General features: G+C 39.0%; 55 protein-coding genes (2 of these 55 cut by a window edge). 12 read left to right on the top strand and 43 right to left on the bottom strand.

Annotation, left to right across the window (positions count from 1 at the left end):
- The 3 genes from ACJ9PY_RS22910 to ACJ9PY_RS22920 all read right to left on the bottom strand — a co-directional run.
- Window positions 1-147, bottom strand: the start of a protein-coding gene (locus ACJ9PY_RS22910) for a spore germination protein (protein ID WP_411739083.1). It extends 1,494 nt beyond the left edge of the window; the window shows 147 of its 1,641 coding nt (coding positions 1-147); it begins with the start codon at window positions 145-147; its stop codon lies off the left edge, out of view.
- Window positions 148-646: 499 nt separating this feature from the next.
- The gene (locus tag ACJ9PY_RS22915) at window positions 647-1,093 is read right to left on the bottom strand and encodes a hypothetical protein (protein ID WP_411739084.1); all 447 of its coding nucleotides are present in this window, start codon (window positions 1,091-1,093) and stop codon (window positions 647-649) included.
- Window positions 1,094-1,135: 42 nt separating this feature from the next.
- Window positions 1,136-1,810: a VOC family protein gene (locus ACJ9PY_RS22920; RefSeq protein WP_411739085.1), complete on the bottom strand. Its 675-nt coding sequence runs from the start codon at window positions 1,808-1,810 to the stop codon at window positions 1,136-1,138.
- 533 nt (window positions 1,811-2,343) lie between these two features.
- Here ACJ9PY_RS22920 and ACJ9PY_RS22925 point away from each other — a divergent pair.
- Window positions 2,344-2,502: a hypothetical protein gene (locus ACJ9PY_RS22925; protein WP_164468811.1), complete on the top strand. Its 159-nt coding sequence runs from the start codon at window positions 2,344-2,346 to the stop codon at window positions 2,500-2,502.
- Window positions 2,503-2,660: 158 nt separating this feature from the next.
- Here ACJ9PY_RS22925 and ACJ9PY_RS22930 read toward each other — a convergent pair whose 3' ends face one another.
- The 12 genes from ACJ9PY_RS22930 to ACJ9PY_RS22985 all read right to left on the bottom strand — a co-directional run bounded on the left by ACJ9PY_RS22930 (window position 2,661) and on the right by ACJ9PY_RS22985 (window position 11,155).
- Window positions 2,661-2,942: a hypothetical protein gene (locus tag ACJ9PY_RS22930; protein ID WP_411739086.1), complete on the bottom strand. Its 282-nt coding sequence runs from the start codon at window positions 2,940-2,942 to the stop codon at window positions 2,661-2,663.
- Window positions 2,943-2,952: 10 nt separating this feature from the next.
- Window positions 2,953-3,342, bottom strand: coding sequence for an SHOCT-like domain-containing protein (locus tag ACJ9PY_RS22935; protein ID WP_411739087.1), 390 nt, complete (start codon window positions 3,340-3,342; stop codon window positions 2,953-2,955).
- A gap of 13 nt (window positions 3,343-3,355) precedes the next feature.
- Window positions 3,356-3,721: a DUF2089 domain-containing protein gene (locus ACJ9PY_RS22940; RefSeq protein ID WP_034310939.1), complete on the bottom strand. Its 366-nt coding sequence runs from the start codon at window positions 3,719-3,721 to the stop codon at window positions 3,356-3,358.
- A 285-nt stretch (window positions 3,722-4,006) separates the two neighbouring features.
- Entirely contained in the window at window positions 4,007-4,867 is an 861-nt protein-coding gene (locus ACJ9PY_RS22945; RefSeq protein WP_328119571.1) for a transporter substrate-binding domain-containing protein, read from the bottom strand.
- A gap of 701 nt (window positions 4,868-5,568) precedes the next feature.
- Window positions 5,569-5,964, bottom strand: a complete 396-nt coding sequence (locus ACJ9PY_RS22950) for a DUF1259 domain-containing protein (RefSeq protein WP_411739088.1) — start codon at window positions 5,962-5,964, stop codon at window positions 5,569-5,571.
- A 657-nt stretch (window positions 5,965-6,621) separates the two neighbouring features.
- A complete protein-coding gene (locus ACJ9PY_RS22955) occupies window positions 6,622-7,119 on the bottom strand; it encodes an AAA family ATPase (protein WP_034310912.1) in 498 nt (165 codons plus the stop codon).
- Between the two features lie 214 nt (window positions 7,120-7,333).
- Window positions 7,334-7,570 (bottom strand): hypothetical protein, encoded by a 237-nt coding sequence (locus ACJ9PY_RS22960; RefSeq protein ID WP_057279070.1) that lies wholly within the window; start codon window positions 7,568-7,570, stop codon window positions 7,334-7,336.
- Between the two features lie 210 nt (window positions 7,571-7,780).
- A complete protein-coding gene (locus ACJ9PY_RS22965) occupies window positions 7,781-8,056 on the bottom strand; it encodes a hypothetical protein (protein WP_057279071.1) in 276 nt (91 codons plus the stop codon).
- 526 nt (window positions 8,057-8,582) lie between these two features.
- Complete coding sequence (locus tag ACJ9PY_RS22970; RefSeq protein ID WP_411739089.1) at window positions 8,583-9,023, bottom strand: cell wall hydrolase; 441 nt, start codon at window positions 9,021-9,023, stop codon at window positions 8,583-8,585.
- Window positions 9,024-9,419: 396 nt separating this feature from the next.
- Entirely contained in the window at window positions 9,420-10,034 is a 615-nt protein-coding gene (locus tag ACJ9PY_RS22975; protein ID WP_034310895.1) for an undecaprenyl-diphosphatase, read from the bottom strand.
- Window positions 10,035-10,525: 491 nt separating this feature from the next.
- On the bottom strand, window positions 10,526-10,942 hold the full coding sequence (locus tag ACJ9PY_RS22980; protein WP_411739090.1) for a DUF421 domain-containing protein: 417 nt from the start codon (window positions 10,940-10,942) through the stop codon (window positions 10,526-10,528).
- A gap of 45 nt (window positions 10,943-10,987) precedes the next feature.
- Window positions 10,988-11,155 (bottom strand): hypothetical protein, encoded by a 168-nt coding sequence (locus ACJ9PY_RS22985; RefSeq protein WP_411739091.1) that lies wholly within the window; start codon window positions 11,153-11,155, stop codon window positions 10,988-10,990.
- Window positions 11,156-11,587: 432 nt separating this feature from the next.
- Between ACJ9PY_RS22985 and ACJ9PY_RS22990 the strand changes: the two genes are divergently transcribed.
- The gene (locus ACJ9PY_RS22990) at window positions 11,588-11,854 is read left to right on the top strand and encodes a hydrolase (protein WP_375166202.1); all 267 of its coding nucleotides are present in this window, start codon (window positions 11,588-11,590) and stop codon (window positions 11,852-11,854) included.
- Between the two features lie 543 nt (window positions 11,855-12,397).
- On the opposite strand, the gene ACJ9PY_RS22995 is transcribed toward ACJ9PY_RS22990, so the two are convergent.
- From ACJ9PY_RS22995 to ACJ9PY_RS23025, 7 genes are all read right to left on the bottom strand, one after another.
- A complete protein-coding gene (locus ACJ9PY_RS22995; protein WP_098865731.1) occupies window positions 12,398-13,042 on the bottom strand; it encodes a YczE/YyaS/YitT family protein in 645 nt (214 codons plus the stop codon).
- 276 nt (window positions 13,043-13,318) lie between these two features.
- Entirely contained in the window at window positions 13,319-13,819 is a 501-nt protein-coding gene (locus tag ACJ9PY_RS23000; RefSeq protein ID WP_283929433.1) for a DinB family protein, read from the bottom strand.
- A gap of 242 nt (window positions 13,820-14,061) precedes the next feature.
- Entirely contained in the window at window positions 14,062-15,201 is a 1,140-nt protein-coding gene (locus tag ACJ9PY_RS23005; RefSeq protein WP_411739092.1) for an FtsW/RodA/SpoVE family cell cycle protein, read from the bottom strand.
- A gap of 247 nt (window positions 15,202-15,448) precedes the next feature.
- Window positions 15,449-16,156, bottom strand: coding sequence for a cytochrome c biogenesis CcdA family protein (locus tag ACJ9PY_RS23010; protein ID WP_057279194.1), 708 nt, complete (start codon window positions 16,154-16,156; stop codon window positions 15,449-15,451).
- Window positions 16,157-16,338: 182 nt separating this feature from the next.
- Window positions 16,339-16,755 carry an SRPBCC domain-containing protein gene (locus tag ACJ9PY_RS23015; protein WP_411739093.1) on the bottom strand — a complete coding sequence of 139 codons (417 nt, stop codon included), beginning with the start codon at window positions 16,753-16,755 and terminating at the stop codon, window positions 16,339-16,341.
- Window positions 16,756-16,814: 59 nt separating this feature from the next.
- Window positions 16,815-17,162, bottom strand: a complete 348-nt coding sequence (locus tag ACJ9PY_RS23020) for a VOC family protein (RefSeq protein WP_411739094.1) — start codon at window positions 17,160-17,162, stop codon at window positions 16,815-16,817.
- Between the two features lie 209 nt (window positions 17,163-17,371).
- On the bottom strand, window positions 17,372-18,964 hold the full coding sequence (locus tag ACJ9PY_RS23025) for a bifunctional metallophosphatase/5'-nucleotidase (protein WP_411739095.1): 1,593 nt from the start codon (window positions 18,962-18,964) through the stop codon (window positions 17,372-17,374).
- Between the two features lie 538 nt (window positions 18,965-19,502).
- On the opposite strand from ACJ9PY_RS23025, the gene ACJ9PY_RS23030 reads away from it, so the two are divergent.
- Window positions 19,503-20,141, top strand: a complete 639-nt coding sequence (locus tag ACJ9PY_RS23030) for a DUF1796 family putative cysteine peptidase (protein WP_411740316.1) — start codon at window positions 19,503-19,505, stop codon at window positions 20,139-20,141.
- Window positions 20,142-20,687: 546 nt separating this feature from the next.
- Window positions 20,688-21,050 carry a hypothetical protein gene (locus tag ACJ9PY_RS23035; protein ID WP_268564211.1) on the top strand — a complete coding sequence of 121 codons (363 nt, stop codon included), beginning with the start codon at window positions 20,688-20,690 and terminating at the stop codon, window positions 21,048-21,050.
- Window positions 21,051-21,165: 115 nt separating this feature from the next.
- On the opposite strand, the gene ACJ9PY_RS23040 is transcribed toward ACJ9PY_RS23035, so the two are convergent.
- Both ACJ9PY_RS23040 and ACJ9PY_RS23045 read right to left on the bottom strand, forming a co-directional pair.
- Complete coding sequence (locus ACJ9PY_RS23040; protein ID WP_250160964.1) at window positions 21,166-21,351, bottom strand: hypothetical protein; 186 nt, start codon at window positions 21,349-21,351, stop codon at window positions 21,166-21,168.
- Window positions 21,352-21,474: 123 nt separating this feature from the next.
- Window positions 21,475-21,918, bottom strand: coding sequence for a cell wall hydrolase (locus ACJ9PY_RS23045; protein WP_096341135.1), 444 nt, complete (start codon window positions 21,916-21,918; stop codon window positions 21,475-21,477).
- A gap of 395 nt (window positions 21,919-22,313) precedes the next feature.
- Here ACJ9PY_RS23045 and ACJ9PY_RS23050 point away from each other — a divergent pair, with 395 nt between their 5' ends.
- Window positions 22,314-23,495, top strand: coding sequence for a YhgE/Pip domain-containing protein (locus ACJ9PY_RS23050; protein WP_411739096.1), 1,182 nt, complete (start codon window positions 22,314-22,316; stop codon window positions 23,493-23,495).
- A gap of 46 nt (window positions 23,496-23,541) precedes the next feature.
- Window positions 23,542-24,072 (top strand): PadR family transcriptional regulator, encoded by a 531-nt coding sequence (locus ACJ9PY_RS23055; protein ID WP_034310865.1) that lies wholly within the window; start codon window positions 23,542-23,544, stop codon window positions 24,070-24,072.
- A 622-nt stretch (window positions 24,073-24,694) separates the two neighbouring features.
- Here the strand turns inward: ACJ9PY_RS23055 and ACJ9PY_RS23060 are convergent.
- The 5 genes from ACJ9PY_RS23060 to speB form a co-directional block, all read right to left on the bottom strand.
- Window positions 24,695-25,189, bottom strand: coding sequence for a DinB family protein (locus ACJ9PY_RS23060; protein ID WP_057279083.1), 495 nt, complete (start codon window positions 25,187-25,189; stop codon window positions 24,695-24,697).
- Window positions 25,190-25,691: 502 nt separating this feature from the next.
- The gene (locus tag ACJ9PY_RS23065; RefSeq protein WP_063574937.1) at window positions 25,692-26,270 is read right to left on the bottom strand and encodes a TetR/AcrR family transcriptional regulator; all 579 of its coding nucleotides are present in this window, start codon (window positions 26,268-26,270) and stop codon (window positions 25,692-25,694) included.
- A 111-nt stretch (window positions 26,271-26,381) separates the two neighbouring features.
- Complete coding sequence (locus tag ACJ9PY_RS23070) at window positions 26,382-28,025, bottom strand: amidohydrolase (RefSeq protein ID WP_411739097.1); 1,644 nt, start codon at window positions 28,023-28,025, stop codon at window positions 26,382-26,384.
- Between the two features lie 43 nt (window positions 28,026-28,068).
- Window positions 28,069-29,436: an APC family permease gene (locus tag ACJ9PY_RS23075; protein WP_411739098.1), complete on the bottom strand. Its 1,368-nt coding sequence runs from the start codon at window positions 29,434-29,436 to the stop codon at window positions 28,069-28,071.
- Between the two features lie 55 nt (window positions 29,437-29,491).
- On the bottom strand, window positions 29,492-30,430 hold the full coding sequence (speB, locus tag ACJ9PY_RS23080; protein ID WP_411739099.1) for an agmatinase: 939 nt from the start codon (window positions 30,428-30,430) through the stop codon (window positions 29,492-29,494).
- Between the two features lie 914 nt (window positions 30,431-31,344).
- Between speB and brnQ the strand changes: the two genes are divergently transcribed.
- A complete protein-coding gene (gene brnQ, locus ACJ9PY_RS23085) occupies window positions 31,345-32,685 on the top strand; it encodes a branched-chain amino acid transport system II carrier protein (RefSeq protein ID WP_098865741.1) in 1,341 nt (446 codons plus the stop codon).
- A gap of 263 nt (window positions 32,686-32,948) precedes the next feature.
- Here the strand turns inward: brnQ and ACJ9PY_RS23090 are convergent, their stop codons facing one another.
- From ACJ9PY_RS23090 to ACJ9PY_RS23120, 7 genes are all read right to left on the bottom strand, one after another.
- Window positions 32,949-33,494 (bottom strand): DinB family protein, encoded by a 546-nt coding sequence (locus ACJ9PY_RS23090; RefSeq protein ID WP_411740317.1) that lies wholly within the window; start codon window positions 33,492-33,494, stop codon window positions 32,949-32,951.
- 152 nt (window positions 33,495-33,646) lie between these two features.
- Entirely contained in the window at window positions 33,647-33,805 is a 159-nt protein-coding gene (locus ACJ9PY_RS23095) for a hypothetical protein (protein WP_164468812.1), read from the bottom strand.
- Between the two features lie 287 nt (window positions 33,806-34,092).
- A complete protein-coding gene (gene sdaAA / locus ACJ9PY_RS23100) occupies window positions 34,093-34,968 on the bottom strand; it encodes an L-serine ammonia-lyase, iron-sulfur-dependent, subunit alpha (RefSeq protein ID WP_053536547.1) in 876 nt (291 codons plus the stop codon).
- A 40-nt stretch (window positions 34,969-35,008) separates the two neighbouring features.
- Complete coding sequence (gene sdaAB, locus ACJ9PY_RS23105) at window positions 35,009-35,671, bottom strand: L-serine ammonia-lyase, iron-sulfur-dependent subunit beta (RefSeq protein ID WP_034310833.1); 663 nt, start codon at window positions 35,669-35,671, stop codon at window positions 35,009-35,011.
- A 592-nt stretch (window positions 35,672-36,263) separates the two neighbouring features.
- Window positions 36,264-40,670 carry an endonuclease gene (locus tag ACJ9PY_RS23110; RefSeq protein ID WP_411739100.1) on the bottom strand — a complete coding sequence of 1,469 codons (4,407 nt, stop codon included), beginning with the start codon at window positions 40,668-40,670 and terminating at the stop codon, window positions 36,264-36,266.
- Window positions 40,651-43,461 (bottom strand): bifunctional metallophosphatase/5'-nucleotidase, encoded by a 2,811-nt coding sequence (locus ACJ9PY_RS23115; protein WP_411739101.1) that lies wholly within the window; start codon window positions 43,459-43,461, stop codon window positions 40,651-40,653. Before ACJ9PY_RS23115 ends, ACJ9PY_RS23110 begins: the two co-directional genes overlap by 20 nt.
- Window positions 43,462-45,009: 1,548 nt before the next feature.
- A complete protein-coding gene (locus ACJ9PY_RS23120) occupies window positions 45,010-45,564 on the bottom strand; it encodes a helix-turn-helix domain-containing protein (RefSeq protein ID WP_095679261.1) in 555 nt (184 codons plus the stop codon).
- A gap of 103 nt (window positions 45,565-45,667) precedes the next feature.
- Between ACJ9PY_RS23120 and ACJ9PY_RS23125 the strand changes: the two genes are divergently transcribed.
- Window positions 45,668-46,252, top strand: a complete 585-nt coding sequence (locus ACJ9PY_RS23125) for a LysE family transporter (protein WP_230134839.1) — start codon at window positions 45,668-45,670, stop codon at window positions 46,250-46,252.
- A gap of 61 nt (window positions 46,253-46,313) precedes the next feature.
- On the opposite strand, the gene ACJ9PY_RS23130 is transcribed toward ACJ9PY_RS23125, so the two are convergent.
- From ACJ9PY_RS23130 to ACJ9PY_RS23140, 3 genes are all read right to left on the bottom strand, one after another.
- Complete coding sequence (locus ACJ9PY_RS23130; RefSeq protein WP_403192085.1) at window positions 46,314-46,460, bottom strand: hypothetical protein; 147 nt, start codon at window positions 46,458-46,460, stop codon at window positions 46,314-46,316.
- Between the two features lie 18 nt (window positions 46,461-46,478).
- Window positions 46,479-47,264 (bottom strand): PhzF family phenazine biosynthesis protein, encoded by a 786-nt coding sequence (locus ACJ9PY_RS23135; protein WP_411739102.1) that lies wholly within the window; start codon window positions 47,262-47,264, stop codon window positions 46,479-46,481.
- Window positions 47,265-47,567: 303 nt separating this feature from the next.
- Entirely contained in the window at window positions 47,568-48,980 is a 1,413-nt protein-coding gene (locus tag ACJ9PY_RS23140) for a LysM peptidoglycan-binding domain-containing protein (protein WP_411739103.1), read from the bottom strand.
- A gap of 637 nt (window positions 48,981-49,617) precedes the next feature.
- Here ACJ9PY_RS23140 and ACJ9PY_RS23145 point away from each other — a divergent pair.
- The 3 genes from ACJ9PY_RS23145 (at window position 49,618) to ACJ9PY_RS23155 (ending at window position 51,290) form a co-directional block, all read left to right on the top strand.
- A complete protein-coding gene (locus tag ACJ9PY_RS23145) occupies window positions 49,618-49,995 on the top strand; it encodes a hypothetical protein (RefSeq protein WP_098186123.1) in 378 nt (125 codons plus the stop codon).
- A gap of 546 nt (window positions 49,996-50,541) precedes the next feature.
- Complete coding sequence (locus tag ACJ9PY_RS23150) at window positions 50,542-50,943, top strand: TSUP family transporter (protein WP_411739104.1); 402 nt, start codon at window positions 50,542-50,544, stop codon at window positions 50,941-50,943.
- Between the two features lie 152 nt (window positions 50,944-51,095).
- Window positions 51,096-51,290, top strand: a complete 195-nt coding sequence (locus ACJ9PY_RS23155) for a hypothetical protein (protein WP_411739105.1) — start codon at window positions 51,096-51,098, stop codon at window positions 51,288-51,290.
- An 81-nt stretch (window positions 51,291-51,371) separates the two neighbouring features.
- Here the strand turns inward: ACJ9PY_RS23155 and ACJ9PY_RS23160 are convergent, their stop codons facing one another.
- Window positions 51,372-52,976, bottom strand: a complete 1,605-nt coding sequence (locus ACJ9PY_RS23160; RefSeq protein WP_411739106.1) for an ABC transporter permease — start codon at window positions 52,974-52,976, stop codon at window positions 51,372-51,374.
- Window positions 52,976-53,893, bottom strand: a complete 918-nt coding sequence (locus ACJ9PY_RS23165) for an ATP-binding cassette domain-containing protein (protein ID WP_411739107.1) — start codon at window positions 53,891-53,893, stop codon at window positions 52,976-52,978. Before ACJ9PY_RS23165 ends, ACJ9PY_RS23160 begins: the two co-directional genes overlap by 1 nt.
- Window positions 53,894-54,045: 152 nt before the next feature.
- On the opposite strand from ACJ9PY_RS23165, the gene ACJ9PY_RS23170 reads away from it, so the two are divergent.
- Window positions 54,046-54,633: a TetR/AcrR family transcriptional regulator gene (locus tag ACJ9PY_RS23170; protein WP_063574923.1), complete on the top strand. Its 588-nt coding sequence runs from the start codon at window positions 54,046-54,048 to the stop codon at window positions 54,631-54,633.
- Between the two features lie 76 nt (window positions 54,634-54,709).
- Here the strand turns inward: ACJ9PY_RS23170 and ACJ9PY_RS23175 are convergent, their stop codons facing one another.
- Complete coding sequence (locus tag ACJ9PY_RS23175; RefSeq protein WP_057279099.1) at window positions 54,710-55,408, bottom strand: GntR family transcriptional regulator; 699 nt, start codon at window positions 55,406-55,408, stop codon at window positions 54,710-54,712.
- Between the two features lie 1,234 nt (window positions 55,409-56,642).
- On the bottom strand, window positions 56,643-57,671 hold the 3' portion of the coding sequence (locus ACJ9PY_RS23180) for an aminoacyl-histidine dipeptidase (protein ID WP_411739108.1). The gene runs 438 nt beyond the window's last position; only the last 1,029 of its 1,467 coding nucleotides appear in the window; the start codon falls outside the window, past its right edge; it ends in the stop codon at window positions 56,643-56,645.

The raw sequence follows: 57,671 nt of genomic DNA on the forward strand, positions 1-57,671 counted from the left end.
TCCCGTTTTTTCTTTCACGATATCCACATTGGCCTTTATATAGCTGTCAATATATTGGGGTATTTTACTTTTAGATTGACCTTTTACGTCCGTTTCTTGCTTATCAGGTTTTTCCCTTTGTCCTTTTTGTTTAAAAAAAGAAACCATAGCACCGACCCTCGTTCTTTCCTTTTTCGTTCTAATTTGTCCAAAAATTGTTCTTTAGGATAATTTAACGAAAGTATAACCACACGTGGTAAATGAAATTTTCATCAATACGATAGCTCCATAAAAATCATTTAGCATTCTTAATATATTTTTTTGATTTTTTGTAGGAGCAGCTCTCTACGTTTTATTTTTTAATAATATGCTCTTACAATTGATGGTTATACAAGAATCAAACTTATAATAAACTGCGCTTGCTGTACTAAGCTGCAAGAAACTACAGATGGCAGCCGGATCTCCATTAAAAAAATCAGCTTCCTTTACTACGGTTATTTTTTTCCCTGTTGAACTAGCCTGCCCCTTTAGCTCCATAAGAAAAAGCTGCCTTTTTAGACAGCTCCACCTTCAGCTAACGGCCCCGTTAATTTAGTACTATTCTTCACAAACTACCAGCTGGTTCATTAAGCTGAAATAACATTCTGTTGACGAAATTGTTGAATGGTCAATGTTTTTGGTTCTCTTTATTAGATAGGTATTCCGCTACATCTTTTGGAACTTTAAAATACAAATGCAGTTTCTTGGTTCTAAGTTCGATATAAGGGCTATCTTTATATGTAATAATTGTAGCAATTTGTTTAAGTCCCTTTTCATCTGTATTTGGCTCTCCAAGTTTGACTGTATCTTCTTGGTACATCTTATAAATATACTCCTTAGTTGAAGGCGTATCTACAATACGCCATTTATTAATTTCAAGTGTATTAACAAATTCATTTACTTCATCTTGATTGTCTATAACGCTTAAAACCAATTCTGGATTTTCTTCTGACGATACTTCTATCTTTTCGGATTTATCAAGCCCAGGGTCTCCTTTCAGATCTTTTTTTTCATTGCTACACCCGAATAAAAGTACAGAAACAAATATAAATATCATACAAACTTTTTTCATCATTGCCTTTCCCCCTCAAAGAATCAAAACCATACACTCACTGTCTCAATATATCTGAAATTCATTATCGGAATTGATGATTATTTTATTGTTATTTTTTAATGTAATCTCAAGAGGAAATATGGCAGATGTTTTATCGGAGAATATCCACCTTCTCCCAGGTTGGGCTAATATAATAAATACTCCATTCCTTCTTTCACCCATGAAATTAAGGGAATTTTTACTTATTGTATGATTGTCGCGCTCGTACACACCAATTTCCTTTAATTTTTCGCTCACACTTATAGTGTCTTCTACAATTAAACCTATTTCACTTATGTTTAAAATGCTTTTAACCGAAAAAGGCTCCATACTATCTTCAGCAATTCCATATCTTGAAATAAATTCTACTATATTACCAGAAGGATCATAGAAATAAAGAGCATGGGCAGGTAAATGTGCAAAATTAACTTCATCTTCCCCAACTTCAACAAGTAAACTCACTCTTTCTTTTGCCCACGATTTTGCCTCATTAAATTTGTTAGCCGGTATGTTAAAAGCAAAGTGATAATAGGGGTCACCTTTTACTTCTTTTGTTGTAAACTCCATTTCACCTGTGCCAATACCCATTCGGAAGCTATTCTTATCTTCATTAATTAAAGAAAAACCTAACGTTCCAATATAGAAATTTTTCATTTGCATTAAATTTTTAGTCTGTAAAACAATCGATTTAATTTCCATTGAGAATAACACCTTCCTTGTATATCTAATATTAAGTAAGTCATCTATAAAACGTACTGACATTCTGATTAAATCATAATTATCATTCAGAGTAAATTTATTCTATTTTTACCTACATATACCAACCTAACTCATTGTTGCTTTTGTAATCTCGCTTATTGATTCCCTTTAGCTGCATACGAAAAGGGGCTGATGACAGCTCCTTTATAATGTAGTAAAGCATCTGTTAGTTCATTAAGAAAAGCATTTCTAATTAAGGAATTGCTGAGACTGTAGACAAATTTGAAGAAATCGAGTTTGCCTCCCGTTTTTTTATGGCTTGTACAATTTGCAGCGGATTTCCGCTACAGGCACTCGCTTTCCGCGGGAGTCTCGCACCTTTGTCTCCAATCAACTTTGTTATAGCATTTATATAGAAACCATACCTGATGAGCTGAAGGTGTTAGTTTGGGAACTTCATTTAAAATCAATTAGTACTCTTGAACCTTTTTGTAAATAATAAGAGTGTTAAACATAAATTGAGGAGGAATTGTATGCAGCAGAATCAACCAGCTAAAGGGAACTCGGGCTCCATTATGAAACCGGAATTTGCCGGAACTGATGCACAAAAAGTAAAACAACAAATTCAAAAAGATGTAAGCGAAGGACAAGGTGCAATGACTTCCCGAGAGGCAGGAGCAATGCGCGATTAAAAAAGCGCCCGTCAACAATCGGGCGCAACAACATATTTTTAACCCCGTCCTATAGAACGGGGTTATGCTTGTTTAAGCTTTTAAAATTAAATAACTTTGTGAGAAATTAGGATATCCCTTCAAAATGCCAGGCAGTGGTCGGTGTATTCTATAATAAATTATAGTCTAACCTTAACCTCAGTACCGTCCTTAGCTCTGACATCAACTAGCACGATCCCTTTATAATTTTTCAGTTCCTTGACGATAGGCTTTAGCATATTTTTGTCTATATGCGGAAAGGTAAAGTCCAGTTTTTTTCTTTCGAAGTGTTCTTTTGTCCATTTGTTTACATTTTGCTGAAGAAATTTTGAAGATAAAATGGAAATAACAATATTTAAAATGGCATAAGGAACTGGGATGGTAAACCGAACGTCTTTTGCTTTCACTTTTACATACATCATAAACAACCCACTAATCAATGATGACTGAAACGGTATCCCCGTTTGCCGATTTAATATCAACAATTTGGCCATCTAATTCGTTTTCGATTGCCTCCATGATAAGGCTTATGTCTACATCTTTAACGTATTTTTCCGATTGAGGAATACTCGCTGCGATGCTGTGTCCAGCCATTAATACTACCTTGACCAGTTTTATAGGCAAGTTGACCGTGACGTTATCACTTTCGGCTGATACAACACGAATTTTTAATGTTTTATCTAAATATTTTGTCGGTTTTTCCAAAAGCTTATTACCTGTCTCTTCTTTCTCTTTTAAGATTTGAATCAGTTCAGATCCCTTATCTGCGTCAATTTTCCCTTCTTGAACCATTGTTAACACTCTTGTTATTTCCTCTTTCATGATAAATTCCTCCCTATTCCTCTTTTAAGAGCTTAATGGCTTCTTCTGGTGTGATTTCGCCATTTTCCAACATGGTGACAACCTTTTTCTCGTCTACTTCATTTTTCTTCTTCTGCACATATCCAAGGGATGAAATGATGTCTGTTAGCTTGCCTCGAACCGTGGGATACGAAATCCCCAGCTCCTTTTCAACTTCTTTGATATTCCCTCTGCATGTTAAAAATACTTCCACAAAATGAAGCTGATCCTTTGATAAGGATGCCAGCTTAGATAATTCAAACTCATTTTCAATCGTAGTGTGGCAATGAGAGCACTGCAACTTTGTAATTTTCAATGTTTTACTGCAGACAGGACACTCTGTGATTACTTTATAAGCCATAATGGAATGCAATTCCTCCCTTTTAGTTGATTCGATTATATAACAATAAATTAAAAATATAAATACATAAATTAAATTATTAAACTAAAAAAATCAATAATATTAATTTGTTATTTAACATTATTGATTTTATATTCAACCCAAGTATTATATTTACCATAATGGTTAAATTGAACAAGCGTAACCCCGCCCAAATTTTGAACGGGGTTACGCTTGTTTTCAAATGATGGCCTTTTTTAAGGTACTAACACAGGTGTTGCAATAAATGGGCAGCACCTCAATATTCTATTCCACCCACTTTTTGTAGAGGGCATCAAATTTACCCTGGAGCTTCATTTCATCCATCCACATTTCCAAGTAGCTTGCATAAATGAAATCACCTCTTGGGATCATATAACCTTTTTCACTGTTTGTGAAAGGCTTGTCGGTTTGAGTCGCATGCAATCTTGAATCAGCTTTTGCATATAGCATTGCTTCTACTGTGTCAGTGATCATAACATCATACGTACCTTCTGCTACAAGATGTGGGATATCAAGGTTGTTTTCTACAACCGTTATGTTAGCATCGCTTAGATACTGACGGACAAATTCTTCGTTTGTTCCGCCTGGATTTACGCCAATGCGCACAGAAGGCTTGTTGATATCTTCAATGGTCAGATACTTGTCTTTATCTTCCTTGCGAATCAAAGGCACCTTACCAAATGAAAGGTAACCTTGGGATACATAAGCGCTTTTTTGTCTGGCAGTGTTGCGGGTCACACCGCCCACAGCGATATCAAATTTGTCCGCTTGCAGGTCTTTCATCATCGTAGGCCATGTGGTAGCGACAAATTTCACCTCTACACCAAGATCTTTGCCAAGCTCTTTGGCAGCGTCCGCGTCAAAGCCTTCATACTCATTCGTTTCCGGGTTCAAATAGGTAAATGGTTTGTAGTCCCCCGTCATTCCTACCCGGATGTATCCACGTTTGATAATTTCATCAAGCTGGGAAGACTCCGCTTTTTTCAAATGCCCTGGTGCATTATTAGCTGCCGGTTCAGCCGAGACGTTTTGCGAGGAGATCAGGTCATGACTGACATACCCAGTACCTAGCAAGGATAAGCTGATCACTCCAGCCATCAGTGTTTTTTTCCAATTGTTAAACATGTGATTTCCCTCCGTTTTTTGCTGTATTTTTAATTAATCCATCAATTAGTAAAAATACAACAAAATAAGAGAATCACCTTCAAAAAACAAACATTTTTCCACAATTAATAGAAAAAGGACTACGCATATTAGTCATATCTAAAATGTGCAGTCCTCATTTAATGGTATCTAGTTATGGACCATAAAAAATCATAAATAGCATGAGAAATATATTTAATGCTAACAATATCTTACCAAAGTGATTTTTTATAGCTAAAACAGAAAATACAATAGAAATCAAGAATGAGAAAATGGCTATTTGGGGTGTAAAATACACAAAGTCTAAAATGCCTGACATAGAAAAAAACAAAAGAAAAATGCTAATAAATAGAAATATCATTAAAAATATTAATGCTATCGTGATATAAATAAAAATCCTGAGTTTTTTCAAATGTTGTTTCTCATAACTATTATCAACCATTTTTCCCTCCTGATATTAAGTTTGTTTAATCATTAAAATTAACCTTTACCGAATACTATTCTTTAGCTGATCATTAAATACCTTCTACTAATCTGCCCGATGCTTTCATAAGAAAAAGCTGCCTAAAGACAGCTCCAGCCTGCAGCTAACGCACCATTCGTTCAACAAAACTCGTTTTTTACCGTGATCAGTTTATAGCTGCTTTTATGACAGCTCCGTTTTATCATTGGTGGGAAATCCGTTATTTCCTTAACGCTTTGCTGACTTTCCTTGCAAAAACTAATGGATCATCAACAGCTTCGATATTAACGTAAACCAAATTCGGTTTATCGAAAAGCCACTCATTGTGTATGGATGAAACTATTATTCCTTGTTTAAGAATGGAAGCAACAAAATTCTCGACTTCTTTTTGCAAGAGTGCTACCCTGCCTAGGCACAATGCCCGTCCAGTATGATTATCTCTGGATTCAAATGAGAAAGAAGAAGTTACTCCAAAACGTTTCCCTAAAATTTTCACTTTGAGTTCATTTCGATTTATGGTTGCCACACATTTGCCACCCGCAAATCCTTCTTGGCCGCCGATAATCTTAGCAAACTTTTGACAAATCAATTCATCATTAGATGCCAATCTATTCATCTCCTCCCTAGTCTTAATAGGATATGAATTAATGAATAAATCCGAAACGGATATATATCTATTTTGAAATAAGAATTATGCTGAATACTCATATCTTATTCAAACTATCCTGTAAGAAAAGGGCCGATCATCACAGCTCACTAATTAACGAACACCCGTTAGTTCTATAAGACTTACCGCAGATTGGACACAGACTGTGAATAAAAATATTTAAAGAAAACAGGAGAATCAACTGCCTTTTTTGAATATAATCTTTGAACTAAAATAAGTAGGGAGACGGTGCAGTGAGCGATGTAGACAAGCGAAACAGATTAAGTGAAGAACCATTTACTTATCGAATAACGAAAAATAGAACAGTAGTAATCTATCACAAAGGTAAACAAATTAAATTTTTAAAGGATAGGGAGGCTCTAATAGAAAGAAGCAATGAAGTTGAAAATAATATAACAGAACTACAGTTATTGTTAGCTAAAATTACGGGTAACTTTAAACGGGGTAACGAGAAGTGTACCACTTCACAAAGTTACATCGATTTTAATATATATATTAAAACTTTACTTACTCACATTTCATTTTATATCATAAAGAGTACCTCCAAGAACAGAAGGTACTCTTTACACACGAATCATCTCATTTAACGCTGTGTTGAACTCCTTGTTATTCTTTTCCACTAAACTCTAAAATATTTAAACCTTCGGATGCTTCTGGTGCTTCAAAAAATTTATTAACATGAATAAACACCGCTTCCGTGTCAAAAGCTGCTCTTTCGGGTTGTTCGTTACGCCTTTGTGCAATTTGACGTAAGCATTGCTCGTTATTTAGATTAAGGAAAATTAGTTGATGGTTTGCATTGGCCTCTGACGCCATATCCAAAAACCACTTTCGCAGTTTTTGAGTGTTAGCTGGAAAATCCATCACTACATCTGTACCGACACTTAATATGTTTTGGACATGCTTTTTCACCAACGGCTTGAGCTGCGCTGAGAATTTTAGATAGTCCTCAAATGATGCGATCTGATCGGGATAAAGAGATGAAAGCCATTCATCCTCAGACAACAGTACCGCATGTTTATCTATTGCCAATTGTTTTGATTTAGTTGATTTTCCTGCGCCCATTTTTCCACAGAAAAAGTATAGCGTCCCCAATTGTTTCATATTTTTTAACCCCCCGGGCTTATTTTAGTGGTTGTTGTCCCACCTTGAAAAATAAGAGAAATTTTTGGTTTAGATTATTCATTAAAATCTTCCCCCTCCTTAAAAATACTACCATAAAAATCCAAACCTTTGTTTATCTAAAAAGCCCCTTTAGTGCCATAAAGAAAAAGCTGCCTTAAAGACAGCTCCAATCTTAAGCTAACGTACACGTTATTTATTTAATTTTTTGAGATTCTAATTTCTTTTGAGAAAGAAAATAAGCTAATGTAGCAGTTAGCAATGTTACCAGTAATGGAATTGAAGTCTTACCAAACACTACTTCTTGACTTAAATTACTCTCTATCGAAGAAAAATCGGGAGTATAAGAAGCAGTAAGAATCAAACCTGATCCTATTTGAAATACCATATATATCATTACGAAACTAATTAAAAACACAAGATACTTTTTCAATATCGTCACCCCACCCATTACATTGTTTTACCATATTTACCATTCTAATTGTCTTACCCTGATAGTTCTATAAAACCTTTCGCGGAGTTGGCATAAATTGTGCAACAATTTTCGAAGCTAAAAACCATCCTTTAAAAGGATGGCCTGAAAATGGACATTTATTTAAGTTTAAGACATTTTATTCAAACAGCTTATTGTGGGAAAGTAGTCTTATTCTTTATTTCTATAAGCTATTATGGTCGTTTTTAGTGCAGCATAATTTCCAATCGCAGCATAACCATAAAACCAACCCATAAAGATACCTGCTACTAAGCTGTGCCTATGACTAATGAAAATGGAAATCATCAGGCCAAGTGCCAGTGCTATGGAAGGTACAATTTTTTTTGAAACATTAAAGTAAACTTTAATTATTTGAGTTAGGAGCATTATAACAGGTATTGCTATCACGGCGTCCCAAAAGTTTGTATGTATTTCAGGGAAATTCATTTAAGTAAATTCACCTCTTATAGATAGTATGGTCTGATTTTTTAGGATTTAAAACACGCCAAGTATTCCAATTGTCACGGGTCACCAGAATTGTTGCTAAGGGGCCCCAACAACACGTTATGAATAGAATTTGCTACATTAAAGAAATTATTCCAGAAGCGATGCCGTTTGAGGGTAGACATAAACCCGAGAAATACATAACGATTGTGTCACAGTACGAATAAACGGTGGACACAAACTGGGTAGTTTTCATTTTAATGCGAATGTATGATAATGCTAAGAACCGTATTTTCAAAAGGCCGCCAATTGGCAGCCTTTTTTGCGAAGAAATGTACCTAATCTAACCTGCCCCGTTAGTTCCATAAAGAAAAAGCTGCCTTAAAGACAGCTCCGATCTTCAGCTAACGCACCCATTAGCTTAGGTACAATAATTCACAATCTTACTTTTTTAGATAACACTATTACTAAAAGTTTTATTTTGTATAAATATTTTATATATGTAAAAAAGCTTACTCAAAGAGTAAGCTTAACCTCTATAAACACTATCACATGTTCCAGGCTTTGGTTCATAAAAACAATGGTCTTTAAATTGACCAGTATGTGGTTGATCATACCATGTTGGAGGGCATGGAGCATATGGATTAAAATACCAAAGAGCATATCTAGCCGGATGCTGTCTCCAGTGCTTCAAATTCTGTTCTGCTAATCTTCTTTCAATACCTCTCGCTCTTTGATAAAATACATTCCCTTTTTGAACAGCTTCAAAAGAATAATTTCCTCCTTGTACTTGATAAATGACTTGTGGAATTGTTCTTAAACCTTTAAAGTCTAAACAATTAGCTACAAGACGATTCACAATTACATTTCCAACATATAACATTCCTTGTTGCCCTTCACCTTCGGCTTCTGCTCTCATCATCCTTGCCATTAAGTCAACGTCTGAACTTGTGTATTTTGCTCTTGTCATTTTTCCACCTCAAAAATATTGTATGAAAAATAGCCTACAGTCATGTCATTATTTATGTAATTTAAATGCTTAGTTATAATGACTTACAGCTTTTAGGTAAAATGAAAACTATTGCATTCTTTTTTTCCCTTAATTCAACTAATCTGCCCCTTTTGTGCCATAAGAAAAAGGCTGCCTTAGCAACCTTTTGTTATACTTTCGACCTTTTATTTGAAAAACCGTTGTTTAAAACTTACTGTTTAATCATTATTACATTTCAAGAAGTAAATCAGCTTTTGATAAATACATATTTTTTGTCCTGCTCCGTTCGGTTCTTGAAACAAGACTTAAAACAACAAATGCAAGTGAAGCAATGACCGATACGGTCCGCTAATTTGTATATTATTTAACCCTTTTTTAATAGTCCTTTGACTGACCTTTCTTTTGTTTGGATAGGGCAGATAGAATGGATTGTTCGCCCACCCCTTGATTTCTCAAAAATTTCTTGGTCAGACTTAACTTAAGAACAATTTTGTAAACGATCATCGCTGAAACGATACTAATGATGGCTCCGACAAGAACATCTGCTGGATAATGGACACCTACCCAAATTCGCGAAATGCCTACAAGAACGGCCAAAATTCCCCATAAAAATCCCCAACCCCTTTTGAACAACCAGAAGGTTATGCAAAATGAAAAAAATATGATCGTATGGTCGCTTGGAAATGAATTATTGACTGCTTTTTCAACTAACTTATTAACGTTGGGCAACTCAGCAAAAGGTTGGTAATTCGAGTGGAATTGCCCTGCTATTTTCGCCAATATTTCTGAGATAACTAATGCAATAAATGCACAGATTACCATGATTCTATTTTTATTACTTCGAGAAAACAAAAACATCAGGACTGCCAATACTAAGAAAAAAATCATGTACTCAGCGATGAATACAAAGAAAGGATTTAAATCCGTGTATTGTTTACCTAGATTATTAATCATTCTAAACAAATTACTATTCATTTCGGACAGAGCCATTGAAAAATTCCTCCTGATTGTATTATCACTTAAACCTTCATTATGCTCCATTTTGTAAATAAGATGAACTTCAATAAAACCTATATTTTACATCTTTAAGACAGAAAGTCCATCATCAACTTATTTTACGAGTTGTGGTTTTAATCCTCTATTTATATTAAACTATCTCACTAACACCTTAAACTATCTTGATAGCAATATTTAGAATATGGGCTCATGTTGAGTGCGGCGAACAGATGGGTAACTGAATTTGAAATGAAGCAAACGGATTGGCAAGAGAAATGGGATCAATTTGTGCCTATGTTTATTATGACGGAAGTTGACATCGTCCTTTTGATATTTATAACAAGGGCTGAAATTACCAGGAGCTATATAGCTCCTTTTTTGTTTTGTAAAAAAAGCCGCCAATTGGCAGCCATTTATAGAACGAATGGACCCGTTAGCTGAAGAGGAATGCTTATGCATTTTGAATGATCTTAAAAAATTTTCATTTAATGTATCGGAGGTTTATAGTCCACTATGTCTCCCTCATCATATGCTTCTTGAAATAATGGCGGTGTTTTTTCTTGAGACTGATTTTGTGATTGGGAGCGAACTCCATTTTGAGCTAAAATATCCATAATTTTTTGAATATCTTCTTTGGTTGCAGGTGCTTTGTTTGGCTTTAGGGTAGTCGATATTTTACCATTGGACTCTAATATCGCCAATTCTACATCTTCGACATTGCCTATGTTTTTTAGGCGAAGTGAACCTTGTAGCTCATCTGTCGTTAGTCTGGCTTTTTTTAGCTCTTCTAATTTTATCTGTCCATCATTAATTAGTACTGATGGTACTCCATTAATAAACTTTCTGGATTTTGGTATCCATATTTGTATTTTCGCTAATATTACAATTCCTATAATAAGCAAAGTTCCAGCATATATTGCTTCCCATTCATTTTTTAATGCTAAAGGTTAGATTAGTACAGCACCAATCGAAATCCTCAACACTGCTTCCGAAGCTGTTGTTTCTGCAAGAGATCTCTTTCCTGCGATACGCAAAAGCATAATTGCAGCCAAAAAAATTAACAATGCCTTAAATATATAAGGTAAGTTAGGTAGATCGTCCAAAAAATCCAACATTTCTCTCATTCCTTTATTTTTTTGATATTATTTGTTAAATGCATACCTAATATATAGATAGCTTTAAAAAACTAGATAATAACAAAAAATTTACGTATAGGTGTTTTTTAGAGTAAAAATAAGGGCGAATAACCTAGTTTCTACTTAAACTAACCTGCCCCGATAGTCGCATAAAGAAAAAATTGCCTTAAAGACAGTTCCGATCTTAAGCTAATGTAAAAAATTGAAGCTTGCTTTTTATTTAATATGGTCTTTTTCCTCATTGTTTAATTTTCATGGTAGCGTATCATATCTGTCCCTCATAGCCAAAGAAGCAAAAAAAAGCCTAATTAACTCAAAATTGTGCCAAACAATCAATCACTTTGTCCACCCCTGAATGCTTTCCCGTTCATATGTTATTAAAGTAAGACAAGCTAATGAAAGGGGGATGTAATGATGTCAAGTCGAAATTCATCGAGTCGTGAATCCAGTTCATCTCGTAGAAACAGATGCAATGGATGTGTATGTAATACTTTACGTCGTTTGCGTCCTGGTACAGAAGTAGACGTGTTTTTATCTGGAGGCACAGTTCTTGAAGATGTTATCTTCCGTGCCTTTGACAACAATACTTGTTGTGCCCGATTCAGAGACGAAGAGAACGAACCTGGTACTGTCATTTTTGTTGACTGCCGAGACATCCAAGCTCTTCGCATCGAGTAATAACATTTAGGGGAGATCCTTCATTTTTTGAAGGATCTTCTTTTATTAAAGACACCGTATTCAACTAACCTGCCCCGATAGTTCCATAAGAAAGTTACGTAGCAACCCAATTGTTAAACTCAAGCACCCGTTAATTGAAGAAGAAAATGGAAAAAGAGAGCTCATATTTATGGTACAAATAAAATAATGAATAACATGAATACTGCCAAACCAAGAAACATTGAAATGAGCTTAATCCACCCTTTTTCTTTAGATATCGTTAATAGCGTAAATAACATTATAATAAAAATACATTTTGAAACCGTTTCATTTATGTTCAATGAATCAGGCAACAAAATAACGGTTATGTAAAGCAATAAAGCTGTTACTAAAATGTTAATAATAATCCTTAAAGCTATCAAATAAATCACTTCCGTATCCTTTCAACTTAGCTTGCTAATGAATTACTATATTACCTCTTTTTAAACTAACCTGCCCCTTTAATTGCATAAGAAAAAGCTGCCTTAAAGACAGCTCTGAGAATAAAGGACATACTCCTTCCCATTATAACGGAACCTCAAATTGTCCCTTACGCTTCTTCTCCAAACTAACGATAAAGGAACGCATCAGCTTCATGGAAAACTGAAAGACCGGGCTTTGAATAAAGGTATATGCAAACGTCATAATAAACACTGGACCTCCAAGGATGAAACCGATAATCAAGATGATGCTCTCGACTACGATTCTTGCCCAACTGACCGATAACCCGGTTTTTTCCGAAACGGAAAGCATGAAACCATCCCTGGGACCTGCCCCAATTCCCGCAGCTACATAAATTCCTCCGCCAATGCCGGTTATGATGATACCCGTCAACAATATGAGTATATTCAACCACCAATGCTCCGTTTCATGAGGAAGAATGTTGAGATGCAAAAAGAAATCCATGATCGGGCCAATTGACAAGGCATTTAGAAAGGTACCAATATTAATATACTTCCTATCCACGACAAAGACGATCAACACAAGTACTAAACCACACATGACACTCCACGTTCCAATTGTGAAACCGAACCTCTCGAACAGGGCGACGTTTAAAACCTCCCAAGGATGGAGCCCCAAGGATTGAACATTCACCGCAATCGCATTCCCTAATCCAAAAAAAGTTAATCCAAGAAAAAAAATAAAATACCGTAATAGCCGCAATGACATCTCTTCACCTCTACACCTTTTATATCCATCTACTATAGATGAAGCAGGTTAAATGAACAAGATGATCTATCCAAATCAAAAGTTGTTACCAAATGATTAACAGTGAAGCACATAAAGACGTACCTAAGGATGGTAGGTTATTTCTTATGCAACTAACCTGCCCCGTTAGTTGCATAAAAAAAGCTGTCTTAAAGACAGTTCCGATTTTGAGCTAACGCACCCGTTATTTGAATAAGAAAACAGGCTCGCCAAAACAATCCTATCCTTAATCACCCGTCACTTAACAAGCCTTTGTTCTAACTCATCTTTTTGGCGCAAGTGATGACGAAAATGCATACCAACCAAATCATACCATTCCCTTGCATTCAGCCATCCGAACCCTCCATGCTCGACTTTATAATTTGGGTTTATATTATCGACTTTCGATGACCATTGGCTTAACCTTAGAATTACTTGATCCATTCTGCTGATAAGATCATCCTTGCTATCTGAATTATTAGGTGGAGTATTTAGTTCATCCGGTAATTTAATTTTAATTGGCGGAAACCCTCCAATCTTATATAAATGCTTACCAAACTCCGTTTTCCCAAGGGGTTGTTCATCATTTAAGGTGAAACATGTATCCATATTATCTAGATACTCATGGGCAACAAGGATTAAATGGTCATACATTTGCCCAATAGACCAAACCGTTTCTTCAGATTTATATCTTAGCTGTTCCAAAGAGTAATTTTGAAGCTCGTTTTTGTAAGTATTAATTAGTTTAAGTTCGCTCAATTTAATTCCTCCATTATATTATTTAACTCAAAGTCTAAAACTTTTATATTTTTTGTATATGTAACTAATTATTCAATTTTCAATTATAAAATACCTACTTCAACTAACCTGACCCATTAATTGCATAGACTTTATTGAGTTGACAAAGACTGAGATCATAAAAAAAAGACGGTTTTACCGTCTAATAAATAGCTTTCTTAATAAATACACACCTAGAATTAATCCTGGAATACTTAGCCATCTTAATCAAACATAAAGGTTTTTTTTCGATAGCTTATTGAAAAGACTAACCCCATCGCTAACATATTACCAATTAATGAGCTTCCTCCATAACTTATAAAAGGTAATGGTATTCCTGTTATGGGTACTAGGCCTATATTCATCCCGATATTCTCAAAAACATGGAAAAAAATCATGGAAGTAACACCGGTGCATATGTAAGATTCAAAACTATTTTTTACGTCTAGAGCCAACTTCACTATACTCGAAATAAGGAGAAAATAAATTGTTACTAAAATACTAGCTCCAAAGAAACCATATTTAGAAGAAATAACGCTAAATATAAAATCCGTATGTGCTTCTGGAACATATATACCCTTTTCCAGATAACCATATACCCCTCCTGAACCAATGGCTAATAATGCTTTGGTCAGATTATAGCCTTCACCTGATGCATAAGATTCTGGATCGATCCAAGCATAAATTCTTCCTAATTGATAGGTTGCGAAACCCATTGATTGAAGCATTTCAGGGTTAAAAAAGACTAAGTATATAAGAATGCCAGAAATTAAGGAAATGATAATAAAAATAACACTGATAATTTTCCATGATATTCCCGAAATAATAAAAATCCCTGTAAAAATACATATTAATACTAAAGACGTACCTAAATCTGGTTGTAGCATAATTAAAAGTATAGGAAGAGCTGTAGCAGCTCCCATCTTAATTAACAGTAACAAATCTGTTTTTAAAGATTTATTTAGATATTTCTCATGATGTTTTTGCACTAAGAAACTTAAACAAATTATTAAAGATATTTTTGTGAATTCAGCTGGTTGCAGTGATCCGATTCCCGGAAGTTGAAACCAGCTTTTGGCTCCATTTATTTCACGAGCTATTGATTCAGGTGCCAAAATTAAGGCGATTAATAGAATGATGCTAAATGAGTATATAAACCAATTCAAGCGAAAGATCTGTTCAGAATCTAAATACATAATTCCTGCAATTATCCCGATCCCCACGATATACCAGGTTATTTGTCTAAATAAAAAATTCCCTTCATATTGACCAAAATCTTGAGCATTTAATATAGCTATACAACTTGTTATAAATAGTAAAAGTAAAAGTGTAATCAGGTTGTAATCCAACTTTGAATTTTTCATTTTTTCCCCTTGTAAACATTATCTTATAACTCAACTTAATTTTACTGAAAATGTAATTTTTTTAACTAAAAGCATGGAGGATAACCAATAAAAAAAGGCTTAAAATGTTATCTTTTTTTGTTATACGATTTTTTTCAGTATCATTTCCACATTTACATATTATTTCACGAAAAGTAATTAAAAGTATACAAGTAATTCATTAGCACCCCACCTTATTGAAGTAAAGCACCCATTAGTTCTATAAGCATTAGAAACCCGTAAAGCCACCAAATACATTATTTGTTAAAAAAGTTGTAATCTTGGTCATCCAATCAAAAAATAAGACAATCCCCATAATAATTGTTATATAGCCACCAAATTGAGTTATTTTGTGGTTATATTTTTTTATCCATCCTGATTTCCCTATAAAAAATGACATTGTTAAGAAAGGTATGGAAAACCCAAGAATATAAGCAATCATGTATAATAAACCTTGTCCAGTCGATAAACCAAGGGTTACGATGGCACCTAATATGGGACCAATGCAAGGAGTCCAACCAGCAGCATATCCTATCCCAATTAAAATAGAACCTATATAACCAGATGGGCGATTTTTAAAATTTATTTTTCTGTCCATCATCAAGAATTTAGGTTGAAAAACCCCAACAATCATTAAACCAAAAATAATTATCAAAATTGCCCCTACTTGTCTAATTAAATCAATATATTCATAAAATAGATCGTAAATAACAGAAGTGGATAACCCTAATATTACAAAGATAATAGAAAAACCGATCAAAAAAAATAAGGTATGAAGCATTGGTTTGCGGTTTAATTTTTTATTATCTTCTTTTAATTCACTTATCGATAATCCTGTAATATAAGATAAAAACGCCGGGTATAAGGGTAAACAGCAAGGAGATATAAAAGATAGTATCCCTGCACCAAAAGATAAAAGAATATTTAAGTCTCCCAATCTCATTTCCTCCAATTTCCGCTTTCCTTGTATAACTTTACCATATATACACATACCCTTGTTGAACTATTCTGCCTTTAGCTCCATAAGAAAAAGAGCTGCCGAAGCAACTCCTTATGAATTAAAGCACCCGTGTGTTCATGAAGGAAATCCAGGTGTGTCTCAATCATTATAATAAATATTCAGCCAAGATTTTCGGATAACTTCTTAATTATTTGTTTAGAATCAGAGGCAAATTCCACAGATGCATCATAATACATTTTTCCGTCTTTAATCAGGGAGAAATCACCAATCTCGATTTTTAGCAGAGTACTATCGCCTTTTTCTTTTAATTGATAATTATATGCGACATCACCTTCATTCGGCTTTACTTCCCAATTTGAAACGTTCAAAGCGATTTTTAATTCTTTCTGTACAACTGCTCTAATGATTTTAGTGATTGACTGCCCACCATTAGGAAGCTCCCAAATCACCTTACTTCCCTCGGTCATATCTTCATTAGGATAATTTTCTGCTAGTTCATCCCATTCTGCAACGTACTTGGGTTTAGTAAGCACTTCCCAGACTTTCTGAGAATTTGCTTCAATGAAGTATCTCATCCCTTACAATTAGCTGTTCGGTCATCTAGTAGAACTCCTTTCAAGTGAATGACAACTCGTTATTTCTCCCAGAGCTCGATCAGTCGACCTTCAGGATCTTCAATCCAAATGAACTTTCCAAATTCACTAATCTCTTTTTTCTTTGCAAGAGGGACACCAATATGTTCAAGATGCTTAATAGTCTCGTTTAGATTATGTACTTCGAAATTTAACATCACTTGTTGTTCTGTTGGAAAATAACTGTCATTCTCGGTAAAGAAAGAAAAGATCGTCTCATTTTCTAATTGCGGTTTTATCACAGTCCCATTCCAATTTTCTATTTCAAGCTTCAGCACTTCACTGTACCACTTTTTTACAGATTCAAGATTCTTAGTTCTCCAAAATATTCCTCCGAAACCTTTTATCATCGTATCTAACTCCTGTCTGTCATCCAATTTTCATCTACCGATTACATTAGATATTCGAGATTTACATTTCAAGTTCCTTCTTCAACTATACTGCCCCTCTAGTTCATTACTATATTTCCCCTAAGATGAAGGCAAATTGGACTAACCTGCTTACATTAGGGAAAAGGCGTTCCTGCTTAATACAGAAACGCACCCGTTATGTTTCCCCTTCATTCTTTCAATGAATGGGAGGGATACTTCTGTTGGATATGACGTATAAGTGCAGTGACAACTTGCGGACCGGATTCTACGAGTCTGCCTTGTTCAAATGCAGTGAAGTTATCACCGCCTGAAGCTAAATAATTACTAACCGCTACTTCATATTCGTTGCTTGGCTGAATCTCTTGACCCTTCTTGTCTTTCAGCACAACGACGCGGCTGCCAATTGGAGCTTTGGCTTCCCAATCATACGTTAAGCCAACCGTTTGTAACCTATTTTCATAATCTTTCGTCCACTGCTGCTCTAAAGCAAGTTTTATCTGGTCACCCGTTAAAATTAACTTACTGACATTATGCCCCATAGGCACGTTTGTATAAAGGTCTTCTACAGTGATCTTCCCTTTTTTTAAACTTTTCCGCATTTCGCCTTGATGGACAAAAGCAATATCTACCCCCATGGCTTCGCGCTCAGATTCTGCTATCATTTTCGCTAATGGCGATTCACCGTTTGCATCTTGATTTCGTCTGATTTCTTCCGGCATTTCCCCTATTACCTGATTAAAATTGCTCCCCAATCTTTTTCTATATTTATTTAGAAGGGCGACCGTTTCTTCATCCGGTTTTATATGATGATGTGAAGTGGCAATGATCTTTGCTTGTTTCTTAACAATCATTTTAGAATGCGGATCAATTTCAAGCTTTACTTGAGAAAAGGCTTTCCCATTAGAATAAGCTTGAACGATCAGTTTACCGGCTGCAACCGTATTGGCATATTCATGGCTGTGACCCGCAAAAATGACATCGACCTCATCATCGATTTTTGGAGCCATCTCCACTAAAGCTCCAGTGGAATTTGCTCCTGCCTTTTCTGATTTAGCTGAATTATGTGCCAGTACAATAATCACTTTGATCCCTTTTTCCTTTAAAAGCTTTACGGTTCGGTTAATAGCTGAAACTTCATCCGTAATTTCTACTTCTTTTCGATTTTCAGGGGACACATACATGTTGGTCTCTTTTGTGACCACACCGATGAATCCAATATCAATTCCGTCCATTTGTTTAATAACATACGGTGGTAACAAGGGAATGCCCGACTTTCTGTCGATGATATTTGCAGAACTGTAAGCAGTATTGGCACCTTGAAAATACCCTGTTTTTTTATTGAATCCCCCATGAATAAGACGTTTCATTTCATTTACGCCTTCGTCCAATTCATGATTTCCAGGTGTCCCGACATCAAAATGCAGGAGGTTTAAAAATTCGATCGTGGGTTCGTCTTGAAATTGAGAAGAGATTGGAGGGCTTCCTCCTACCATATCGCCAGCATGAACGAGTAATGTATTTGGGTTTTCTTGTTTATATTTTTTTAAATAGGCAGCCAAGTATTCAGCACCGCCTGCCATGTTTCCTGAAACCATTTGATATTTGTTTAGTTGGCCGTGAAAATCATTAACGCCTAATAATTGTAGTTGAATGTAGCGGTTGGATGTGGAATGATTCGTTGAGGAATGATTGGATGAGAATGCTGTGATTTTATAAGTTACGAAAATGATGATAAATACCAAGATGAACAAAGAAGTTATGGCCGCCTGAAATTTTGACAACTTCGGATCCCTCCCTCTAGATGTAAATTAAGAATAACTCTAGAGTTTTATATCCGTATAAAGGGACCGTGATTTTTTGTTATGTTTTATATAATAATTATTAAATGAACCCCGTACATGCATATCTTTTTTAAAAAACTCATAAGGCTAAACATTTAGACAACCAGCAACTGTGTTGTTTAGAAAGGCTCCCATTTCCCTTCCATTATTTGTTCTAAAATAGCTGATCCAATAAATAAAGGAATTGCCGACCAGTTCCAGGTGTTCAAAAATAAAGTGCCCTTTAGTTTAAGTACAATACTTTACAAATTAGCCTTCGGCAGAAGGAAAGTTTGGTATCTTACTCCTATTGTTCAACAATGAAAAAAAGGCTTCCGTAGAAACCTTATAACCTATTTATTTAAGTTGACATCTTATTTACACACATTTATAAATTGTCCAATCAAATAGACTGGCTCTGTTATAGAATATTAAAAAGCAGAGGAGTGATTATTTGAAGTTATCGGAGATAAAAGGATCTTATGAATTGATCGCTGGTTTGGGCAGCTGGTGCGGACCTGCCCTCCATACAAAGAGGTATGATTTAAGAAGGAATTCATTTCCTTTGGATTGGGTTCAATCTGCTTTCCTCCCTGAAGTAAATAGATTATTAAAGAATAAATTTGAGGGATATATGGAGTTAGAAAATATGCATGAGAAAGATATACTCGCTCATTTTGTTGATGAAGGAAATGTTGTTCTTGAACCAGGGGGTACTCAACCATCAAAAGCACATTTTATTCATGATAGCCACTATAAGATAGATTCCGTCCATGATTTTCCGAAGATACCAAATCAAGATTGGACAGTTCAATATCCAGCATTTAAAAATAAGCTGAATCACCGCATCCAAAATTTCCTTACAAAAATCCAGCAAAGTAAAAATACATTATTCATCAGATATGAGTGGTCAACGGCGAACTATGAAGATATTATCGAATTACAATCTATTTTATCTCAACTTACAACGGGTAAGTTTACCCTGTTGATCATGCAGCCAGTAGATGGTGGTTTAACAGGAGTTAAAGATATGAACTGGCCCCATGATGGGATTTGCTTTGTACATGTTCCTCGCAGTAATCCCAGTGATAATGCCATTTGGGATCATGTTTTACAAGGAATAACTTTAACGAATTAGACATAAAGGCAGGGTTTCCTGGCTTTTTTTTTAGGCTGTTTTCCCATACTTTGTTGCGATTTACCAGGTAGTGAGTTGTGGTTGATTTCCCCTCCAGGTGCTCGCTTTCCGCGGGGCGGGCGGTGAGCCTCCTCGGCGTAAACGCCTGTGGGGTCTCACCTGTCCCGCTGCTCCCGCAGGAGTCTCGCACTTCCGCTCCAATCAACCTTAAATAGTTTCGTTTTAAAAACAACAATCTTTACGAAAAGAGCCTTTTTTTATTAAATAATTTCGATTCCTATGCAAAATGAAAAGTTCCTTTCCTCATCGTGCACACTGAAAATTAATGGCTATTGCACCCAATTAATTTAAGAATTTATAACGATCGTGTTTTATATGCTGATATTGCAGTAGAGGAAAAGTGCTGAGGAGCCCTAATAAAAAGCTGGACAGTTCCTGGTTACAGGAAAGCAAGACCGCTGTATGGATGTTTAAAAAATTGGCCCAGAGCACAATAATATAGGCAACGTATGTATGTCTTTATTCCGCCAAAGGAGGAGTATCCATTTGAAGATTTCTTCAATATCATTCATAGAACCTCCCGTTTATCATGAATTCCCTCCCCTCTATGAAGGTTTAGGGCTGCCTGAGTTATCTTCATTCATTCAGCAGCGATTTGAATTTGCATATACCTTGGGGAAAGCCGAAAGAACGGGGCTTGCTAGCATCCGCTTTAATAAACGCCAGGGAGATTTCGAAGTACATATTCCTGATAAGATGCCAGGAGTGGGACCAATGAAGCTTCGGGAATTAAAGGGGTTGTTACTGGAGAAAACCAAAGCAGCATTCATCGAAAATATTGAATCCGAACCCAAAAAAAGAAAGGTCTACTACGCCGAATTTCGTCGCCCTCGGAAAGATGCTGAATAAGTGTGCTATTCGACAAGGAGCTATCATTGTTGTCTTGTTGAATTTGTTTTATAAAAAAAGATTGTACATTAACTTCCCCTCTAAAAAAAAGGTTGCCGCAGCAACCTCCCTTGTTTTAATAATCCGTCTTATTTTCATTATCCAAATCATCATCAAGAAAAGACTTTTTATCTTCCTTCATTCCATACTTTTTTTCAAGAAATTGACCAATATTTGAATGGTTTATTCCTCTTCTCACTGCTGTTTCAATAACTATATAGAGAATGAATCCCCCAACAATATAAAATATTATAGACTTCACTAAAAATCCCCCAAACAACAACTCATTTCCCCCTTTATTTTACCAAAAAAACCTTATTGGAGTGCTCGATTATTGCCTAAAAAAAAGGAGCTGCTAATCAGCTCCTTGAAATGAAATAACGGCCTAACCTCCTGTATAAACACTTTCACATGTTCCAGGTTTTGGTTCATAATAACAATGATTTTTAAATTGACCGGCAAAAGGTTGATCGTACCAAGTCGGTGGGCATGGAGCATATGGATTAAAATACCAAAGTGCATATTTCCCTGGGTGTTGCCTCCAATAATCCAAATTCTGTTTTGCTAATCTTTTTTCAGCAGTTCTCGCTCTTTGATAAAATACATTCCCTTTTTGAACAGCTTCAAAAGAATAATTTCCTCCTTGTACATGAAAAATGACTTGTGGAATTGTTCTTAACTCTTTAAAGTCTAAACAATTTGCCTTAAGGCGATTAACAATTACATTTCCAACATACAACATTCCTTGCAGTCCTTCACCTTCGGCTTCAGCTCTCATCATCCTTGCCATTAAATCCACGTCTGAACTTCGATAATTTACTCTTGGCATTTTTTCACCCCAAATATATCGTATGAAAAACAGCCTGCACTAATGTCATCATTTGTGAAAATGACACTCTCCTTCAGTAGAGGCTTTTGTCGAGGCTGTATTAAACTCGCTTAGTAACAACGAGAAAATGGGTGTCTTAATGGAATGAAATCAAGATCCTATATGCTAGTCAGAGAAGGATTTTTTTTGCACACAAGGTTGCCGAAGGAATCTAAATAACAAATTCCCCCCAACAAAGTGTCGGGGGTTTTTCTTTTGAATAAAGAAACATAAAATTTTTCGATTGACTTTATGTAAAAAATAAAATAAAATTCTAAGTACTTCATTTAAACTACTCTAACTTGAGTACTTGAAATTGAGTAATATACTTTAAAACAAAAGGATGGATTCAACATATGAAATTTACTGCATTCTTAAAAACACGAGGTGCAACAGCAGCAATCTTTATGGGGATTTTCTATGCAGTTGCCATGCTAGGCATCTTCTTGCCTGGGTATACAGCCATTCCAGGAAATGTCGATAAATTACCTATCGCCATCATCAATGATGATGCTGGTAAAAATGGGGCAATGATCGCCAAAAATTTACAAGAAAATTTACCCTTTAAAGAAATCGAGACGGATATATCAAATAAACAAGCCTTAAAAGATTTGGAGCACAATGATTTAGCATTAGTCGTACACATCCCAAAAACTTTCTCTGAAAATATTCAAAAAGGTGAAGCGTCATCAAGCATCGACTTTACAATCAATGAGGCAGGGGCAACAGTCGTTTCTTCTACCATGAATTCTGTCGTAACTGAAATTAACAATCAGTTAAGCACACAATTCTCGCAACAAACAGCTCAGGGCGTATTGATGAACTTTAATGTACCAGAAAAGCAAGCTGCTGAATTAGCGGAAAAGATTGAGAAATCCTATGTAGGAAATGTCGTTACAATCAACGAAATACCCGATGGCATGAATCATAATATGCTGCCGATGTTCTTAACAATGGCCGGTTATGTAGGGGCAATGATCGGGGCCATGCAATTAGTAGGTGCATTTAGAGCCAGCCGGGGAAAAGCAAGCAAAACACGGTTATTCGCTTATGTGCAAATGGCTGCATTATTGATTGCCGTGGTTTCATCAATCATCGCTGTAGGTGTAGCCTATTTAATTGACAAGCCAAGCGGTGACCTATTCTTCGGTATAGTAGGTCAACAAATACTGAACTATATGGTATGTTTTAATTTCACCGCGATTTTAATCTTCTTATTTGGTGAAGGCGGCATGATTTTAAACTTACCGATTTTATTAATGCAAACAATAGCGAATGGTGCCACCATCACACGTGATATGATGCACGCACCATATGAATGGATGAGCCACATTTCACCGATGTATTACTCGGTGCAAGCATACTTTGCAAACCTATTTGGCAGCATCAGTCCAAGTCCGTATATTTGGTCAATGGCTGCGGTAGGTGCCGCTGCAATGTTAATTAACATGGCTATTGTCGCGTTTTTACACAAACCGATGCCAATACAAGTTTCTGAAACAGAAGTTGAAAAGAAAGCGGCAGAAATCACAGCTTAGGTTTTGCTACAATAAGGAGATAATACTTCTTAAAGGAGCGTAGAAAATGTCTATTCAAATTTTTATATTGAGCAAACTGATGGAGGATAAAAATTATCCTTATAAATTAAAAAAGCAGCTTTCAGAACCTATTCCATTGGATCGCCTGGGCGGATTAACGGAAAGTAAACTGTACTACCATTTTGAATCATTGGTGAAACAAGGTTTAGTCGAGCCAGTTGAAGTGATAAAAGAAGAACATCGGCCTGATAAACAGGTATTTGCGATTACGGATAAGGGTCGCGAAGAACTACCAAAAAAAATCTATAAATTATTTGAAAATGCGGATGAAATCAAGGATATGATTGTCGGTTTAGCCAACATCAAGTATGTGGACCGGGATAAAGTAGTAGATATATTAGAAAGAAAAGTAAAGTCCATCAAGGCTATTTGGGAGCAGCTTGGGAATTTCGAGCCAGAACCTAAAGGCAACGAGAATATTCGTGAATTTTTAGAGGGTTATTTTTCGACCAGGACAGATCACACAATATCTTGGTTTGAAGAGTTAATCAAAAGGATCAAGACAAAGGAATTGTGAGTTTACTTGCAGGCAAATTCGAGTTGATTTCAGAAATCCGCTCCCTTTCCGCCGACAGTCTGCCAAGCCTCCTCGACGCAAGCGTCTGTGGGGTCTCGGCTAGCCGGTTATTCGGCGGAGTGTCGCATATTTCTTCCATCCAATGAAGAGTACAGGAGAAAAATTTAAAGAATAAACTAAACTTGGTTCGGAATAGACCAGCCTGCAGTTTTTATTTAAAAAAACGTTCCAGTTGATTGGAACGTAAGGTACGAGACTCCTGCGGGAAAAGCGTGGCCAAGGGAGACCCCTCAGGCCTTGCCGAGGGCGGACCGCCCGCGGAAAGCGAGTGCCTGGAGTGGAAATCAACGATCAGATTTACTCCCCCTCAAAAACGTTCCAGCTGATTTCAGAAATCCGTTCCCTTTCCGCCGACTGTCTGCCAAGCCTCCTCGACGCAAGCGTCTGTGGGGTCTCGGCTAGCCGGTTATTCGGCAGGAGTGTCGCATATTTCTTCCATCCAATGAGGGCTTCTTCCCTATAAAAAGTAGGATAAAATACGGGAACGTCCGATTTGGACGTTCCCGTTCTTATTCATTAAAACTCCCTATAATCGAATCATTGTAAAGCTAATGAAGCTTTTTTAAAAGCTGCGTTTCTCTGGCCAAGCTCCTTGCATTTTACTAAGGAATACAATTTGCCCAATATGATATGCGTCATGCATGGCTAAACTCTTCAATTCAAGCACTAATGAATTATCTTCTCCCGGGACCTGTCTATACAAATCTTCGTGTTCTGATTTTGCTAGTACTTTTCCAAGTTCGCGATGAACATAAAAGTATTCTTGTTTTGTTTCTTTCCAATTTTCTAACGTCTCAGTTGGTAGTCGAAATGTAGAGTCATTATTTTCTGCCTGTGGTTCATTCTCTGTTTCACCAAGAAACCGCATCAGAAATCTCTTTTCATAGAAAAGTAAATGACAAACTAATTCCCAAATGGAATTCATTGCACCATCAGCTGGTTTCCAAATTGCCTGTTCAAAAGTAATATCCTCTAGCACTTTTTCAAGTGGTGGAAACCAGTCTTCTTCATCTAAGCAGCTTGCCCATTGTTGTAATAAAAGGGTCTTTACATCCATTTTCCATTCCCTCCAATTTAATCCCTTTAATAGATAATCCCTTTGGTCAACATTCATTTGCGACGTGTTTTAGATAACTAACCAAGTTGTCATGCCAATTCCTTGTTCAATTAAACTGGCCCTTTAACGGAACAATGAACGTTCCGTTATTTGGAAAATTCTGATAATATCAGTTTATCATAGCTTTTGTTGACTGAGAAAGAAAAACTGACCATTTTAGTAATCGTAAAGTTATCTTTTATATGTTTGATGGGACTTTACCAATTTCAGGGTATTGGAAGAAACTTCGATTTTAGGCGCGAGACTCCTGCGGGAGAAGCGTGTCCAGGGGGAGACCCCACAGGCGCATAGGCGCCGAGGAGGCTTCCCGGACCGCCCGCGGAAAGCGAGTGCCCTACGTTCCAATCAACGAATCACTGTACAGCCCCTCACAGACTTAATCGGAATGAGCAGATAAGTATTCCTATTTGATCGTTTTTAGAGTATGAACTTTTTGAACGTATCATCCACTTAGTCCATACCAAAAATTTTCCCATATATTTTGAATTCTAGGTTCCATATTCTCTTTACCATAATAAGAAAATTCCATGAATATCCCATCAATCAAACAGAAATAGGACATGATTAAGTTCTCGATTTTCCCTTGGCGTATTTCTTTTTTGTCTATTCCTTCGACAAAGATAGCATGTAAGATAGCGGAAAATGATTCTTCAGATCTAAGGAAACTTTCATTTAAAATGTGCTTCAAATGCTCCGGCGGGAAAATCATTGCCCTCTTTAAAAATGTTGCTTTATCTTCATGGTTTTTATAATAGTTACAAGTATCTAGAAGGATGTGCTTTAGCTTTTCTTCAGAAGAGAGTGTATTTATCTCTTCGACAAATTGTTCGACCTGGTGTATATGCTCTTCCAGGATTTCTTCAAACAGACACAAGAAAAGGTCATCCTTATTTTTGAAATGGTTATAGATTGAGGGTTTTTGTATACCTACCCTCTTGGCAATTTCAGATAAAGCAGTTCCCTCGTATCCGTACTTGGTAAAAAGTGATAAGGAAATGTTTTTTATTTCATTTTTTGTCATAATGAGCCTCCAAACTATCCAACGTCAGTTAATTTCATTATAAACTCATTTCCTTTTTTAAACTAAATATTTAACACCTTGGAACATGGTTCTTTCTCTAAAAGATAAGAATTAGAATATGCTTGATAAAGAAGTTTCTTCGCTTTTATACACAACTTTCCCATCGTTTATTGTTAGTTCCACTTTAGTTTCGAGCACTTCACTTTCTGGAATATCAAATAGATTTCTGTCTAAAACCACAAGGTCAGCAAGTTTTCCCTCTTCTAATGTACCTAGCTCGTGCTCCCTGAAACATCCATGGGCTGAGCCATATGTATATGCTTGCAATGCCTCTGCCAAAGTGAGTTTTTGTTCAGGATGCCATGTGTTTTGTGGATCTCCGCTACTATCCACTCTAGTAATCGCAGTATATATTTGCCGCATTGGATTTAATGAGATGGAAACCGGAAAGTCTGTTCCTAAAGCTAAAGATGCACCTGTATTTAATAGCGACTTCGTCAGGAACACATTTTTTTCCCTTTCAGGACCTATTATTGAAGTATATACCTCTCTTGATGAAGCAGCCATGTGATCAGGCTGCATCGAGGCAATGACCCCCAGTTTTGAAAAACGTTCAATGTCATCCGAATCAATTACTTCAATATGCTCGACTGTATGCCTTGAGTCTCTTTTTCCATTCTTGCGTACAGCTTCTTCAAAAGCGTCTAAAGCTAAACGAATTGCCGCATCTCCAATAGCGTGAAACCTGATTCTAAATCCGAGTTCATCCGCTTTAACAACTCGATCGATCAATACTTCTGGATCTAGAGCTGGGTGACCGCAAATATCCAATTGATCGGAGTAAGGTTTCAGGAAGTAAGCGGTATGGCCCGTGACTGTTCCATCAACGAATTGCTTTAATCCTGAGAATTGCAGTTTCTTTGATACATATTTATTTCTCAGTATTTGAGCTTTGTCCAAATTGCCATCCAATTCAGGAGTGATATGAAATCTAGTCGTTAATTCTCCTTGCTTATCCAATTTCTCAAAAAGATCATAGTCTTGAAGGAAGTCATCTATGGGCGCAAACAAATCGTTTACAGAAGTAATTCCATATTGCGATAACAATCGTAAAAACTCTTTTAATATCGTTTCTTTTTTATTTTGTGTTAACCGTAATGCCTCTTTTAAAACGATTTGCTGTGCATCTTCATATAAAATTCCAGTAAGTAAACCATTCTTATCTCTTTCATAGCGACCAAAATCCGGATCACGTATTTCCTCAGTAACTCCTGCTAATTCCATTGCCTTACTGTTCACCCATGTATAATGACCTTCAGCATGAAAAAGAACGACAGGACGATCTGGAATGACAGCGTCAAGAATTCTATAATGGGGCTCTTGTTTATCATGCCAATAACCTGCATCCCATTGCATGCCGATAATCCATCCTTCCTCAGGACATTCTTTAGAAAACTCCAGTACTTTTGCAGCCACTTCTTGAGCTGACCTGGCTTCAAATAAATTAATACTAGTTAAACTTAGTGCACTGAACATAATGTGGAGATGAAAATCATGAAATCCAGGCATAATCAATTGATTTCCATAGTTAAATACTTTTGTACCACTTCCTATAAAAGGTTCAATCTCTGCTTTTGATCCTACACTCAAAATTTTGTCATCTAAGATAGCTATTGCCCCAGACGTTGGCTCATGTGTAAGCCCTGTGAAAATAGCATCACTGGAAAGGACAATATCCGCTTTTTTAATAGTCATGGAGTTTACCTCTTTTCATTCAAAATAATAAAACAGTAACTGATCATTGCACGAGTTTCACATCGAATTCTTCTTTTTGCTCTGCAAAATTCAGTTCAGGAGGACGTTCCTTAAACATTTTTGTTAAGTACAATAAGTAAATGAACCCTACTGTCATCCATGTGATTCCTAATACTAATGAATGGATATCCAACTTTGTCATAAACAATATAGTTATGCCGGTGCCTATTAAGGGAAGAAGGAAATATAAAATGATACTCTTAGGAGATCTCTGCTTCTGTCTCACAAAATAATGGATAAGCACTGCAAGATTAACGAAAGTAAAAGCAAACAGTGCCCCAAAATTAATGAAAGAAGTAGCCGTTGCGATATCCAAAAATACGGCGCTCATTGCAATACAAGCTATGATCAAGATATTGAATATGGGCGTTTGAAATTTTGGGGAAACATATCCGAAAATCCGCTTAGGCAGAACATTATCTCTCCCCATTGCATACAAAATCCGGGCTCCGCTGCCTCCTGAAGCTATCGCAGAGGCAGTAGCGGATGTCACTACAACAGAAACAAACAAACTATTCAGAAAATTACCCCCGGTATAAATCATGATATCGACTATAGCTGTATCAGGGTTCTTAAAAGCATTGAAATTCGGGAAAATCGATTGTGCAAAATAGGTAGCTGCAACAAATAATGACCCTCCAATCAATGTCGTAGCATAAATAGCTTTAGGAAGTGTTTTTTTCGGATTTTTGGTTTCTTCTGCAAGTGTAGTAACCGCATCAAACCCAAGAAAACTAAAACATAATAAAGGTACAATCGAAAGCAGATTATTAATATTCACGTCTGGACTAAAAAAAGGATCTTTAGAAAACAACTCTCCGGTGCCTTTTCCTGATAAAAGTCCATTTATGCAAAGCAGGCTGAAGATCATGATAAAAAGAAATTGAAATATCACCAAAAAGGTATTCACATTTGCAGCGACCTTAATTCCTAAAATATTAATCGTTGTCACAGCAATGATAAAAGAAATGATAACGGCAACGATAGGAATACCAGGGAAATAAGCATTCACCATAATCCCAAAAAGTAAAGCGCTGATCATAGGACTGAAAAGATAATCCAATAAAATCACCCATCCTACCAGGAAACCAAGGTGTGAATTAATTCCTTTCTGCACAAAGGTATAAGCTGACCCGGTAGTGGGATATACCTGAACCATTTTTGCGTAACTATATGAAGTGAATAGCATGACAATTAACGCGATTATGTATGCTGTCGGAATCATTCCATGGGTACGATCAATAGCGATGCCATATGTGCTAAATACTGTCACAGGCGCCATAAAGGAAAGTCCAAATACAATTACATATCTTGTATTCAGTGAACGCTTAAGCTCGGGTAATCCTTTCATCGCAAAGAGCTGCCTCCTTTATTAAATAAATGGGCTGTTTTTAAGTTGAAGTGATTTAATTATCTTCTTTCGCACCTAATGCTGCCAGGCTGGCAAATTCATGTACAAGTGTTGCCGCTAAAAGTGAAGTGATTTGACTTGGATCATATGAAGGCAGCACTTCAACAACGTCATATCCTATAAAGTTAAATCCAGTTAGGGAACGTATCATTTTTAATGTATCATAGCTGTTAAAACCACCAATTTCAGGTGTACCTGTTCCTGGGGCAAAAGAAGGATCAACGAAATCTATATCAAATGTCAAGAAACAAGGGGTGTTACCAATCGTTTTTCTAATCTCTTTCAAAACATCTTCAAATCCACGATTGGAAAGTTCACCAGTTGTAATCAGGCGATAACCTAAATCGAGGCTTGCCTGTAAATCTCCAGAGTGGTTTAGCGTGCCGCGGATTCCTATTTGAAACACTTTATCTTCCTGCAGTAAACCTTCTTCGTGGGCACGAATGAAAGGAGATCCGTGCCAATATTTTTCCTCATAATATGTATCCCAGGTATCTGTATGGGAATCAAAATGAATCATGGCTACTGGTCCATATACCTTTGCCGCAGCTCTTAAACTAGCTAAAGTAACAGAATGGTCTCCCCCTAATCCAATCGGTATGACCCCTTTGGACATCAATTCATGAATGGATTCCTTCATTAGCTCATAGCTTCGATGAATATTATGGGGAATAACAGGGATATCGCCAATATCAATGGCGTTCATTTGTTCAAAAGGATATACATCATGAATCGGATGATAGGGAAACAGGGTCATGGATGATTGGCGAATGGCTTGGGGAGCAAACCTGGCTCCTACCCGAAAAGACGCTGCTGTATCAAAAGGCATACCTACAATTGCCAGCTTTGCATCATGCTTTTGAGAAGGTAAACGCATAAAAGTCCCTGTTGTACAAAACTCTGGCTTTACATCTGGTGTAAGTGGATATTTCATAATTATCATCTCCTGGTTTTAAAAGTCTTCTGATATGATTTACAAATACAATGTGTAATCGCTTACAAATCATGATTCATTTGATTCATTGAATTACTTTTTATATATAACACCTACTTTTTCGCACTATATTAACTAACGGTAGTTAGTATTAAACCAAATATAAACACAATTGTTAAAAAAGTCAAATTATTTTTCAAGTCGATTTGTCTAAAAAAACGTTCAGTGATTCCGGAAATACGCTCCCTTTCCGCCGACTGTCTGCCAAGCCTCCTCGACGCGATTTTCCCTAAACAACTACAATTAGCCTAACGTCCCCTCAAACTAAAACAGAAGTTTAACCATCATTTTCCCTGTTTCTTTTTCCTTCAAAATATATCGATGCTGCAAGAATAATGATTGCAATTGATACAATGCCAGCTAACCAAGATAAGTCCATATCCGAGATATACTTAACCAAATTAATTAATTATAGGAAGCATGAATATTAAAATTAGTGATAAAACATCCTTTTTGTTTTGTTTCCGTTTTTCAAAGAACAATCCCAGAATTTTTTCAACCATTCTAAACACCTCCTTATTTTTTCCACTCTAAATTCCATTATAATTCAACCGTCTAAACCGTCACTCTTTATCGTGAGCTCAAACTGCTTCGAGGCGCAAAGCAGTTTTTCCGCATACTCATTTCCTTTATATTTCAAATTTCATGAGTATGAGCAGCCTTTAGATGTTCAAAATAAGATAAGGGCGGATCACTGATAATCAAGGTAAATAATAAAAAACAAAAAATATATTGAAATATCAATTTAATTTAGTTATAATACTGTACGGTCTTAGTATTACTGTTTATATAATTTTTAGAAAATTTAATAATTTTCTAAAATAGCAAATTTTGGTTTACTCGGAGGGTTTATTTTGTCTAATAAGGTTCCATCTTCATTTATAGTAGTGATTGGGTTCATGTTATTTGCCCTTTTCTTCGGTGCAGGGAATTTAATTTTCCCGCCAATGCTTGGCCAATCGGCAGGTACGAATATCTGGTCGGCTAATGCAGGGTTTTTGGTCACAGGAGTAGGATTACCGTTACTTGGTGTGCTGGCACTCGGTTTTTCTGGTAAAGATGACTTACAATCATTAGCAAGCCGTGTCCATCCAGTCTTTGGTATTGTATTCACAACCATTCTTTATTTAGCCATTGGTCCATTATTCGCCATGCCTAGAACAGGGAACGTTTCTTTTGAGATCGGTGTAAAACCTTTTTTACCTGAAGATCCAGGTCCATTGCCTTTACTTATTTTCACCATCATCTTTTTTACAGTTTCATGCCTTCTTTCGCTCAATCCCGCGAAAATTGTCGAAATTGTGGGGAAAGTTTTGACACCCATCAAGTTGACGTTCATTGGAATCCTGGTGGTAGTCGCTTTCGTTAATCCAATTGGAGATTTTGAAGCACCTGCCGAGCACTATATGGTTCAACCATTTTTCAACGGGTTCAGAGAAGGATATTTAACCATGGATACTCTTGCATCTTTTGTTTTTGGCATCATCATCATTAATGCCATCAAAGAAAAAGGTGCCAAAACAAAAAAACAAATCATGATCGTTTGTGGAAAAGCGACTGCCATTGCGGCGGTTATCCTTGCTACCATTTATACAGCTCTCTCTTATATGGGTGCTTCAAGCGTTGGGGAACTTGGACGCTTGGATAATGGAGGCATTATCTTGGCGAAAGTCTCGGATTACTACTTTGGATCATATGGCGGGCTATTATTGGGATTAATGATCACAGTAGCTTGTATTACGACGAGCGTAGGACTCATTACCTCTTGCTCGACGTACTTCCATAAACTATTTCCAAGTCTGCCTTACAAAACGATTGCCATAAGTTTATCCATTTTCAGTGCAATCATTGCCAATATTGGACTAACTGAGTTAATTGCCATTTCAGTACCGGTTATGACAGCCATTTATCCATTAGCCATTGTTTTGATCTTCCTAACATTTCTTCATTCCTTATTTAAGGGAAGACCTGAAGTTTATCAAGGCAGCTTACTTTTAACATTCATCGTCAGTCTATTTGATGGATTAAATGGAGCAGGTGTACACATTACTTTCATCAATGATTTCTTCACTGCAATACTTCCTATGTATGAAGCTGGGCTTGGGTGGATTGTCCCTGCCATTGTTGGTGGATTCATCGGGTATGCAAGCAGCGTTTTAAAGTCGAAATTTGGTCATGATCACCAAATAGATTAAATGATATAAAGTCAGTCCAGGCATATAAACTGTAGACGAACTCGAGATAAGCGAGTTGAACTGCCCCGTAAATGTTAGACACCAAACTAACATTTACGGGGTGTTTTTTATGGCTAATTTTTCTGCCATAATGGCAGCTCCAGACTGAAAGAAAAGCAAGTTTGTCTTCGGGTTCTTTATTTATTAAACATTCCTGTGGATAACGGTAAAAAACACTAAGGATGGTTCGGGGTGAGACCATGTTGATAGCAGGGATAAAAACATCACATTTCTTTAATTTCACTTTTATTCCGTAATTTCTTCAGCAATTGGAAAATCTGACCTCGATGATGTGATTCATGTTCAATCAAATGGTACACGACCCATTCAGGTGTGACGTCATATTGATCAAGTACCCTCGGTTTACGCCAATCCGTCAGGTCCATCGTCCGGAAGTTTGAAAGAAATACCTCACGCACCTTATTGAGTCGGTAGAAATGTTCGTCCAATGTTTGTCCTTCAATATGATTTAGGGAGCCATCTTCAGCACGGCACCCTACTGGAAACAACGCGGATATTTCCGAATCCCATTCCGTAACAAGGACCTCTTCGTATAACCAATCTGCCTCTATCAGCGCGATGTGATATAACATCGAGCCAATCGTTTGCCTTTCATCGATTTTCGAATCGAGTATATTTTGGCTGATTCCAGTCAATTCCGATATAAGCGTACGGCGAACATCTTCTAAACACCATAGCCACCGCCCAATTTCCTCATCATAACCCGGTAATGCTGATACAAGCAATGCTCTTCTCTCCAACAAGACCATCCTCCTCTTCATGAACGTACATTCTATTTAAAAGTGTTGTTTCCTTCTTTTTAATGGAAAAATATCCTTTATGGCCGGACAAAAAGAGCAATCTTTTCGATTGCTCCTTTTCCAGATTTTTCCGTTTATGTTATCGATATCGCAGATCGAAATTAGCTCCCCAAAAAAAGATTGGCTCTCATCTCCTCTGATATACGCCTGCCCTGTAAATAATCCTGTTCCCGTTCTTGTTCAACCATCATGCGTTGCTCCAGTTTTTGAGCATATTGTGCATAGCCGATTCCATGAGCCTGAAACATCGCTTTTTCCATTGCCGACGTGTACGTTAGTTCGAGAAAATTAATGAAGAATCAATCCTTCCCATAGTGAATTTCGTACTCATCTTATCATTGAAAGGGATAACTCACAAAGTTGCTACGGCTCCATATTCACTGATAATTCAGATTTTTTAACGACTGTTTCCATCCCCGTGTCCAAAAACGCCAAATCCCTCGGTCTTCCTCTAATTTCCTTTTTTCATCCACAAAAATAGCCTCATTTATTTTTAAGACAAATTAAAAATCCCATTAACAAACCTCTTGTTAATGGGATTGGATGTTTATTTATATGAACCGAAAATTTCCTTTGCCAATTTTCGCCCAGTAGGAGTCGCAGCCAGGCCGCCTTCTGCCGTTTCACGAAGTGCAACCGGCATGGTCAATCCTATTTTATACATGGCATCGATCACTTCGTCACATGGAATGCGGCTCGTAATGCCCGCAAGTGCCATATCAGCTGCCGTTATTGCGTTGGATGCACCCATTGCGTTACGTTTCACGCAAGGAACTTCAACCAATCCAGCCACTGGGTCGCAAACCAATCCAAGCATATTCTTCAAAGTGATCGCCATCGCTTCTGCCGCTTGGCTTGGTGTACCGCCGGCCAGTTCCACTATCGCAGCTGCGGCCATTCCGCTTGCCGAGCCCACTTCTGCTTGGCAGCCACCAGCCGCTCCAGAAATGGAAGCATTGTTTGCAACCACGAATCCGAAGGCAGCGGAAGTGAAAAGAAATTCAATCATCTCTGCCCGGGTCGGGTTTAATTTTTCTTTCACGGCAAATAATGTACCGGGCACAACTCCCGCAGAACCTGCAGTCGGAGTGGCACAAATCATCCCCATTGCTGCATTCACTTCGTTCGTCGCAACAGCTTTACTGACGGCATCCAATAATAAATTACCTGCCAGTGCCTTGCCCGACTTGATATAATTTTGCAAAAGAACGGCATCTCCGCCCGTTAGGCCTGTCACGGATTGCACACCTTTCAGGCCTCTTTCCACCGCTTGTTCCATCACTGTCAAATTCCTGTCCATCTTTTCGATGATCTGTTCTCTCGACAGGCCTGAGAACTCCATTTCTTGTAAAATCATGATTTCCGCGATTTTCACATTTTTACTTTCAGCAAGTTCAACCAACTCTGCTACATTTCGGAACATGTTTTTACCTCCATATCTATGCCAGCACTTTTAATGATGATCATTCAACCATCCTTATGACTTGCGACACGTTTTCCAATCCTTCAATTTCCATCATGACATCGCTCTGGATTTTCTGATCGACTTCAATCACCATGAGGGCCATTTGGCCTTTTTCTTTACGTGAGACTTCCATATGACCAATGTTAATTTCATGATTCGCCAATACGGTCGAAACGGAAGATATGATTCCAAACACATCGTTATGCACGACTAAAATGGCTGGGTTTTCCCCTGACAATTTAAGCTTGAATGTATTCAGTTCCGTTATTTCTATCGTTCCGCCGCCAATCGAGATCCCGACAAGTTCCAATTCCTTATCCTCGTCGAACAATCTGATTTTGACTGTATTAGGATGATCCATCACAGTATCCTCGATTGTAAAGGAAACGTCCATACCGGCTTCTTCCGCTATCGTTAAAGAGGCAGGGATTCGTTCATCATCCGTATCGAAATCCAAGATCCCGCCTACGACAGCAACATCCGTACCGTGTCCCCTGTATGTTTTTGCAAAAGAACCATATAAAGAAATAATCGCTTTCTTCGGTTGCTTTCCAAATAATGTCCGTGCTACTCTGCCAATTCTGGCAGCTCCTGCTGTATGTGAACTTGAAGGTCCAATCATGACGGGACCGATTATATCGAATGCAGATCTGTATTTCATCGTGTAATGCCCCATTTCTGGCAATAAATTTTTTAACCGTCTTTTAAAGTGAATGAAGATCAAAAAGCGGCATTATTACTATATTAAAATATTTTTATCATTTCTGCAATGAAAACCCTTTCATTGCATATCCCATATTAACATATATTACATAACATACCTACCAATATTTTTTATTATTTAACTTAGAAATAATATTTGATTATTCAGTATTTTAAGATAATTAACCTTTATCCTTTAAATTTGAAGAAAACAAAAAAAGCAGCCTGGCGGCCACTTTTAATAAGGATGTTCCTAAACCAGCTGACCCAAAGCAATTCTTTCAACCGATCAGTACGGTTTGCATCTAATTTTATAACTAAGCTGACCGTAGCGGGTGTTCGTGACTCCTGCGGGAAAACGTGTCTAGGGGAGACCCCACAGGCGCAAAGGCGCCGAGGAGGCTTCCCGGACCGCCCGCGGAAAGCGAGTGCCTGGAGTGGAAATCAACGTTCAAATTGTACAAGCCATAAAAATAGACAAACTCGATTTCATCGAGTTTGTCTACAGTCTGAAAGCAGCCATCAGGCTGCTTTTCCCTTCGATCTCCGATTTAACTCGCCTTTTTTTCATCTCTGGATCCAGCGGCACCCCAAATTTCGGATGCCCATTCAGGATGGTCGATGAATGGATTGCGGTTATTTTGCCAGTCCTGAATGACATCGTTGCGATGGCTCTCGAAATCGTCGACTGGATCGAGCTCATTCCATTTCAAGAGTGTCGATAGCTTTCCATGAAGCGGCTTCGGATACGTATTGACCGTATCTGATAATTCAAGATCCAACTCGCCGTTTCCTTCATATCGGACGGCCATGTAAAGTAGCATCCGTGCTATATCGCCTTTAACATGGTCTGGCGGCTCCCATGAATCTGAATCAAACTTACATTCACATCCACTATATGTTTGACCCCCCTCGTCGAAATCAAGGTGGCCCCGTTTTCCATTGACTGTCACATCAGCGGGACGGAGGTGATGAAGGTCTGTCCCGGGACCTTTGCTTGTCCCAAAATCACCGTGGGACTTTGCCCAAACATGTTCGCGGTTCCATTGTCCGGCATTGCCCCCATTCGCGTTCTCCGAGATCGATTTTCCAGAGTAAAGCAAGATGACATTCTGTTTGTTCACTGGATCTTCATCCGTTTCTTTAAGGGCATTCCACACTTGATCATAAGATAACATCGTATGGCCCTTAATTATCGAGTGCAGAACCGCTTTCAATTCCGTTCCCGTTTTTCCTGCCGCCGTTTCGTAATAAGCTTCAAGCGGCTTATCATTCGATACGGTCAACGTGAAACGGGCAACCGTTTCCGATAGCTGGTCCTCGGCCTTGACTGCGACAAGGTATGTTCCAGCTTCATTTGCAGGAAGCGTTAATGTCTGGCCGGTGACTGTACCGATAGTGGATGAAAAAGTCAGCTTATCCCCATCAGGATCTGAGAAGTGCTCACTTAAATCGATGGTGACCTTTGAACCGGCTTTCACTTCGAGATTTTCCAGTGTTTTCGTTAAGACGGGCGCATGATTTTCTTTAGGGTCGAAAGGGGAAGCAATTGCTTCCCCCTTGGAATCGACAAATTTGATATTCGATGTGTCGACACCTTCTGTTACCGACCATTTCTGAACATTTTCAGCGCCTCTGATTTCTTTTACATGGGCATTATCAATGATGACTTCCTTCACCGCCATGCCGCCAAAATCAATGATTGCACCATCCTTATCCGGTTTAATCGTCACAGCAGCATTCTTCAGCCCAAGGCCTTTGAGTACAGCATATGAACCTTTTAACCAGATACCTTCTTCGATGCTGGATGTTTCGTCAATATCGATCAAAGCACTAGGTGAAGCAATCGTAAGTTTTTTTGTTATAACGTTTGTCAGATTATATGTTTTTTCTGGAGCGGGAGTTTCAACTCCGCCTGATTCAGATAAAATGGTTGAAATCAGTACAGGGTCATGATCACTAGCCCTTCCGTGAACTTCCATGAAGGATGAATTAATATGGACAATATCAACTTTTGTGGCCGCGGCCATATTATTCGATACCAGGATATGGTCCAGTACTTGTGAGTTGCCTTGATATGTGTAAGAATAACGTTTTTCAAAAGGGACTTTCTCGATCATATTGGTTAAATCCTTGCCCTTCAATGTTTTAAGCGGAGCCGAAAATTCAAAATCATTAAAGTCTCCAAGCAAGACGATATTCGCTTCGGCATCCTGTGACTTGATATCACTGACAAACCAATTGACGATCGAGGCAATTTGAAGCCTTTGCGTTTCACTTGAAAGGACAGGTGGCTGGTTTTTGCCGAACAACGGCTGGTCACCGCCCTTGGAATTGAAATGATTGGCCACCACCACTACGCTTTCGCCTTTAAATTCGAATTGAGCCGCTAAAGGCTTTCTACTTGATTTGAAGGCGGGATCGGCAGGCTCGATTCGTCCAGGGTTCAAGGTGAGTTTCCCATCTTTGAAAGCCACGGACTGTGTTGCCGTCCCTTTCGTTCCTTCAGCCAATTTGACACGGTCGACATTATATAAAAAGCCTACACGGATATTCCCGCCAGGTGCACCGCCATCAAGTTTATCTTCCGGAGCGATATCAATGTATTGATATTGCGGTCCGTCCAGCTCTTTTATTTTGTCGGTTAACTTCTTGGCACTTTGGGCAGAATCCGTTGTCCCGCTATCTGTTGCCCCATCGTTATCCTGCATTTCCGTTACCCCGATGATATCGGGTTGTTTAAGATTGGTAATGATGGATGTTGCGATCGTTTCAACTTTGGAATTAGCGGTTTGAGTGGAGAAATTCTCTATATTATAGGAAGCGATCGATAGCTCATCAGCATCCTTCTCTAAAGATGTCACTTCCCTGACCGCACCGCCATCCTTTAACTCAGGCAGCTGGGCTTTATCCGTCACTACCCTATAGTTGCTATATCCATAGCTGATCACACCCGTGATTGAGCCTTCAAAGAAATCACCCGTTTTGGCTGCAAATGATTCATCATTTATATCCAGGGTAATTCTTTCAGGGTTGAAATCCATTTCCGTTATTTTGACGCCTCCAACTGCAGTCGTCGTTTCCATATTCCCTGGGATCACGACCAATTCACCATAGTCTTGGGGAGCAACCACTTTCGGGTTATATACTTCTACAAGCATTCCTTCCAGACTCTCGTAGAAATCAATACCGTCTTCACCCGGATTAAAATCTGTCAATCTATCATCATCAATGTTCTCAGACGGCGGAATGACATCCTTTCCGATGACGATCGGTTCTGGCATCGATGCAGTGCCAAGCCTTTCAATCGTCGTATTGGTCAATTCAGTTGTTGGCAGATCCGTCGTTTTCATTTCAGCGTATCCTTCGATATACCATTCGGCGACTTTACCTGCCACTTTGACATGATCGCCCGCTTTTAGGCCATGCGCTTTGTTATACACAAGTATTCCCTCGGAAGTCGTTAAGTCCTTATCCGGGTTGGGATCTTGCATGTAAAAGTTATTCGCATCTTTTACATAAGTGACGACACCTTCCACACCTGAGACGAGTTGAGTTTCATAAGATGAAAAATGATTCATCCCCTGAATGTCACGAATCTTCACTTCAGTGGTTTTGTTAACGGTATAGGCAAATGTGAAAACTTCCGATGTCTTGTCATTGACAGCGATTGCCTTGATGACCGTATCTTTCGTTAAAATGATAGGTTCTGTGTACACAGCACTTGAAGACGTTGGTGCGGATCCATCCAGCGTATAATGGATTTTCGCTCCTTCCCAACCAGATTCAAGTGATACCTTTGTATTTTCACTAACCGTACCAGGGAAAATATCCGTGTAAACGGCCGGTTTGTTCACCAGTTCATAATCTTCAATACCACGCGGCTTCAACTGGTACGTGTCATTGAACCTCGATCCGATTCCGGTTACGGAAATGACATCCCCTGCTTTAAAGCTTTTCACGAAATCTTCATAGCTCGAACCGGTCCGGTTATCATGGCGAACGATGACGGATTTCCCTTCAATATCTTCCGCTTTGAATTCGAATGTTCCGTATGTGCCCGATGGGGCCAATTCTGTAATGGTCGCCTTATCGATGGTGACCAGCTCACCTTGTGTATCCTCATTGACCCCTGAGGCATCAATCGTTTGGATTTCAGGAAGTTCATTATCAGAAGATACGACTTCAAGGGAAGTTGGTTGGATTTGTAATTCCTTATTATAAGCGGATACTTGTCCGATTAATCTAACGTTATCCCCTTGCTTTACTTCCGCAGGCCACGAAGAACCATAAACATATAGCCCTGCCGTTTCATCTTGGATATAAAAACCTTTTCCTCCCCAATAACCAAGTCCTGTCGTGACCACCCCATCGACCTGCACGACATCTTCCGTATTCGTGCGCGCCTCGGCAATGGAATCAAGAACCTTCACATCAGGCTGTTCAGGAGTTGTTCCCCCATCAGTGATGATCGTGAAATCCGTTGCGGATTTCAGGCCGGGTACTGAAAAGTACTTTTCCAAATTCCCCGTAATCGTCACCTGCGCTTTAAGTAATTCCGGATGTTCGACCAAATTCAAGGCCGTTCGGATACTTCCGGCCGGAAGCTGAACAGGCATGATTTTCTTAACATCCGTTTCATCCGGACTATCGGCAATGCCTATGTTCGTACTTTCAGTAAAAGGCGATGTTTGTTGATAGCTTGTACCGCTTTTAGCTGTACCGACGATATATCCCTTCACCGTCGCCGTTCCGCTGTTATTATTAATCGCTTCCACGACCGATATTGTCCCTTCGGCATTTGCTGCGGCTGCATTTGGCAGAACCGTTGACAGTACGATCAGTATGGCAAAGAAAAGCTTGCTTATCCCGTTCTTCTTCAAGATCTCAACCCCTCCAACTTTTTCCATAGGCTCAGCAATCATTTGAAAACCGCGCTTAAAGAATGGTTTCGCCATTCACCGTGACACCGCTCAGGCTTACGGTCTTACCGTTAAGTCCCGATAAATCCAAATCACCCTCTACTGTAACCTCTGAAAAAGTAAAATCATCCGCAGGAGTTCCCGTTAATGTAAGATTCCCTTTAACCACTGCATGTTCCAATGAAGCAATATCCGCGATATCCACAACTACATTGCCTTCATGTGTTTTTGGCGCATCAGCCGTTCCGCCAAAGTCTTTAGCCAATACCACGGTCGGATCTGTATGGCTTCCCGCCACATCCTTGATGCGTCCTTCGATGCTTGGATCGACAGTTTTCAGCCCGCTTACATAATCACGTAAATTCTCCCAATCAGCGAGTCCGATATCCGTCACTCTTCCTTCTTCATAAGCCTTCTTGAAAACGGTGAATCCATCTCCGCCCTTGGCTGTAAAAGCATTGGTCGCCACGACATATTCCTTCGCTGGATCCAATTCGGAATATGTTCCATCTTGTCCAAGGACTTCTGCCTTTGTCACACGATTGCCTGCTTCCTTCGAGCTGTCGTAGGTGAATTTCATTCCGGAAACATGCAGGAATCCGCCATTTTCCTTAGGGGCGAGGCTTACACTATGCTCTAATGCTTCATTGATTTCTGCACCCGTAAGCTTCATCGTCGCTAACGTATTCCCAAACGGCAAAACGGTGAGGATTTCCCCTAAAGTGATTTCACCTTGATCGATGCCAGCGCGGATTCCCCCGCCATTTTGGAATGCGATTGCCGTATCCTTATTGAATTCCTTCGCTTTACTAAGCATTCCATCCGTAATTAAATTACCCAGTTCCGTTTCATTTTTGCGGACGCTCGGCTTGGTTGCATCCCCTGCATCACGTGGTGTTTCCAAGGCCTTCACAGCTGTTGCACCTGTCTTCGTTTCCTTCAGTTCCTTAATCTTCGAGGAATAGGTTTCGAGCACTTTTGCCGCTTCGGCATCATCCTGTTTTTGAGAAAGCTTAATCAGCTGACCGGCTTGTCCGACAATCTTGCCTTGCTTATCGAATTCCACATCGATCGTTCCTAAATAGTCGCTATATTGATACCCTTGGACGATGACAGTCGGCTCTTTCGTTTTGCCTTTATCATCTTTGTCGACAACAACGGGGGCGTCCAACTGCGTATGGCTATGTCCGCCCACGATCACATCGATGCCCTTGACCTTGGCAGCTAATGTCAAATCATTGTCATAGGCTGCATTGTCATCGTAACCGATATGGGATACGGCAACGATCTTATTGACCCCCATGCCTTTGAACGCCTTGACCGCCTTTTCGGCTTCTTCAAGATAATTTTCGAATTCTATACTTCCTGGGCTTGAAATATCTTTCGTCTCTTCAGTTGTAAGCCCGAAGAACCCTACCTTTTGGCCATCCACTTGTTTTATGATGCCATTGTATATCTTCCCTTGCTCCGGCTTACTTGAAATCAGGTCCGAGAATAGTCCCTTGAACTTATCATCTTTGGAGAAGTCCACATTGGAACTGACAAACGGGAACTTTGCCCCTTTGATGAAGTCAGCCAAAGCTTGATGACCTTCGGCGCTGGAACCCAAATCAAACTCATGATTCCCGAATGTCATGACGTCATATTTCATTAAATTCATGAAGCGAAGATCCGCTTGCCCTTTGAATTCATTAAAATAGAGAGTTCCCGAGAATACATCACCTGCATCAACTAAAAGAGCTTGCGGCTTATTCTTACGCACTTCCTTAACAGCCGTCACCCTTTTGGCCACATTATCCAAGTGGGCATGCGTGTCATTCGTATGCATCAAGGAAAGCGTGATCGCTTTCGCAGGATTTTTCAAAGCTTCTTCAGCGGCAGCGACTTTCTTATCCGCCAATGCCATTTTCGAAAGGAATTCCTTTCGATCCGACTCCTTGATTCCATTTAAATGAATCGCTGCTTTCGCTTTTTTAGCCGCGTTTATCTGTTCTTTCGTTTTAAGTTCCCCATTGGCAAGAGCTACATAGGCATTGACCCGCTTTGCCACTTCTTTTTTCTTTTCTGCATATATCGCATCATCATACTTACCTTTCACTTCTTTAACATAGGCGTGTATGCCTTTTCCGAGCTTGGATGTTTTGCTGACCTTCTTCAATTGCGCAGAAACGGTTTGCATGCGCTTATCCGCGGTCTTCAAATCACCTTTCTTCACCCAGTAAGCAGCTTTTTCATAGTAGTATGGAACTTTCAGGTCACCGTTCAAAGCTGTTTTGGTCGCTTTAGTGAATTTATCGTATAGGAGCTTTTCGATTTTCGCACCGTAAACCGTATCTTTAATATCCTTATCTGCCTTTTTCACGGCTTTATCCAATGCTTCGTATTGATTCCTGATATCAATGGATTTCTTGGCAAGTATTGAATTCGTAAGGGTGCCAATCGATTTGCCATGTGCAGCTTTTGCTTTCTCAGCCGCTTTATAGCCTTTTACATAACCTTCCGAACGAGTGATGTACTTATCATAAGCTTCGATTTCTTTGTATTTGGCATCTTTTTCTTTTTTGCTTAACATTGATTTTTTAATGGTAGAGTTGATGTCTTTTTTTGCTTGTTTTGCAGACTTGATTTGTTTTTCAATAGTGGACACTGAAGCGAGTTTAGAAGTGTAGAAATAGGTATCGAATGGTTTTTTGATGGCGGCCTTGGCCGTTTTGATTTTACTATTCAGGCTAGTGGCAGCATCCGATGGTGCCGGCGCTACTGCTACGATCGTTGTCGCAGCCATTATGGTAGCTGAAGCAATTTTTACGATTTTCTTTTTCCCCATTATCGTAATCCCCCCATTAGTTCTATACTGGCATAACATTCTGCTAACTTATCCATTTAATTGATACGCTTTTCCAAAAACTGAATTCCGACAAATTTACTTACCCATACACAAATCCACCCTACTTTTTCCCTCTAAAGATTCGTGTATCTCCTATATTACAACAAAATAATCCAATTTTAAAACAAATTTACAATACCACACCGAATATTAACAGAATATTTTCATTATAATCACCCTAAAATACCTAGCAACAGATAGATGATATATCAAAAAAACGTTTTACTAGTAAAATAGCATCAGTTTCAGTCGGTATCACCCTTGGTCTTTATGCCTAAATTAACCAAAAAAAAGAGAGAGATTTAGCTCTCTCTCAGACTGTACATAAATTCGAAGAAAAGCGAGTTTGCCTGCGGTTTTTTCATTTCAGCTGATTTCAGAAACCCGCTCCCTTTCCGCCGACTGGCTGCCAAGCCTCCTCGACTCAAGCGTCTCTGGGGTCTCGGCTAGCCAGTTATTCCGCACGAGTGTCGCAAATTTCTTCCATCCAATGAGGGGTACTGAAAAAAAACATTAAGGATACTAGTTTACTTATAAAATCCTGGTTCGGGATGATACTATTCCGAACCTCTAATAGTAGACAAATTCTAAGAAAGCCAGTTTGCTTACAGTTTTTTCAAGGAACATTCCAGTTGATTTCAGAAATCCGCTCCCTTTCCGCCGACTGGCTGCCAAGCCTCCTCGACTCAGGCGTCTCCGGGGTCTTGGTTAGCCAGTTATTCGGCAGGAGTGTCGCAAATTTCTTCCATCCAATGAGGATTATAGTAAAAAAACATTAAGGATATTCTAGTCTTCTTTTAAAATCATGGTTCGGGGCGAGAGCAATTCAAAACTCCTTTTGCCGGAAAATTGGCGGAACCGCCAGACTGTAGAAGAATTGGAGAAGAAGATCCAGTTTTCCTAAAATATTTCTAAAAAGAGAAGTTTCCAGCTGATTGGAACGTAAGGTGTGAGACTCCTGCGGGAAAAGCGGGGCCAATGGAGACCCCGCAGGCGAGCGCCGAGGAGGCTCCCGGACCGCCCGCGGAAAGCGAGTGCCTGGAGTGTAAATCATTACACATACCCCCTTTCGGAAATCCGCTCCTTTTCCGCCGACTGGCTGCCAATCTATATCAAAGCAAGCGTCTCCGGGGTCTTGGTTAGCCAGTTATTCGGCAGTAGTGTCGCAAATTTCTTCTATCAATGTGGGTTATAGGAAATTGGCGTATTGCGAGAATCAAGAGACGCCTTGCTGCATGATGGACGAATCCTCCAAGGGTTTCTTACAGAGGATAAGAAGGTACATTTCTATATTAGTAGGAGAAGGTTAAATATAGTTTATAGACATTGTAAAATATTGTATTTTAAGTAATTGGGCTTGAAGAAGACTAAATAAAAAGAGCCGATTCTGTAAGAAAACCAGAAAATCCCCAACAGGCAGACCATACCAACAGTCAATCCATAGGGGATTTGCTAAGATATATTAACAGAACTACATTACTCCCTTTTTTAAGTTGGATAATACAGGATCATGCTTAATCGAGTTATTGTATCCCCTGAATTATGGTAGGCATGCGGTCTGTCAGCCTTGAACCTGATAGAATCACCATTCCTGACCGTATATTCTTCGTTATTTACACGTACTGTCACTTCCCCTTCAAAAACAGTTATGTACTCTTCGGTTCCTTCCCTATGTGGATCGGAACTTAGGAATCCACCTTTTTCTATCTCGACTGAATATACTTCAAAGCGCTTCTCATCCTCAAAGGGAAAGTGGGGATAAACTCGATATTTGCCGTTATCTTCAGATAATGATTGAATTTCACTTTTTAAAACAATTTTTGTATCCGGCTGCGGACTATTTATCAGTGAAGAAAATGAAATCTTTAATCCATTGGCTATTTTCCAAATCGTTGTAATCGTAGGGCTCGATCCTCCCCTTTCTATTTGTCCAATCATCGTTTTGCTTACTCCAGTCAATTCTGCAACCTTTTCAAGACTTAATTTCTTACTTTCCCTGATGGCCTTTAAATTGTTAGCAATAATAAAATTTATTTCTTCCATAAAAATGCTCCTTATTTACAATATAACGTCGGCATTGTACAATAAAAAGGAAATCGTTATAATGTCAATTTTGGTCATTATAGCATACAAAGGGGAGTCAACCATGCCATTACTATCTTTTTTGCTATTTGTTTTTGTTACAAGTTTCACTCCGGGTCCAAATAACATCATGGCCATGTTATTTGCGAACAAGTACGGGTTAAAAAAGACGATTAAATTTTGTTTCGGAGTAGGTGCCGGTTTTTTTGTAATCATGCTATTGTGCAGTTATTTTAATGTTTTGCTTGAAAATTTCATACCAAAGATTGAATTTATCATGACGATCCTTGGTGCAATTTACATGCTGTATCTGGCTATAAAAATCATTTCCAGTTCAACTAAAGCGAAGGACGATAACGATGACAAGAACAATAGTTTTATAGCAGGCATGCTTTTACAATTCATAAATCCAAAAGGAATCTTATATGGCATCACGGCAATATCGACCTTCATCCTACCTTATCACTCTTCAAATTTCAGCTTACTATTCTTTTCATTATTTCTGGCTTTCGTTGGTTTTATGAGTACGTTCTGCTGGAGTATGTTCGGTTCTGTTTTTCAAACGTTTTTATCAAAGTATAGAAGTCAGTTTAATGTAATCATGGCTTTGTTATTAGTGTATAGTGCCATTTCGATTCTTACACACTAAAAAAAGGTAAAGGGCACAAACCTTCATTAAGAAGGATTGCTGATTTGTAAATTTCGAACGTTCATTTCCCTCCAGGCACTCGCTTTCCGCGGGCGGTCCGCCCCCGGCGCCTTTGTGCCTGTGGGAACCCCCTTGGAAGCGCCTTTCCCGCAGGAGTCTCGATAACCAGCTCCAATCCAACTTTTTTAAAAATTTTGATGGAACCCACTCAAATCTTCCCCCTGCATTAAAGGGTTAAGTTCCCTTCGAATATTGTGACGGCATGTCCGGAAAGTTTAACTGTGTTTTTCGTTACTTCAACCTTTAGCAGTCCGCCTCTTTCCGATGCCTGATAGGCTATAAAAATACTTTTGTCCAGCTTTCTTTTCCAATATGGTCCCAGACAGCAATGGGCCGAGCCGGTTACTTGATCTTCGTCAAGTCCTTGCGCAGGGGAAAAGAACCGTGAAACGAAATCATATTCACTGTTACCGGATTGACTCGTCACGATGACGCCCCGAACCGGCAATTGGGCAATGGAGTCCATATCCGGCTTTAAATTCCTTACGATTTCCTCTGATTGAACTTCGACTAGAAGATCCCATTTGTTTTGCCCAACATACGCAGGCACAACACCTAAAGCCTTTATTAGTAAATCAGGGGCAGCGGTCTCCTTCTCCCTTAATGACGGAAATTCCAGCTGAACCATCCCATCAACAAATTTTGCAGTGAGAAGCCCGCTTTTCGTCTGATAGGCAATCGGCTGATTCCTTGGCACGTATCCTTTATCCCATAAAAAGAAAGAGCTTGCCAGCGTCCCATGTCCACAAATCGGGATTTCAATGGAAGGTGTGAACCATCGCAGCTTCCATTCACCATTATGAGGTTGAATAAAAGCGGTAACAGGCATATTAATCTCTTTAGCTATTCTCTGCATCCACTCGCTGTCACTTTCCCCGGTAAGAAGGCAGACTGCAGCAGGGTTTCCATTAAAAGGTTGATCTGTAAACGTATTAATGATGGTTAATTCCATAAAATGTGCCTCCGGTAAGTGATATTCTAGTCTCCTAATTCCACAATGAGGAGCCCTTTTCCTTTTTTGAATGACCATTCCCTTGGTTTTTTAAAGAGTTCTCATTAAAATGAAAAGGACCACCATATGGCGTCCTCGATTAAGTCCCTTTATCTACTCAGGTTCCAGACGATTTTAAACGTTGTCATAAAAAACCGGTAATTCTTGTAGTGCATTTCGAAATCACTAAAATAGACAGCTTTATAAAAAAAGCTGCCCATCACTATATCAATTATATGATCTACCTTGCCGTAGCAAAACACCCTACAGTTTCCGTACAATGAATGTATCCCCAAGCAGTTCCCAATTCTGGGGGAACGGATAACCAAGTACCCAATAACTGAGACCCCTTGACCTGTAAATCTTCACCAGATCGAATTTGGCTTTGGCACTGCGTGCGTCCTCAAACCAAACTTCATGTGTGCGTCCCTGATCATCTTTGTACCTATAATAAGGGGATTGGGCTGTCTCGTCATATTTTATTTCTGCATTATATTGGACGGCGCGTCTGATGGCTTCCTGCATATCGAAAGTCTCTGCTTCCTGTCCCTCTTCATGAGGAATAAGCCAATCCCGTGCATAAATTTGAAACCCTATGAAGATTTTATTTGTTGGTATCACCGTTACGGCATAGTCAAGGACACGCTTTATTTCATTAATGGGAGAGATTGCCTGCGGCGGCCCCTTTCGGTAACCCCATTCATATGTCATCAGCACCACGAAGTCGAGCAGCCGTCCGTGAACTGGATAATCATGTGCCTCAACTAATGGCCCCTTTTGATTGGCGCTAGTTTTTGGGGCAAGGGAGGATGACACAAAGTAACCCTCTGGATGCAATCGTTCCACTGCTCTTTGGAGAAAGCGATTATAGAAATCACGGTCCTCTGGTCTTACACTTTCAAAATCGATATTCAATCCACGGTATCCTTTATCTTTCATCGTTTTTATGACGTTGGTTAATAATGTTTCCACTAAACTTAAATCGGAAAGTATTGTATGGGCAAGCTGAGTTCCCGCTTCCGTCGCGGAAAAATTCGTTATGCACATCATGGGTATGACGCCAGTCGACTGTGCCGCCCGGATCGTCGGGATGTCATCTATGACTTCTAAGCTGCCATCTTGCCTCATTCTATAACCAAATGGACTTACGTAGGTCAAATCGTGGGCTACTTCACGTACCTGCTCCGCACCGGCTTGCCCGTAAACGTTTGTAAAACCATTTACTTCAATGATGGGTTTTGGTTTCTGGGGAATCCTTATTATCCGTCCGATATGGATATTGGCCGGATCTGCAATCCTGTTCATCTGCATAATGGCCTGAACTGTCGTTCCATAACGTCTCGCTATATCATAAAGGGTATCTCGTTCCCTTACGGTATGATAAATAACCGGGATGGTTAGTCTCTGCCCTGGATAGATAGCGGAAGGATTTGTGATGCGATTCGATTGCATGATTTCCTGTACCGTAATTCCAAACTGATTTGCGATATTATTTAGAGTATCCCCTTGCTGAACCCTGTACTGAAGATAAGGTTCAGGAATCAAAAGAGCTAGGCCAATCACCAGCTTATCTGGATTTTCAAGGCCATTGATCCGAACAATCCGGTTGATACTGACACCATACTGCTGGGAAATTCCCCACAAAGAATCCCCCCTATTCACCACATGGATTTTCACATGCACAGCCCCGCTTTCCTTTAAAATATCCCTTTCATTTTATTCCCTGGATAGCCCTAATATGTTTTTTGTGTTCATAAGCCTGTAAAGGATATAGGGAAAAAAATAATAATGGCAGCTATCAATTCCAGGGAATATATGGAGGGCGTCCATGTATTTTAAATGAGACTGCAGGCATGATAATACGATTTTTAGAGGGGATTTTGTAGCCGAAGTAATCCAGACGAGAACTATTATTCAGGAGGAAAGGATTCATTTAAGATCAAAGCTTATGAGCATGAAAGAATTTCAGCATTGGCCTATTCCATGGATTGCAGTGTTAGTTTAAGCAGAAACAATGCTGCTGATTGCTGGTATTAGAAATCGAGACGTCTCTACACAAATGGTGGATTCAGAGGTAATTCGTTTACCTGACCCGGGAAGGCTTAAAAGTTTAAAGATGACTCAGAAATACATTTCAAAACTGAATGACGAGCACATTTCACTTTTTCTCTAATTCCATATGTTGGGCATGAAGTAGTGGATACTACAAAAACGCTTCATGAAAAAGTGAATCTTTGGATAGATGATAATATAAAAAATATTGATTAGAATTATATGGAGAATAATAAGTCAAAACGGGTGAGGAGGAATGAGCATGAAAATGTTTAAAATGAGTGCTGTGGCATTGGTCGCTGCGTTGTTGTTCCCTTCTTCTACATTTGCAAGTGGCTGGGATTACTTAGGAGAACAATCTCTTTTTTCTAATGGTGCTGAAAGTGATGTGTTTGCCTCTACTGGTGGTGATTATAAGATTTGTCGGGATTCTTATGTGGGTCCGGCTGGTAAGTTAAAAGTTGAATTATGGGAGTATGATCCTGACAGTTATAATGATTATGTAGGGGTAAGATATTTAGATCGAGGCCAATGTGGCATTTTCCGGGGTATTGGTAGCTTTGTTGATGGAGGAAATGAAGCAGAATTTTTTGCGAAATCAAGGACTAACAGTGATATGCATTTAATCTTTTATGATTAATTCACTAACTGAATGAAAAAAAGACCTGAGATTGATTCGTAAATGCTAAAGGGTATTCTTCTAGAATGAGTGCGTAAATACCTTAATATGACTGCTAATATATATAGGGTTTTTTAGGCTGATGTATTTCCACTTCAGCCTTTTCTTATGCAGGAAAATAATTACTTGATTTATCTAAATGGAAAGTGTCATAACTTAAAGGTATTGGCAGAAGAAAGTACATAAGGAAAAACTGTCCCCAACTCAGTTGTTGAAATGGGCAAAGCCTAGTGTTTTTGTGGGTACATGAAAACTCCCTTAATAAAACCCTCACATCAAAATAAATTAACACCTCAAGATATATCCCCGCTTTCCCAGCCTTATTTTTGACTCTTGAGATACAAAAACAAGGGGTGTGTACCTCTCCATTAAATAGTTAATCAAACGCTTTAAAAAGAGTGTAAAGGGTCTTAAATAACCCGTTTTTAAGTGCGGTTACCTCGGTCTAAAACTGGATTGGTATGGTATAATAATAGAAGGTATACTGTGCTTTTAGGAGGTGAACGAATGACGATCAGCAGCATCATATTGGTGGTGGCGGCAGTGTTTATCGGCGCCTTGATGCGGACGATGTTCGGGTTCGGTGAAGCAATTGTCAGCATGCCTCTGCTTGCCTTACTTCACATTCCGCTTAATACTTCGGTTTCCCTGATTGGATTGGCTGGTCTTACCGTCGCTTCACTAACCGTCGTTAGCGGATGGCGGCATATCGAACGCTCCGTTTTAATCAGACTGGCGGCTTCAACGGTCATCGGCATACCAGCCGGCCTGGCTTTGCTCCATTACGCACCTTCTATGATCATTACTTCTGCACTGGGTGTTTTTTTGATTGCATATGGGGGATATTCTCTTCTAAAGCAAAGACTTTTTCAGGCTGTGGATAAACCATTACTTAACTCGAAGGGCTAGGTATGGCCGTTCGGTTTTGCGTCGGGAGCCCTTGGCAGCGCCTATAACTTTAACGGGGTGCCGGTCGTCGTCTATGGAACTTTGCAAAATGGGATCCAGATCGATTCCGCGGAACAATGCAAGCCCATTTCCTGATATCCGGAATCCTGGTCGTGACGGGTCATGCGCTAGGCGGACTATGGACAGCCGATTCACTTATTCTTTACGCTTATTCCATTCCAGCTATATTACTTGCGACAGGTCTCGGAATGTTCATGAATAAGCGAATCCCAGCGAAGAAATTCGAAAGCTATTTATTCTTCATCATCATTGCGCTAGGTGTACTATTATTGATTCCCCATGACTGATAACCAATAAAAGCCTGATTTCTCATTAAAACAACGAGGAATCAGGCTTTTTTCAGGAATAATAGAATCATAGTTGAATCGTTAACCGCGGATATCCCGTTTGTTATATCCGAAGAAGCCTGCAGCCAGTAATAAGATAGCTATGATTGTAAGCATGGATACTTCCATGAAGTCCATACCTTCAACAGGAAGCTTCGGAATATGGCCGAACGGTGTTAGTTTTCCCATCCATTCCGGGAATTGAAGCATTCCCCCTAAATAAACGACTAAGATTGAGTAGGTCAAGTAAAGCCAAGTCAAGCCGGATAATTTTGGTGCAAATCCAGTTAACAGCACGGCGATACCAATCATGATCCACATTGCAGGCAGGTAGACCATCGCTGCACTAAATATAGTGCCGAAAGCAACCCCTTCATCCATCACGGAATTCCCGACTGCCCAAAGACCGATGTCAGCAAGCGCAAGCATGAGAAAACCGCCAATAACAGAGATGATAAGATAGCTGCCCATAAGCCTTGTACGGGATACAGCGCGGCTCAGTAAATGTTCAGTATGATTCTTTTTTTCTTCCCCTTTTAGCTTTAACATCGCCATTAAAGGCGGGATGGTGCATATCATGGCGATGACTGACATCAACATTGTCAAGAATTGTTCTGTCAGTGAATAGCCTTCAACTGGCGTCAATAGTTCGGCCATCATTTCATTTTTTGTAAAAAAGGATTCCAAATCACCTAAAACGGAACCGTAAGATGCTCCCAAAATGAACATCCCGGCTGCCCAGGCGATCAATCCTGTACGCTGAAGCCTCAGCGCGAGACCAAGCGGACTTTTTAAAAACGATGAAGCATATTTCCGGCCTGGCTTAGCCGGAATGAATCCAGCTTCCAAATCACGGATGGCATTCAAATATAGAGATAAGGCAACCAAAATGATTGCCGCACCGATCGTAAGGATGATTGGCCACCAATAATTATTCACATATACTTCTGAACTTAAAACCCAACCCAATGGTGAAAACCAGGAAAGTGTTTCATTGCTGACATCCCCTATCGCCCGAATAAGATAGGAGAGAAGCAATACAGTGATGGAGTAACCCATCGTACCTCGAGCACTCTCGGTAAGCTGGGCAAATAATGCCGTTATTGCCGAGAAGAAAATGCCGGTTGCCCCTAACGTAGCTCCATACATAAGGGAACCTTCCAAATCCATGCTTTCTATTCCCAGAGCATACAACCCGAAACCCATTATTATCGCGATTAACGCATTCGTTCCAATCGATACGGAAATGGTTGCATATAAATTAGCCAATCGTCCAGCCGGCAAAGAACGGATCATTTCGATACGGCCGTCCTCTTCATCTGCGCGTGTATGGCGTGTAACAAGTAAAATACTCATTATCCCCACGGCCATGGCGGTTAATAGTAACATTTGATGCGCCATCATCGCTCCGTTTGTATAGTCATCCAGGCCGTAACCTTTCCCCACCATCGCGGTCATTGCAGGGTTCTTCATCGTTTCTGCAATAGTTTGCCTTTCTAGCCCAGTCGGGTACAGATCGGTGAATGCCATCGCAACCATAAATGTTAGGACGGATAAGGAGATTATCCAAACAGGGATCCGAATCCGATCTTGCCGGACGATGAATCGGGAGAGCCTTCCTGTATTATGATAAGACTGGTTCGCCATTATAACGCACCTCCCGCCCCAGAATCAGAAGTCTTCCTTTCGCCTTCGTAATGGCTCATGAATAAATCTTCCAATGTAGGCGGCGCGCTTTCCAATTTAACAATTCCAAACTGGCTTATATACTTCATGACATTATCCAATTCATCTGTATCCACTTGGAATGAAAGTGCATGGTCTTTCGTCACGATATCCCGAACACCGTTTACATTCCCTAAAGCAGGAATTGGCTGCTTCGTTTCGACAAGCAAGCTTGTTCTCGTTAAATGACGTAACTCATCCAATGTTCCCGTTTCAATTATTTGCCCTTGCCGAATGATGCCCACTTTATCGCATAACCTTTCCACTTCAGAAAGAATGTGACTGGAAAGCAATATGCTTTTTCCTTCAATTTTCGCGTTCATCACACATTCTTGGAAAACCCTTTCCATCAATGGATCTAGACCTGATGTTGGTTCATCCAATATATAAAGGTCGGCATCAGAAGAGAAAGCAGCAATCAAAGCAACCTTTTGCCTGTTTCCCTTTGAATATGTTCCACACTTCTTGGAAGGATCCAAATCGAATTTTTTTATTAGTTCTTCGCGCCTGCTTTTATTGTTCGTCCCGCGTAATTCAACAAATAGATCAATGACTTCCCCGCCTGTTAAGTTGGGCCATAGGTTCACATCTCCCGGAACATACGCGATTCTCTTATGAATTTCAACGGCATCTTTCCATGCATCCTTGCCAAAAATCTTCGCTTCTCCATCCGTCGCTTTTAAAATCCCGAGCAGCACACGGATCGTTGTTGATTTTCCAGCACCATTGGGACCGATGAATCCAAATACCTCCCCTTTATTCACTTCAATGTTCACACCATTTAAAGCGGTGAACTTTCCAAACTTTTTCGTTAAATCCGTTGATTTCAATACTGACATTCCTCATCCACCTCTTTCTCATTAAAAAATATGAAATATTTTAACTGATTTAGTTCATAATATACAAAATGAGAATTCCTGACAATAGTTTATGAACTAATTTAATTGTTCTATTACATATTTTTAATTAAACTAAGGTTGAGGTGAAACAAATGGACGGATTTCAACGACGCAGGGAACAAAAAAAATTGAATATATTAGAGGCTGCCTTGGCTTTATTCATGGAGTATGGTGTCCAAAAGATTTCGATTGGGGAAATAGCAAAAAAAGCAAATGTATCTCAAGTAACGATATATAATTACTTCGAAAGCAAACATAATCTAATTCATGAGGTTTTTGTTTATTATACAGATAAGGCATTGGATGAATTTGAACAAATACTGGCCAGCAACATCGCCTTCCCTGAAAAAATAAAGCAGCTCATGTTCACGAAGAATGAAACAGCCAAACAAATTCATGAAGATTTTTATCAATATTTAATGAAGGAATATACTTCCGGAGTCAATTATATGGAAAAAATATATACAGAAAAGGCCCTGCCCCGCTTTATCGATCTGTTTAACCAGGGGAAGGAACAAGGATATGTTGATCCGAACTTATCTAATGAAGCGATTTTATTTTATATAAAAGCAATGAATGAATATATCCAACGGAAAGAGGTTTATCAAAGCATCCTGCCTTTGACTGAGGATATTATGAGGATTTTGTTTTATGGGATCGTTGGGGAAAAAGAGAAATGAATTTAAGAAAAAACGGTGTGAATCGATATCTCCCATTCACACCGTAAAATCTTATTCAAGAATTTTCCTGCACTTTTTAAGTCAATGTTAATAATTTCGCTGAAGTGTAATTATATTTCTCGATTGATAAATCAAAAACGGCTCCCGCTTTTAAAAAGACCGTACTTTCAACGATTAAAGTAGGATCACCTGGCTGCAAGTCCAAAAGCCCAGCATCATCGTCATTAAGTTTTTCACACGAAATGATTTTATCCGCAAACCCGATATTCAATTTCAAATCCTCGACTATATATTCATAAATGGAACCATTTGCGATTTCTTTATTTATGATCGGAATGATATCTTTATTGAAAAAGGACTCTTCTATTACAATGGGTTGACCATTTAAGTATCTAACCCTTTTCAGGTTATAGATTTTGGTTTTTACATTGCATTTCATTCGTTTGGCCAATTCCTCATCGGCTTCTATTAATTCTAATTTCAACACTTTACTTTTCATTTCATCATTTGGAAACACTTTGGTTAAGCCGCCCATATCCCTCATCGAAATGCAGCCCGGTCTGGTAAATTCCCTAAGGAATATGCCGCTTCCTTGAACTTGATAGATATACCCCTGCTCAACCAATATGTTGATTGCTTTTCTAATGGTGTTCCTGCTGACATCGAACTTCTTCATCAACTCTTCTTCAGTAGGCAACTTAGTATTTAATGTATATTTTCCATCTAATATTTCTTTCTCCATTTGTTCTACGACCATTCTATACTTTACAACCATATTTCCATATACCTTCCTCTATACATAATGATTTAGAACAATAACTTAGACTGAATGATAGGTTTTCTTTACAATAGTTTATTTTATAACGATTGTAAAGAAACCTCTGTTACTTTCAGACTGCTGACAAATCCGAAGAGAAGCCTAAAGTTTTTTCGAGAAAACATTCCAGCTGATTCCAGAAATCCGCTCCCTTTCCGCCGACTGTCTGCCAAGCCTCCTCGGCGTAAGCGCCTGTGGGTCTCGGCTAACAGTATTTCGGCAGGAGTGTCGCATATTTCTTCCATCCAATGAGGATTACAGGAAAAAAACTTAAAGGGTAAACTAGTTTTAAACTTGGTTCGGAAAAGATCAGCCTACAGTTTGTTCTAGAAACATTCCAGCTGATTCCAGAAATCCGTTCCCTTTCCGCCGACTGTCTGCCAAGCCTCCTCGGCGTAAGCGCCTGTGGGGTCTCGGCTAGACAGTATTTCGGCAGGAGTGTCGCATATTTCTTCCATCCAATGAGGATTACAGGAAAAAACTTTAAGGATAAACTAGTCTTAAACTTGGTTCGGAATAGACCAGCCTACAGTTTTTTCAAGAAAACGTTCCAGCTGATTCCAGAAATCCGCTCCCTTTCCGCCGACTGTCTGCCAAGCCTCCTCGGCGTAAGCGCCTGTGGGGTCTCGGCTAGACAGTATTTCGGCAGGAGTGTCGCATATTTCTTCCATCCAATGAGGATTACAGGAAAAAAACTTAAAGGATAAACTAGTTTTAAACTTGGTTCGTGATGAGACCGGCCTGCAGTTTTTTCTTTTAAAACACAAAGTTGATTGGATCGTAAGGTACGAGACTCCTGCGGGAAAAGAGTGGCTGGGAGACCCTGCAGGCGCAAGCCGAGGAGGCTCGCGGACCGCCCGCGGAAAGCGAGTGCCTGGAGTGGAAATCAATGAACGCCCCATTTTACAAACCCACAAAAAAAAGACTGTCGGCAAACAAATATTAGCTAGTTTGTAAACAATTAGGGTTCTATCTAAATAAAACAAAGTTGATTGGAGCGGGTGTTCGAGACTCTTGCGGGGAAAGCGTGGCCAAGGGAGACCACGAGGGCAGACCGCCCGCGGAAAGCGGGTTCCCTACGTTCCAATCAACGATCAGCTTTACTAACCATGAAAAAAGAGACATCCAATCGATTAACGATAGGATGTCTCCAAATCTATTGAATTTCAACTGTCCCCAGCCATGCAGTTGTTTATAAATCCTTCATTCTCTTTAATGTGTAAACAAAATATTCCCAGTTGTTTATGGTCGAAGGGATGCTTAAGTGTTCTTCAGGTGTATGTACGGAAAATATATCCGGTCCGATTGAGACAGTATCCAACCCTGATATCTTATCTATGAATACCCCACACTCGATCCCTGCATGCACAGCGATGATTTCAATATCTTCATGATATTTTTCTTTGTATGTTTCTTCAAATAATTTCTTGAGTTTAGAATCAGGATTATAGGGCCATTCCGGATAATCCGCGTCAACCAATAGCTCGCACCCAAGCATGTCGGCAATTGCCTTTGCTTGCGTGACCATATTATATTTGATGCTTTTGACCGAACTCCTGATTTCACTTTCGAATATCATTTCCGCTTCATTTGTTGTAACGACCCCTAGATTCGTCGAACTTTCCACTAATCCTTCTATTCCCATGCTCATTCCTTGAACGCCATGCGGGATTACCAGTAAGGAGGAAATGGCTTTAGTCAACGTCTCTTTGGAAAAAACATTTGAAGAAACCGTTTCGATCTTTTCAAACCTGATCAATACCTCAGGGTCGGAAGATTGCAGTTCATTTTTAAAAGTATTTTCCCATTGTTGAAGTCTCTCCATTATCTTCTGAACATCTTCTGCATGAATCAGTACAGTCGCCTCTGCTTCACGAGGAATGGCATTCCCTTTCAGCCCCCCGTTCATTTGCTGTATGTAGCAAGGGAAATCCGCCGTTAATTCATGTAATACTCTGCCCAAAAGCTTATTGGAGTTCCCTCTTTCCTTATGGATGGACATACCGGAGTGTCCGCCTTTCAACCCTTTAATCCTGATGTTATAAGATACTGCATCAACAATTGAAGCCGATTCCCATCCGATTGGCAGGACCTGCCGCACGCGTATTCCTCCTGCAGAGCTGACCAGCAGCTTTCCATCTTCCTCCGAATCGATATTGATCATCATTTTTCCCTTGAAGTGAGCCGGATCCACGGCAAGTGCACCGTTCATTGTCGTTTC

The sequence above is a fragment of the Peribacillus sp. S4 genome (assembly GCF_046715815.1).
Taxonomy (GTDB): domain Bacteria; phylum Bacillota; class Bacilli; order Bacillales; family DSM-1321; genus Peribacillus; species Peribacillus frigoritolerans.

What these genes read in the sequence shown, in the direction of transcription:
- ACJ9PY_RS22985 (WP_411739091.1), bottom strand. Translation starts at nt 11,155, where the DNA reads ATGTTGGATTTTTTGGACGATCTACCTAACTTACCTTATATATTTAAG.
- ACJ9PY_RS23045 (WP_096341135.1), bottom strand. Translation starts at nt 21,918, where the DNA reads ATGCCAAGAGTAAATTATCGAAGTTCAGACGTGGATTTAATGGCAAGG.
- ACJ9PY_RS23070 (WP_411739097.1), bottom strand. Translation starts at nt 28,025, where the DNA reads ATGACTATTAAAAAAGCGGATATTGTCCTTTCCAGTGATGCTATTTTC.
- ACJ9PY_RS22930 (WP_411739086.1), bottom strand. Translation starts at nt 2,942, where the DNA reads ATGATGTATGTAAAAGTGAAAGCAAAAGACGTTCGGTTTACCATCCCA.
- ACJ9PY_RS23175 (WP_057279099.1), bottom strand. Translation starts at nt 55,408, where the DNA reads ATGGTTGTAAAGTATAGAATGGTCGTAGAACAAATGGAGAAAGAAATA.
- ACJ9PY_RS23135 (WP_411739102.1), bottom strand. Translation starts at nt 47,264, where the DNA reads ATGGAATTAACCATCATTAATACGTTTACAGATCAACCTTTTAATGGA.
- speB (WP_411739099.1), bottom strand. Translation starts at nt 30,430, where the DNA reads ATGAAATATCCACTTACACCAGATGTAAAGCCAGAGTTTTGTACAACA.
- ACJ9PY_RS22995 (WP_098865731.1), bottom strand. Translation starts at nt 13,042, where the DNA reads ATGTCATTGCGGCTATTACGGTATTTTATTTTTTTTCTTGGATTAACT.
- sdaAB (WP_034310833.1), bottom strand. Translation starts at nt 35,671, where the DNA reads ATGAAATACAGATCTGCATTCGATATAATCGGTCCCGTCATGATTGGA.
- ACJ9PY_RS22970 (WP_411739089.1), bottom strand. Translation starts at nt 9,023, where the DNA reads ATGACAAGAGCAAAATACACAAGTTCAGACGTTGACTTAATGGCAAGG.
- ACJ9PY_RS22940 (WP_034310939.1), bottom strand. Translation starts at nt 3,721, where the DNA reads ATGGCTTATAAAGTAATCACAGAGTGTCCTGTCTGCAGTAAAACATTG.
- ACJ9PY_RS22915 (WP_411739084.1), bottom strand. Translation starts at nt 1,093, where the DNA reads ATGATGAAAAAAGTTTGTATGATATTTATATTTGTTTCTGTACTTTTA.
- ACJ9PY_RS22990 (WP_375166202.1), top strand. Translation starts at nt 11,588, where the DNA reads ATGATGTCAAGTCGAAATTCATCGAGTCGTGAATCCAGTTCATCTCGT.
- ACJ9PY_RS23125 (WP_230134839.1), top strand. Translation starts at nt 45,668, where the DNA reads ATGCCATTACTATCTTTTTTGCTATTTGTTTTTGTTACAAGTTTCACT.
- ACJ9PY_RS23095 (WP_164468812.1), bottom strand. Translation starts at nt 33,805, where the DNA reads ATGGAAAAAGCGATGTTTCAGGCTCATGGAATCGGCTATGCACAATAT.
- ACJ9PY_RS23145 (WP_098186123.1), top strand. Translation starts at nt 49,618, where the DNA reads ATGAAAATGTTTAAAATGAGTGCTGTGGCATTGGTCGCTGCGTTGTTG.
- ACJ9PY_RS22955 (WP_034310912.1), bottom strand. Translation starts at nt 7,119, where the DNA reads ATGAAACAATTGGGGACGCTATACTTTTTCTGTGGAAAAATGGGCGCA.
- ACJ9PY_RS23150 (WP_411739104.1), top strand. Translation starts at nt 50,542, where the DNA reads ATGACGATCAGCAGCATCATATTGGTGGTGGCGGCAGTGTTTATCGGC.
- sdaAA (WP_053536547.1), bottom strand. Translation starts at nt 34,968, where the DNA reads ATGTTCCGAAATGTAGCAGAGTTGGTTGAACTTGCTGAAAGTAAAAAT.
- ACJ9PY_RS22925 (WP_164468811.1), top strand. Translation starts at nt 2,344, where the DNA reads ATGCAGCAGAATCAACCAGCTAAAGGGAACTCGGGCTCCATTATGAAA.
- ACJ9PY_RS23160 (WP_411739106.1), bottom strand. Translation starts at nt 52,976, where the DNA reads ATGGCGAACCAGTCTTATCATAATACAGGAAGGCTCTCCCGATTCATC.
- ACJ9PY_RS23055 (WP_034310865.1), top strand. Translation starts at nt 23,542, where the DNA reads ATGTCTATTCAAATTTTTATATTGAGCAAACTGATGGAGGATAAAAAT.
- ACJ9PY_RS22965 (WP_057279071.1), bottom strand. Translation starts at nt 8,056, where the DNA reads ATGAATTTCCCTGAAATACATACAAACTTTTGGGACGCCGTGATAGCA.
- ACJ9PY_RS23020 (WP_411739094.1), bottom strand. Translation starts at nt 17,162, where the DNA reads ATGATAAAAGGTTTCGGAGGAATATTTTGGAGAACTAAGAATCTTGAA.
- ACJ9PY_RS23065 (WP_063574937.1), bottom strand. Translation starts at nt 26,270, where the DNA reads ATGACAAAAAATGAAATAAAAAACATTTCCTTATCACTTTTTACCAAG.
- ACJ9PY_RS22935 (WP_411739087.1), bottom strand. Translation starts at nt 3,342, where the DNA reads ATGAAAGAGGAAATAACAAGAGTGTTAACAATGGTTCAAGAAGGGAAA.
- ACJ9PY_RS22920 (WP_411739085.1), bottom strand. Translation starts at nt 1,810, where the DNA reads ATGGAAATTAAATCGATTGTTTTACAGACTAAAAATTTAATGCAAATG.
- ACJ9PY_RS23115 (WP_411739101.1), bottom strand. Translation starts at nt 43,461, where the DNA reads ATGGGGAAAAAGAAAATCGTAAAAATTGCTTCAGCTACCATAATGGCT.
- ACJ9PY_RS23120 (WP_095679261.1), bottom strand. Translation starts at nt 45,564, where the DNA reads ATGGAAGAAATAAATTTTATTATTGCTAACAATTTAAAGGCCATCAGG.
- ACJ9PY_RS23075 (WP_411739098.1), bottom strand. Translation starts at nt 29,436, where the DNA reads ATGAAAGGATTACCCGAGCTTAAGCGTTCACTGAATACAAGATATGTA.
- ACJ9PY_RS23005 (WP_411739092.1), bottom strand. Translation starts at nt 15,201, where the DNA reads ATGAAAAATTCAAAGTTGGATTACAACCTGATTACACTTTTACTTTTA.
- ACJ9PY_RS23015 (WP_411739093.1), bottom strand. Translation starts at nt 16,755, where the DNA reads ATGAGATACTTCATTGAAGCAAATTCTCAGAAAGTCTGGGAAGTGCTT.
- ACJ9PY_RS23170 (WP_063574923.1), top strand. Translation starts at nt 54,046, where the DNA reads ATGGACGGATTTCAACGACGCAGGGAACAAAAAAAATTGAATATATTA.
- ACJ9PY_RS23060 (WP_057279083.1), bottom strand. Translation starts at nt 25,189, where the DNA reads ATGGATGTAAAGACCCTTTTATTACAACAATGGGCAAGCTGCTTAGAT.
- ACJ9PY_RS22950 (WP_411739088.1), bottom strand. Translation starts at nt 5,964, where the DNA reads ATGAATAGATTGGCATCTAATGATGAATTGATTTGTCAAAAGTTTGCT.
- ACJ9PY_RS23050 (WP_411739096.1), top strand. Translation starts at nt 22,314, where the DNA reads ATGAAATTTACTGCATTCTTAAAAACACGAGGTGCAACAGCAGCAATC.
- ACJ9PY_RS23090 (WP_411740317.1), bottom strand. Translation starts at nt 33,494, where the DNA reads ATGGTCTTGTTGGAGAGAAGAGCATTGCTTGTATCAGCATTACCGGGT.
- ACJ9PY_RS22975 (WP_034310895.1), bottom strand. Translation starts at nt 10,034, where the DNA reads ATGGCTCTGTCCGAAATGAATAGTAATTTGTTTAGAATGATTAATAAT.
- ACJ9PY_RS22945 (WP_328119571.1), bottom strand. Translation starts at nt 4,867, where the DNA reads ATGTTTAACAATTGGAAAAAAACACTGATGGCTGGAGTGATCAGCTTA.
- ACJ9PY_RS23165 (WP_411739107.1), bottom strand. Translation starts at nt 53,893, where the DNA reads ATGTCAGTATTGAAATCAACGGATTTAACGAAAAAGTTTGGAAAGTTC.
- ACJ9PY_RS23110 (WP_411739100.1), bottom strand. Translation starts at nt 40,670, where the DNA reads ATGGCGAAACCATTCTTTAAGCGCGGTTTTCAAATGATTGCTGAGCCT.